Here is a 55,675-nt window from a genome sequence, read left to right on the forward strand (position 1 = left end):
GCTGCGGTACGGGTTCGGCTACGCCCTCCACCCGGTCACCTACTGGAAATTCACTTCGTTCCTTTTCAGTCGTCCGGATCAACTGGAAAAAGAACAAAATGATCTTACAAGTACGATTATACGAGGATTGTATTAGAGAAAAAAATACCTTATGAACCAGAAATGCCCGGAAAATTACACATAAATATTGATAGGGAACCTAACAATCCTAGTACAGCATTTCATAAGTTCGTTCCCTACAAAAACAACTACAAAATAAAAGGAAACTTGTAAGGCATCTCACGAAAACGGGGTAATGAAACGAACCCCCCTTTTTCATCGAGGTGAGCCAAATGAGCGGGATTCGCTTAACGACCAAAGAACGGAAACGAATCAAAAAAATGATGCTGGGACAGAAGATTGCGTTTCGTCTGAAACAACGAGCCACCCTCATCTGGAAGTTGGTTGTCGAGCGAATGCCCGTACTCCAGGTTGCCCGTGAAGTCAGTGTGACAGCCAAAACCGTACGCAAATGGCGGGATCGTTTCGCCACCAGACGGATTCCCGGCTTGGAGGATGCGCCGCGTTCAGGCGCGCCAGCTACCTTTGATGCGGTACAACGATGCGAGCTCATTGCCATTGCCTGTGACCAACCGGAGCACTACGGATTAGCGGGTCAGGTGATATGGACTTACGATACGTTGACGGAGGTCGTCCAGTCGAAAAGCACCGGACCCGCCATGAGCCGCTCCAGTGTGTGGCGCACCCTCGAACAAAATGCCCTCAAACCGCATCGACACACGTTGTGGCTGCATAGCAAGGACCCGCAATTTAAAGAAAAAGTCAACGAGATCGTTGGGCTGTACCATGCCGACCTTCCCGACGATGTGGCCCTTTGCTGCGTTGATGAAAAGACCGGGATGCAGGCCAACGAAAAGAAATACGAAACACAGTTGCCGCGGGTCGGCCGAACAGGCCGAATCGAATACGAATATATCCGTCACGGTACGCAGGCGCTACTGGCTAGCTTCGACGTCAAGACGGGCGAAGTGGTAGCCTCTTGCGGTGCTCATCGCAAAGCCGACGACCTGCTTGCGTTCATGGACAAGGTCGCTGAACGTTACCGGCATTGTCGGAAAATCATCATCGTATGGGACAACTTAAACATTCATGACAACGGCCCTGACGAGCGATGGACGGCCTTTAATGAGAAGCAAGGCAACAAATTTGAGTTTCACTATACGCCGTTGCACGCTTCGTGGGTGAACCAGATTGAGATTTTCTTCTCGATCCTGTACAAACGCTGCCTGCGTCACAACAGTTTCACCTCCAAAACCGATCTTCGGCAAAAGGTGATGGCTTTTATCCGGCGCTGGAACGACAAAGACGGGCATCCGTTTCATTGGACCTTCCGGGGATACCCGATCCAAGACGAGGAGGCGATGTAAGTGGACAAGATGATCCTCGAAGCCGTTGGCGATGAAGTCGAAGAGTTGTTGGAGGCGAATGGTTTTTCTCATATTCAGCTGCGTCCCCGTGGTCAGCATTTGGTGCTGTTTTCAACCGAGGGCGGTGAGCGTGTGAATCGAGCCCGATTGAGCGTGATCGATGCACAAAGTTTCGGATTGAGCATGGCAGACCACCAAGGAAAATGGGAGTCGACTCCGTTTACCGACACGCCTCAAGCTTTGACTCGCCTGCTGATAGACCAGTTTTCTTTTGTCCTCGCCAACCTCTAGGGCCTCTTTTTTTGCTAGGTACAGATTTCTGAAATGCTGTACTAGTTGCGTCAGCTATAGTTTGAACAATGCCATGTTAAGTGCTACTAAAGAGAAGATTGATGGAGTTTCATATTATGGGATTATAGCCAAGGTGGATCGATGAGGTGGGTGTGGAGCCTACTTGGGAGATGAAACAATATATTTCGCTAAACGATTAATGGATGAAAATATGGACCCAAAATTATCCAATAGATCCAGGGAGTGAGTACAATAAACTTAGAAAATATGGAGACAGAGCATTTTAGTGAAAAGGCGATGGACGCAGGTCACGGAATGTAGTCGGAATTGCTTGCTTATTCGCTCGACCTGGACAGCAGGTCAAGAGCTTCCGGTCCCCAACGGTATGCGGTTTTAACTTGCTGGGTTAGATTCATTCGTTCGGCTTATATAGATTTGTTTGAGCCAAGTGGGCATTCATTTAACGAGCGGCCCGATAAATCACCTGGAATACCCCGCATTTCAACTGGACTGAGCGCCGAACACCGCCCCCGATTTTCCCAAGTGGATTGACGTGGAAAATAGACAGAGTATATATTTATGGCACAACGGGAAGAGCGGGGGACGGAATGGATGAGTCTACTTCAGCTATTCAAGTCAAGAAAATATTTGCAGCGAATTGTCGTCAGCTTCATGCTGGTTGTGGTCATTTTGATTGTGACTTCTGTATTTTTATATTTTAACGCACAGAACAAAGTGTTCAGCATGCAGCATGAGACGGACCGCAAGCTGCTGACGCAGATGAACTACAATATTGAGAACATGAACGATATTGTCAAAGATCTGGCCGTATCCTTGTTTAACGACGACGATCTGGTTGCACTGAAGTCGGGCTCGGACTTCGAGGAGAGCATCCTGAAGCTGGACAAGCTGAACCGGCTGGTCGCGAATTCGCCGTATTTGCATTCCATCGTCTTTTATAACGGCACGCAGCAGCGCTACTTCTCCTCGCTTAATCATAATATGAACACCAATCAGTTGCAGAGCTCGTTGGATCAATATATGCAGACGCATCCTGCCGTGCCCAAGCTGCAGCTTATTCCGATGAAGCTGGACCCCGGCCAGGACGACGTTTTCGACACGTTTTCCTTTTTTATTTATGACGGTTCGGAGCTAAACTCGGCCAAGGGCAGCGTGCTCGTTCTGAACATTAAGCCGGGATGGCTGCTGGATAATGTGGAAGCGCTTAACGCGGTTACGGAGCGGGAGGATGACGTAATCTTCGTAACCGACAGCGAAGGCAACGTTCTGATATCGAACAATCGCATGTTGCCCGAACAGGAGGGCATGAAGGACGAATTGCTTCGTCGCATAGCCGCTTCGGACAGCGTGCTCGATTATTTCACTTACACGTACCAGAGCAAGAAGTATATGGTGAGTTACTTGACGCGGGGATTGAACAATTGGCAAATTATCCGGCTGCAGGACTACGATATCGTTCTGGAAAATGTCAGCCGAATGCGGTGGACGGCCATTACCGTTACGTTGTCCGTCGTGGCGATGACCGTGCTTCTGTCGATTTTTATTTCTATCCGGCTGTACAAGCCCGTGGGAAATTTATTCTCGCTGGTGCGTCGTCATACGTCCGTTCCGCAGCAGTCGCACGATGAGCTGTCCGCTATTGCGCAAAGCTATAATCAGTTGAACGATCAATTGACGAGGCTGAAGCACGATCAGGCCTCACAGTTGAATGTGGTCAAAGTCTATCACATAAGAAGTTTGATTGCGGACAGCGCGGGAATGTCGGAAGAGGGATACAGGCAAAATATCGAGCGGTACGGAATGGATATCGCTGCCGCAGGCAACTTCATCCTGGCGCTGATCAAGATTGATACGGCGTACGGTCCGCTGTCCCAGTCTCGCGAATCGGCGCTTTCCCTCATCGATTTTGCAATCTCCAATATCGGTCAGGAGATGCTTCGGAAGCGGTATCGCTGCGAATCCGTCGAATTGAAGCACGATCATCTCGTATTCCTGATCAGCCGGGACGGCGATATGGAGCTTGGCGAACTGCACCGGATTATCAGGGACATGCAGGATACGATTCTGATGTACTATCATATCGGCTTTACCGCCACGCTAAGTCCCGTATTCGGCTCTTATCGGGAGATCACGTCCCATTATTCGCAGACGCTCCGACTGTCCAATTACCGCCTCGTTCTGGGGAAGGGAGCCATTATCGATTCGGAGAAGGTGCAAGCGAACGAGGAGTGCGAGCAATTGCATATTCCGCAGGAGTTGGAACGGCGCCTCGCGGAGAGCTTGAAGAGCGGCGACCGGGAACGGATCGATGACGGCATTGACAAGTGGATGGAGCTTGTGTCGAAGTTCAGCTACGAGAATATTCTCTCGGCCCTGCTGCATATGGTGACTCTCTTGAACAACACGCTTGGCGAGATGAACAATCACAACGTGAATCCGATCAGCGTCAATCTGCGGGAGATGAACCGGCGAATTCTGGAGAAGGATACGCTGGAGGAGATCAGGGAAGTGCTGACGGACTTCGTCCGCGACGTGTTCGACCAGCGCCAGAGCGGGCGGGAAGACAAGACCAGGCTCATCGTCGACACCATCAAGGAGATTATCGACAATCATTTTGCCGATCCGGATCTGAACGTGCAGAAGATAGCGGATATGCTAAGGATGAGCCATGTTTATTTGGGACAAGTGTTCAAAGAGCAGGAATCGGCAACGGTTATCGATTATATCAACCAGAGGCGACTGACGCAGGCCAAGCTCTACCTCGAGCAGCTCGATCTTACGGTGGCGGAAATTACGGAGAAGTCGGGGTTCGGGAGCGAAAGCTATTTTTACAGACTGTTCAAACGCAAGTATGGGGCTACCCCGAAGGAATACCGATTAAAGCATGCGATGGAGCATAATCGTTGAACGCACAGAACAGAGCCGAGCGCTCTGTTTTTTTGTGCGGTTGGACGAGGGGAATCGCTTCGGAAGCGCCGCTGTGCAGCGTTCTTGGCATTGTTCAGGCCATTGTGCAGAGATGCAAAAAATGTTCAGTAACGCCCAACTCGATTTTGTTCTACGGTATAAGCAGCCGAAGGGCAAAGGGGTGAACCCGCTCGGCCAAACAAAAAGGAGATGGACCGATTGACAGAACCGATTATCGAGCCGCGCAGGGAGCTGCTCCCTTCCGGCAATTACGACATGATCGTCTGCGGAGCGGGACCGGCCGGCGTATGCGCCGCTCTTGCGGCGGCCCGAAGCGGCATCCGCACGTTGCTGGTCGAAGGCGGAGGCTGCCTGGGCGGCGTCTGGACTTCCGGCATCCTGTGCATGATTCACGACGTGGCGAGCAAGGCGGGGCTGATGTCCGAGCTGCGGGCGCGTCTGGAACGAATGGAAGCGATCCGCTATCGCTTCGGCGGCCCGAACTTCACTTACGACGTCGAAGCGATGAAGGCCGTATTGGAGGAGATGTGCGGCGAGGCGGGGGTGGAGGTTCGGCTGCACACGAGGGTAGTGGATGCCGTCGCGAGCGGCGGGAGGCTCGGGGCGATTGTGACGGAGAGCCCGTCCGGCCGGGAGGCGTTCGTCGCCGACTATTTTGTCGATGCCACGGGGAACGGAGACCTGGCGGCGCGGGCCGGCTGCCGCTTCGAGATGGGCCATCCAGATTCCGGCAAGGTGCAGCCCGCCACGCTGATGGCCGTCTTCAGCGGCTTGCCCGAATCGGCGCTGACTGCGGAGCGGCATTACAACCGCTATGGCCGGGTGGAGCCGGGGGTTGCAAGCGGCGAGAAGCAAGGGCTGCTGGAGACGTTCCGGTCCGCCGGTTACTTCGCCAGCAACGATGCGCCGACCGTCTTCCCGCTGCCGCATCCCGGCCTGTACGGGTGCATGTTCAACCATGAGTTCGACGTGAGATGCGATTCCGCCGAAGCGATTACGGCGGCGACAATCCGCGCCAGGAAGGAATTGCTGCGGGCCGTGCAAGCGGTATGGAAGCTTCCGGAATGGAAGGAGCTTCGGCTGATCGTCACGGCCGACCACATCGGCTTGCGGGAGGGGCGCCGGATCAACGGCTTGTACCGGCTGCGGGCGGAGGACATCGTGGCCGGCAGGCGCTTCGACGACGGCGTCTGCCTCGTGAACTTCAGCGTCGACGTCCACTCGCTGGAGCCCGGCGTGTATCAGGCCCGCAGCTTCACGGACGGAATCAAGGCCAGGCCGTATCATGTTCCGTACCGCGCGCTCGTCTCAAGTGATTACGCGAACCTGGCGATGGCCGGCCGGTGCATCAGCGGCGACTTCTATGCCCACGCCTCTTACCGGGTCACGGGCAATGCGGTGGCGATGGGCGAAGCGGTCGGGGCGGCGGCGGGGCTGGCGCGCAGGAGCGGACGAACGTTCGCCGAATTGGACGGTCGCCTGGTGTCGGACGAGATGCGCCGCAGGGGTTATGAGCTGTAGCTATAAGCTGCAGCAACTTGGGAGGGAGACATACGATGCAGGAAGAAGTGCATTCCATCGCCGGAGCCGATGCGGCGGATTCGGTTGGGCCGAAGAGCAAGCAAGGCCCGCTTAGAAGAGAGCTGCAACTGTTCGCAAGAAACCGGGAACTGTTTCTTTTGTCCGTCCCCGGGCTTCTGTATAAATTGATTTTTGCCTACTTGCCGATGGTCGGCCTGATTGTCGCTTTCAAAAATTACCGTTACGACAAAGGAATATTCGGAAGCGGCTGGGTCGGCTTCGATAATTTCAAGTATTTGTTCACAAGCGATGTCGCCTGGCGCATTACCCGCAACACAGTGCTGTACAATGCGGGCTACATGCTGCTCACGACCTGCTGTGCGCTGCTGCTGGCCGTTCTGTTGAACGAGGCCAGAACCAAGTGGACCAAATTTTATCAGACCGCCTTGTTTTTGCCCCATTTTCTGTCCTGGGTGCTGGTGGGATATATCGTATACGCGTTCCTCAACCACGGGGACGGCTTCCTTAATCGGATGCTAATCTCCTTGGGCATGAAGCCGATAAGCTGGTACCAGGACTCGGGGCCCTGGCCGTTTATCTTGCCTATCGTGCATTTATGGAAGGCGGTCGGGTTCTCGACGCTCATTTATTTTGCCGGCATTATGGGCATCAATTCGGATTATTACGAGGCCGCACGCATCGACGGCGCCACCAAGCTGCAGATGGCTCTGCGGATTACCGTGCCGCTGCTCAGCCCGCTGATCGTTATCCTGTTGATTCTGTCGATCGGCGGCATGTTCCGCGGCGACTTCGGCTTGCATTACTTCATTCCGAACAATTCCGGCTTTATCTTCCCGACTACGGATGTGATCGACACTTATGTATATCGGGCTTTGCGCGAGGTGGGCAATGTGAGCATGTCGGCAGCCGCCGGTCTGTACCAGTCCGTCGTCGGCTTGGTGCTGGTCCTGTTGTCCAACGGAATCGTTAGGAAAATCAATCCCGAGCATTCGTTGTGGTAACGAGGGGGGAGGGGCTTAACAATGAAAAAAGGGATTGAGCTTCACCAATTGGTCATTAATCTCATGTTCGTTCTGCTGTCCGTACTGATGGTGATGCCCTTTGCTCTTGTGGTGGCGGTGTCGCTGACGAAGGAAAGCGCGATTATTGCGAACGGGTTCCAGTTTATTCCCGCAAGGATCAGCATGGATGCGTACCGCTATATATTGGAGTCGCCGGATATTATCGTGCGGGCTTACGGCGTGACGACGCTTGTGACGGCAATTGGAACGGCTGTCGGACTGTTTGTGACGGCGTTGACGGCCTATGTTATCTCCAGAAGGGACTACCGCTACAACCGGATCACGACCTTCTACGTGTTTTTTACCATGCTGTTCAGTGGAGGACTCGTTCCCGCTTACATTCTGATCACCCAATATTTGCATATGAAGGATACGCTGTTCGCACTCATCCTGCCCATTCTGCTGTCGCCGTTCAACATTATGGTGATGAAGGGCTTTATGTCCAAGCTGCCGTTTGAGATTGTCGAATCGGCGAAGATGGACGGCGCGCGGGAATTCAAGGTGTTCTTCGCCATCATCCTTCCTCTGTCCAAGCCGGCATTGGCGACATTGGGCTTGCTCATTGCCTTCGTATACTGGAACGACTGGTTCAACGCGATGCTCTATATTGACAATCCGAAGCTTGTGCCGCTGCAATTGCTGCTCGTGCGGATTCTGAACAGCATTGAATTTCTGACGACCAATTCGGAATTTACGCAGAGTTTGGCAATCGACTTGAGCCAATTCCCGAACAATTCCGCCCGGATGGCAATTGCCGTGCTGGCCGGCGGTCCGATGATGATCGTCTTCCCGTTTTTCCAACGATTTTTTGTCAAGGGGTTAACGGTTGGCTCCCTCAAGGGTTAACATAGCATCGCGAATATCAAATACAGGAGGTCAAACAGAATGAAGAAAACAATGGCCGCAATTTGTACGGTTCCGCTTGTTCTGTCCTTGCTCGCCGGTTGCGCAAACTCGAATGGAGAATTGAATGGCGGGAATGCCGCCGCGAGCACGGAGCCTTCCGGTTCGCCGGAAACGAGCGAGACCGCGCAGAGCCTCGATCCGGTTCAACTGACCTGGTATTATCCGCTGACGCAGCAGCAGGCCGATCAGCAGATGGTAGAGGACGAGGTCAACAAGTACATCAAGGACAAAATCAATGCGACCGTCAAGCTGATGCCCGTGTCCGTAGGCGATTACGTGCAGAAGATGAATACCGTTCTCGCTGCGGGAGAGGAGTTCGATATTTTGTGGACGGGCTATCTGTTGCATACGGAGGTGCTGGCGAGCAAAGGGGCGCTGCAGCCGCTTGACGAGCTGCTGACGAACGATGCGCCCGAGCTTAAGGCGGCTGTGCCCCAGGTGATATGGGACGGGTTGAAGATTGACGGTCAACTCTACGGCATCCCGAACCAGCAGATCAGCGCCTTCCGCAACGGGGTGCTCGTGCAGAAGCGGTTCGCCGACAAATATAATCTCGATGTGTCCAGCATCAAGAAGATGGAGGACCTTGAGCCGTTCCTGGAGCAAATCAAACAGAACGAACCCGATATTATCCCGTACGGCAACTTCGGCAGTCAATATTATCCGCACTCTCCCAACTGGTCGGTACCGGTAGGCTCGGATTATCACTTCTTCGTGAAGAAGGGCGATACCAGCTATCAGTTGCTTAATTATCCGGAAGAAGACCTGGATGCCTACCGGCTGGCCAGCAAGTGGTACAAGGCCGGTTACATCTACAAGGATGCCGGCACGTCCAAGATGACGGACTTCGAACCCCAAGGATTGATTGCCGTGCTGGGCTCGACAACGCTTAAGCCGGGCATCGAGCAGGATGAGCAAGCGAAGAACGGCGGCAACGAGGTGATCGCGATTCCGCTGGAGGACTGGTACACGAACGGATACTCCGATTCGACCAATCAGGCGATCAGCCGCACATCCAGGAATCCCGAGAGCGCCATGATGTTCCTTAATTTGGTCAATACGGACAAGACGCTGTACAATCTGTTGATCAACGGCATCGAGGGCGTTCATTACGACAAAATCTCCGACGACGTCATCAAAGCGAAGGATGGCAGCCGTTATGCGCCTAACATGGATTGGGTATTCGGCAGCGTGTTCAACTCCTACTTGAAGGAAGGGCAAAGCGCCACGATATGGGAGGAGACGAAGAAAATCAACGAAACCGCAGAGGTCAATCCGATAGGCGGCTTCAAGTTCAATTCCGAGCCGGTCAGCACGGAATTGGCCAATCTGAACGCGGTATGGGGCGAGTATAAGCAAGGATTGGCGACGGGGACGCTCGACTTCGACACGACATGGCCCAAGCTGCAGGAGCGGCTGAAGAAAGCCGGTCAGGAGAAGTACGCAGCCGAGGTGGCCAAGCAGTTCAATGAGTATTTGGAGCAGAGAGGCTTGAAGTAACGAGGAGGGGGGAAAAGATATGGTTAAGAAACAGGCAGCGATGTATGGGCTGCTGCTGGCATTGGTTTGTACGTTGGTATTTAATTCAGGCGACCATTCTGCAAGCGCTTCCGGGGACGTTTATTATGTCTCCGCAGATGAGGGGAGCGACACGACGGGCGATGGCTCGTTGGCTCATCCGTGGCAAACGATTCAGAAGGCGGCCGACACGATGGTTGCGGGAGATACTTGCTATATTCGCGAAGGCGTGTACCGGGAGGCGGTCGTTCCGGCCAATTCGGGAACGGAGAGCAATCCGATTACGTATCGTAGCTATGCTGGCGAGACGGCAACCATCGTCGGCACAGAGGCGGTGACCGGCTGGGTGCAGGATAGCGGCGATATTTACAAGGCACCGGCCATCCTCGGGCTGGGATCGGGCAACCAGGTGTTCGCGGACGGCGAGATGCTGCTCGAAGCGAGATGGCCTAATAATACGGGGTCGCTGATGAAGCAGATCTATGCGACGATGAACACCGGCACGGCTACGACAGTTACGTACAGCGCGCTTCCCGTCGGACTCGATCCGGTCGGCGCCCATATCTGGTTCAGGGGCGGCTCGGGGTGGGCCGGTCTGGACAGCGAGATTACGGCATACGACGCCGTCACCGGGAAGATGACCATGAAATCTGTCAGCTCCTCGGGGACCTACTACGATGCGCGAGCAGGCAATGCCTTCTACCTATGGGGGAAGAAGGAGTTGCTCGATACAGCCGGCGAGTGGTGGTATGACTCGGCAGAGGAGATGCTGTATGTCTGGGCTCCCGGCGGCGGCACGCCGGACAACGTGGAGGCGAAGGCTCGTCAAGTGACGATGGACTTTAGCGGGCGTGCCTATATCCATGTGATCGGGGTGCATACGAAGGCGGGATCGATTGTCACGGACGACGCTTCCAACCACATTCTGCTGCAGAATATGAAGATGGAATACGTGTCGCAGCAATCCGAGAATCATAGCGGCCGACCGGATGCCATTGATAAGGGCATCCAACTGAACGGCTCCGACAATGAGATCAATTCCAGCGAGATTGCGTACAGCTCGTCGGGTCTCGTTCTTATAACCGGGTCCAATCAGTCGGTCGTCAACTCTTACTTGCATGACGGCGATTACGCCGGGACCTGGGGCGGTCTTGTCACCGTCCAGGGGCAGGGGCATTATATCGGCTACAATACGATGGAGCGAGCCGGCCGGGACGTCATTAACTTAAACACCGTCCAAACGATCATCGAGCACAATGATCTGTCTGCCGGGGCGATGGTGTGCTACGATACGGCGATGATCTATACGCCGAATACGGACGGCATGTGGACGGAGATCCGCTACAATAAAATCCATGATATCGACGCCTCCGCCAATCTCGGAATGGGCATCTATCTGGACAATTCCAGCAGCGAATTTCTCATTCATCACAACGTGATCTGGAACATTCCGAATTCGGACCCCATCCGCCTGAACACGCCGTCCAATTACAATCTGGTGTACAATAACACGCTCGGCCCGAACACGAAGGCGTTGTCGACGGGAGGCTCGCGCTTCGCGGGCGATCTGTTCGGCAACCGTCTGTTCAATAATATTATTAACGATACGATTCGTTATCCGAACTCTTACGGTTATGCGGCAGGCAACAATCTGTTCGTGCTCGGCGGGCAAGACCCGCAGTTTATCGATCCGGACAACGGAGACTTCCGTATCGGCAGCGGCTCGCCGGCGATCGATATGGGCATGGTTGTGCCGGGCATTACGGACAGCTATACGGGGAGCTCGCCGGATGTCGGCGCTTACGAGGCGGGAGCGGCGGACTTCCGGACCGGCCATGACTTCAACGACGAGCCGACGCCATCCAGAACGTTCAGCGCCGTGCCGTTCCGCAATCTCGTCGTCAATTACGGATTCGAGACGCTGATGCTTGCGCCTTGGACGAAGGTAGCCGATACGGTGCAAGTGCTGAACGCGGGGAGTGCGGCGTGGACCTCGGAGACGGCCGATTCCCGCTTCCAGAAGGGGGCGCTTACGCTGCAGGGAGCCAATGCCGAGGCGGAGCAGACAGTGGAAGGGTTATCGCCCGATACGACGTACACATTCTCCATCTGGAGCAAGACGTCCGACGACTCGGCTGCTGCCGAGTTCGGGGTACGCGATTACGGGGGGCCAAGCGTCACCCGGAGCGTCTATGGAACGGGCTGGCAGCAGACGACGTTCGACTTCACGACCGGCCCGTCGGCCACTTCGGCTGCCCTATTCGTGCGCAAGGTCGACCGGGCGATGTCGGTGACGCCGAATTTATGGCCGCTTGACGCCCAGACGATCGGCATCTCGGCTGCGACGGCGGAATATGACGTCACCTCCTTCGTGGAGGCGCAGTATAGCGGCGATGGCGTCGCTTCGCTGATCGTCAAGGTCGATCCGGCGACGGCGGCGAAGCGGATTACATTCAGCTCGTCCGAGTCGGGTGCGAGCGTCAACAGGCCGGTGCTGATCGTCAGGCATGCCGATTCGACGACGGAGACGCTGACGGCCTCCGAAGATACAGAAGCGAAGAGCTCCAGCGCGTCGCAGACGACCAATTACGGCAGCCAGTCATCGCTTAACGCATCCTACTTCAACGCGAACTATATCGAGAATATGTATCTTAAATTCGACCTGAGCGGCATCTCGACCGGCAGTCCGGTCGAATCGATCACGCTGCAGTTGCATCCGGCATCCCGGTCGAGCAGCGATTCCGTATCCACTATCGTATACGGGTTCGAGGATGACAGTTGGCAGGAGGGAACGCTCAACTGGACGAACCGTCCGGAAGAGATTGCTCCGCCCGACGGAATCGTATTTATCGACGACGTCGGCTTGCTTCTGCCGCTTGCGGCCAGCGAGCCGGAGGACGCCGTCCGCGACCGGATACTGGCTGCCGAAGGGTTGGTCGCTCAATATGCCGACAGCGATGCCGTAAGCGCCGCGATTATCGACGATCTCGAGGATTGCATTGCGGATACGATCGAATTGATCGAAGGCGCCCACAGCGAGGCGGAGCTGAACGACGCGCTGGCGGCCATCTCGGCCAAGATCGACGCCTTCCAAGCCCGCATCGAGCTCGTCTCCCTGATCGGGCAGGCGCAGGATCTGTACGATCAATCGGCCGAAGGGTCGCTATCCGGACAATATATTCCGGGAGCGAAGGCCGATCTGTTATCCGCTATCGGTCAAGCCAGAATCGTTGCCGATTCGGCGTCCGCGGAACAAGCGGATATAACGGCAGAGCAGGGCGAGCTTGCCGCCGCGCTGGAGACGTTTAAGATGAAGGTCATTCTGGAAGCGGTGCCGTTGCTGGACAAAGCCGATTTGGGCGCGATGCTGTTGGATACGAGCAATTGGTCGTCGCCGTATAGCAGCGATGGCGGGTATTCGTTGTTCGACGGGACGATCTCCAAATACAATGAGATCATCGGCGATAACGTGTTTACCATGGACCTGCTCTACCATTATGTCGACGGGGCGGAATGGCCGGGAATCGTCCTGCGTTCGCAGAACGCCACGTTGCCCGTGCTCGGCAGCGGCGATACTTCGTACTTCATCGTGTTTAAGCAGAATACGTGGGAGCTGCAGAAGCGGATCAACGGCACACAGGCTTATCTGAACAGCTATCCCAACACATTGTTGCAGAGCGATATAAGCGCCAAGCTGGATGTCGGAGCCATCGACGTGATAGGCGGCGTTCGGGTGTTCTGTTACGTGGACGGCGTCAAGGTGTTCGACTTTATCGATACGGTCGATCCGATACCTCCCGGCTATATGGGCATCGTAGCGCAGGGCGGCAAGTCCGACGGGATTCGTGTCCGGGGAACGGCCCGGCCCGAAGCGAGTCTGCAGGGACCGAACACGGCGGGCGAAGACGAGGCGGTTGCGTTGAACGTGCGGCTGGACAACCTGGCGACAAGCAGCGTCTACGGCTTCCGGCTCGATCTAAACTATGACAGCGACAGCCTCGACTTCACGGATGCGACTTCGCTGGTTGCCGGGCTGGACGCTTCCGTAACCTATAACGAAGAGCCGGGCTCCATCACCATCATCGTTGCTGCGGCTTCCCCTGTGGCGATCTCCGGCGGGCAGGAGATTCTGCGCCTCGACTTCGAGACGAAGGAGACGGCCGGATCGACAAGCTTGGCCGCGTCGGCCTTTGTTATTACGGACAGCGGGAACAATGAGATCGACGCAACCGCCTACGCGAAGAGGATATGGATCGAGTAGCTTACCTGATGATTCATGAAGGAGACTTGGGCGAGATGAGATATGAACAAGTTGAATTGCACAACGTGGTTGCGGTGGAAAATAACCAATTGTGCCCCGGCCTGTTGCTGCAGCGATTCCCCGAGACAGTGAGGGCGTCGATGAGCGAACGAGGGCGCTTCATCTCCCAGCAGGCAAGCGGCTGCGAGATTCGCTTCGTGACCGAGGCCAATCAATTCCGCCTCTCTCTGTCCTCTGTCGAAGGCAGCGGCGACGTTATGATATTCCAGGGAGATTACTTCCACTCGCATCACTCCTTGAGCGGAAGCGACGGCGCCATCAAGACGATTCACCTGGAGAACAAGCTCAATCCGGCAGGCATTGATCCGGCGGCGATGACCGGCCAACGGTTCTCGCATCGCGTATGGCGAATATTCCTGTGCAGGTACACGGCTCGCTTCCATGGCGTGGAGGCCTTCGGCTGTCCCATTCGCCCGCCTCAGCCGGAGGAAGTGCCCGCGAAGAGGTGGCTGGCTTACGGCTCGTCGATTACGCATGGCGGGGCTGCGCTGAATAATTATAATTCCTACGTCCAGCAGGCGGCCCGTCGACTTGGCGTGGACGTGTTGAACAAAGGACTGGGCGGCGCATGTCTGTGCGAGCCTGAAGTAGCCGATTATTTGTCGTCGCTTAACGATTGGGATTTCGCCACATTGGAGCTTGGAGTGAACATGCGCGGCGCTTTCGCGCCGGAGGAGTTCCGGGCTCGGGTCCAATATGTCGTGGATACGATCTGTAGTCGGCATCCCGGCAAGCCGGTGGTCTTGGTGACCGTGTTCCCGAACGCCGCAACCCATGAGCGGGAGCCGAGCTTAGCGGGGGAGAATCAGAAGGCGTATGGCCATATTCTGCGGGAAATCGCAGACCAAGGCAGATATCCGCAGCTCCATCTGCTGGAAGGCTCGCAAATATTGACGGACTTCGCCGGGTTGACCTGCGACTTGCTGCATCCGTCCGAATACGGCCATACGATCATGGGCGAGAATCTGAGTCGATTGCTGCAGCCGATCATTATGGACGTGGGAACGCCTGTGATTTAACGAGCGACGCTGTAAAAAAGACGGGAGGCACAACGATGAAAATGGGGATGGTTACGCCGATCTTCCGGATGTTCGATGTGGAGAAGGCAAAAGAGTTCTATCTGGGGTACCTCGGATTTCGGCTGGACTGGGAGGCTCGCTTCGAACCTGATTTTCCCCTGTATATGCAGGTGTCTCTTGGCTCGCTCGTTGTGCATCTGTCCGAACATTACGGAGACGGTTCGCCGGGAGCCGCGATCCGGGTGGAGACGAACGGCTTGGACGAGTTCCATCGCGCGCTGACGGCCAAGAACTATCGCTACCTGCGCCCCGGGATCGAAGAGACGGAGTGGAACACGCGCGAGCTTCGGCTGCTCGATCCGTTCGGGAACCGAATTGTGTTCTTCGAGGCAAGCGGGACGGAGGAGGCGTAAGCGAGAGGCTCGGATGGGAGCGGCGGCAAGAGGCGGGGATAAGGTGGAAAAAGGCGGCAAGTGGCGGTAAAAGGCGGAGAGAGGAGGTGGGCGCCCCGATGTGCCGATGTGCGGAAAAGTCGCATAACACGGCGAAGGTAGCCTCGTCCGGGGCGCTGTTGTGCGGAAGAACTGCGCCTAGCTCCGACACCCGCTCGGTGCGCCTCCGAAGCCCCTCCATGCGCCGAATGTATGCGGTTTTTCACACTTATGGGGCTCCAAAGCCCCTCCATATGCCGAATGTATGCGGTTTTTCACACTTATAGTGCTCCGAAGCCCCTCCATATGCCGAATGTATGCGGTTTTTCACACTTATAGTGCTCCGAAGCCCCTCCATGCGCCGAATGTATGTGGTTTTTCACACTATAGTGCTCAGAAGCCCCTCCATGCGCCGAATGTATGTGGTTTTTCACACTATAGTGCTCAGAAGCCTCTGCGGCGCAGATTGTGTGCGGTTTGGCGCATAAAAGGGTCATCGGAGGCGGGCGGGCGGCGATAGGCCGGGGGCGGTAGCACTTGGTTTCTGGTCGTCGCGCCCCTTCTAGTCCTTTCAAAAAAAAGAGCTGCCCCCGAACCTCCGGGGACAGCTCTTCCTATATTATTGCGATACCGCCGATTCCTTCTGCACGTCCAGGACAGCGCTGTGGATTCGGTCGAACAGGTCTTCGAGCTGGTCTTCCTCCATGCAGGAGAACGCCACGCGAAGGTCGGTCTTGCCAAGGGCGATGGTGCCGACGCCGTACTGGTCGAGCAGGCGGACGCGGACGGCTTCCGCTTCGACCGACTCGAGCTTCAGGCACATGAAGTAGCCGGAATTGAACGGATAATAGCTCCAGACGTCGCCGTACTTGCCGCTGTCGAGCAGTTCCTTCACGCGGTTGGCGCGGCCCTTCATGATGCGGAACTTCTCTTCCTTCTGCGCTTCGAATTCGGGCGACTTCAACGCCTCGAGCACGAACGTCTGCGACGGATGGGCGGCGCTCGAGATCGTGGCGCGGATGATGCCGAGCGTCTTCTGCTCAAGCGACGCCAGCGTGCCCGCGGATTGGCCGCCGTAGGTGATGAAGCCGACGCGGAAGCCCCAGACGTACTCTTCCTTCGTCGCACCGTCGACCTTGACCGGGAGGATGCGCTCGTGCAGGCCGCACAGGTGGCCGAACAGCGATTCCTTCAGCGAGTCCTCGAAGAACAAGCCGAAGTACGCATCGTCCGTTACGGCGACGACGTTCACGCCCGCTTCGGCCGCTTCCTGGATCGCGGCGACGATCGCCTTGCCGTCCTCGGCGTCCGGCGTGTAGCCCGTCGGGTTGTTCGGGAAGTTCAGCAGGGCGATCGCCTTGCCCTTGTCCTTCTGCGCCAGCAACGCGTCGCGCAGGCCGGCGGCGTTGAAGCGGTTATCCTCATTATAGAGAGGATATTCAATCATCTCGGCGCCGCGGCGGATGCCGAACGTCAGCTCATAGTTCTCCCAGTTCTTCTCCGGGAGCACAACGGCGTCGCCGGCGTCGGCGAACAGGTCGGCGACGACGCTGAGTCCGTGCGTCAGCGCGTTCGTGACAATCGGAAGGCTGATCGACTTGCCGGCGACGGACGGGTTCTCCTTCAGCATCTTGTCGCGCCAGACGCTGCGCAGCTCCGGCTTGCCCGCCGGAGGCGCGTATTCGTATAGGTCCTTCGGGTCGAAGGCGGATAGGTTGTCTTGGATGACTTTAAGGTGCATCGGCGTGCCGTTCTCGGTGGCGATCCCGACCGTCGCGTTGTATACGTTAGCTTTCTGTTTGGCTTCGGCGCCTTGGCTCAGAATGCCATCCTTCGGAAAATAAATCTGACGTCCGATACCGGACAGCATCTCGTAAATGCGCGGGTTCTCCCGCTGAATGGTGTCGTTCAGTTGCTGAGCGAGGGAATTCATTACTGTCGCTTCCTTCCACCAGATCATGTTATGGCGCTTTAAAGGGACGCCGATCGTTCGCAGTTATTATACACTATTGGAAGGAGAGCGTCATCGGATTGTGGGCTTTTTCACAAAAAAATTCACATGTCATGGGAGGTTGGTCGACGGGCGGCAATCTCTTCCATCGTCCGGGCGTCTCCGGGAAGCCCTCGCTCCGCGAGTCCCTGCAGCACCTTGTCCCTTCTTGCCTCCGGGAGGTTCTGCCCGAATTTGAACTTGCCGACGGTGTCCTCGGCATCGAGACGCATCACGGCGACTCCGCGCAAGGAGGAAGCGTACTTCGGATCGGCGGCGTCAATCTTGGCGTATCCGCCTTCCGGCTGCATGGATTGCAGCAGGGCGCCTAGCGCCTCGGCCTTCTCCGCCGCATCCTCCACCTGCTCGACCCGGCCCCGAATCCGCACGGAGCGGAAGAAGACGGTTGCCGGGCAAGCGAGGTACGGGTCGCTGAAGTACGACGGAATGAAGGCATGTGCCTCGTAAACGACGAACTCCGCCCGTGAATCGGCCGCGAGACCGCTCATTTTCTCGCCCTTCTTGCTTCCGTGGAAGTAGGTTGCGCCGCCGAAGCGCGCATAATTCAGCGGAACGGCCTTGGGCCAGCCGTCCGCGCCGACAAACGTCAGCACCCCGTCGTGCTTCTCTTGAAGGAATTGCTCGATCTGCTCGCTCTCCGCGATTTGGAATTCTTGCCTGCGCATGGGTGAAGCCCCCTTGGACTGGATGATTGGATTCGGATTCGGCTTCCGGTGCGGCCTCCGATTCAGCCTCCGATTGGATTCATTCTAGAGCTTCGATTGACAAACAAAAAGATCCAATTATGATTAAAATCAATAGGCCATTCGCAAGGGGGACTGCAGCCTTGTTCCAAATTCCGTACGAGACGCGGCTGAGCGAGTGCGGCAGCAAGCATCTGGCGCTGTACCAGGCGCTTCGGGACGGCATTGTCTCCGGCTTGCTCGAGCCGGGAACGCGCTTGCCCTCGACGCGGCAGCTTGCAGGCCTGTATCGCTTGTCGCGCGGCAGCGTCAGCCTCGCTTACGAGATGCTGGCCGCGGAAGGTTATGTGCGCACCGGAATCGGGCAGGGGACGTTCGTGGCCGGCCGACCGGGCTCGCTGCCCCCGGCGGCCCCGGCGCTCCAAGGGGCTTCCCGCGTCCCCGGCGAAGCGCAGACCGAGGCGGGCGCCGAGGCCGCCTCCCGCCCGCCGAAGCTGGAGCTGTCGGCCTGGGGAGAGCGGGTGAACCGGGCGGCAGGGAAGCTGATCGGTCGGTATGCCGATCCTCCCGGCTTCGCAGGCGTCTCGTTCGTGCCGCGCGGCATGGGCGAGAAGGGCTTCCCCTGGATGGAGTGGAAGGCCGCCGTCTCCGCGCAGTGGCGCAAGCTCGGGCCGGGCGCGGACAATCGGTGGACAACCGAGGGCAGCGAGCGGCTGCGCCGGGTCATCGCCGAGCGGCTCGGCCGCGAGCGGGGCATTCGCTGCTCCGCCGACGATGTCGTCATCACCGGCGGCTCGATGCAGGCGATCGCGATCGTCTCGCAGTTGCTGCTCGAAGCAGGCCGGACGGCGGTCGTGGAGGACCCGGGCTACCCCGGCATCGGCTTCGCCGTGCACGGAACCGGAGCGGCGCTTGAGCCGGCAGGCGTCGACGAAGAGGGCATCGTGCCGCAGGACTGGCGCGCCGACCTGCTGTTCGTCACGCCGACGCGGCAATTCCCGACGGGGGCGGTGCTCCGTCTGGAGCGGCGGCTGGCGCTGCTCGACTGGGCCTCCCGGCGGGAGAGCTGGATCGTCGAGGACGATTACGACAGCGACTTCCGCTGGGGCGGGCGGCCGATCGAGCCGCTCAAGTCGCTCGACCGGGAGGGCCGGGTTGTCTATGTCGGCAGCTTCTCGCGAACGATGCGGTCCGAGATTCGCATCGGCTATGTCGTGCTGCCGCCCGCGCTGCGGGAGCCGTTCGTCCGGGCGAAGCGGCTGTACGATCCGTATCCCGAAGGAATCGCGGAGCAGAACGCGCTCGCGGAATGGATCGAGAGCGGCGGCTTCGACCGCCACCTGAGACGGATGCGGCGGATCTGCCACAAGCTGCAGATGAGGCTGCGGCTGGGACTCGAAGGACCGCTCGCGGCGCTGTTCGAGACGGTTCCTTCGGATGCGGGACTGGCGCTCTTCGCCTATTGGCGAGGCGACGAAGCCGATTACCGGCGTCTGCGGGAGCGCAGCCGCGAGCGGGGCGCGTTCTGGCAGGACGGATCGCGTTATCGCATGGCCGACGGGCCCGCCCGTCCGTCCGCGCTGTTCGGCTTCGCGCATCTTGAAGAGGAGGAGATCGCCGCCGGCATCGAGCGGATTCGGCAGGCGGCCGTCGAGCTTAAGCTTATTCCACATGGAGACCATGGAGATCAAGGAGGCAGCAACCATGCTTAGTGCATCGCCGGAATCGTTCTACCTTCTCCCTTACTTCGCGAAGACGGTGTGCGAGCCGGGCTGGAAGTGGCAGAAGCGCGAGAAGCCGCTGCAGAACTTCGATCTGTTCTACGTCTGGAGCGGCGAAGGGGAGGTTATCCTGAACGACGAGCCCTTCGCGGTAGGCAAGGGCAGTTGCTTCCTGTTCCGGCCGGGCGATCACACGAGCGCGACGCACAACCCGCAGAAGCCGCTCGTCCTTACGTACATCCACTTCGACGTGACGGAGCCGGTCGGCCATATCCCGGCGCCGTACCGGCAGATGGAAGATCCGATCGAATTCGAATATTTGCTGTCCCGCTACATCCGGTTGTTCCTCGTTGAGACGTTCGCCGCCAAGGAGGAGGCGCAACTGCTGCTTAAGCAGATGATGATCCACCTGCTGCGCGACGATCTCAGCGAACCCGTCGAACGCAAGGCAAGCAATCAGCTCACCGAGACGATCCACGAGATAGCGAACTACATTCGCCAGCATCCGGGCGTCCAGCACCGGGTCGACGACCTGGCCGCCAGGGCGGGACTGTCCTCCCGCTACTTCTCGATCAAGTTCAAGGAACTGATCGGCGCGTCGGTGCAGACGTACATGATCCGGACCCGGATCGAGCGGGCGCAGCACCTTCTGCTGCACGCGGGGATGAACGTCACCGAAGTGGCCGACGCGCTCGGGTACCGGGACATCTTCTTCTTCAGTCGGCAATTCAAGCAATATACGGGGAAAAGCCCTTCCGAGCTCCGATAACAAATTAAAGAACCCATTATCCCGTCGCTTCAGAGGAGCCGCACGAACGCGTTAACGCGTCGACGCAGCATCCTCTGACCGGAGGGGATAATGGGTTTTGTCGCATTCATTTGAACAACACTACCGTACCTTCTCTTCCGCTTCCTTCAGCTTCCCGAGTTTTTGGCCCATTTTCACCCGATCGCCTGCCTTCCGACACTCGCACTCGCCGCACGTTCCGTTCTCCGCCAGAAGCACGACCGTCGAGCCGAATTCGAAGTAGGCAAGCTCCTGACCGGCCTCGAGCCGATTCGGGAGCGGTTCCGCGTAGCGGATGCTGCTCACGTTCAGCGCGCCGACCTTGACGACGGCAATCTCGCCTTCCTCGTGCCGGATGTAGGTGATGAGCCGCTCGTTGCGGGACAGCACACGCCTCATGCAGGTCAGCCCGAAGTCGTTGACCGGGTACACCTTGCCGGGAACATGCTCGCTCTCGACAATCGTGCCGGAGCAAGGGGAATGAATGCGATGATAATCGGTGGGGCTCAGATATAGCACCCAATAATAACCGTGCTCGTATTGGCCCGTCCGGGGAGAGCCGTTCAGCAATTCCTCGATCGTGTAGTCCTGCCCCTTCACCTGAAGGAGCTGGCCGTCCTTGATTGTGCCGCAAGACGTGATCAAGGCATCGACGGGACTGAGAAGCGCACCTTCCTCCGAGTCGAGCGGGCGCGCGCCGGGCTTCAGACGCCGTGTGAAAAAGTCGTTTAAGCAAGCGTATTCGCGCAAGCTCTTCTCCGCCTCCTCCACCGGAATTCGGTACAGCGCCGCGAACCGGGGAATGAAGCGTCGGCTTAGCGAGGACTTGGCCAGTCTTCCCGTGAGGCGGGAGACGGATTTGCGCGAGGACAGCTCGGTCATGGAGCGCATCAGCCAACGATTCATGCGCCTAAGCCACTCCTTCTCTCGGATTCGTCGCCTGCGCCAGGCAAGCGATACGATCGTCCCTAAGTGTGACACATCGGCGGCAAAAGTTCAATACGGGCGCAGGGTAGCTGCCGTGCTCGTTCGCACCCGAAGCGTGTATTCTAGCTTAACAGCCCGTATGGAGGAGGAGCCGGAATGCATAAAGTCGCCTTCGTCACGCCGGGAGCCTATCCGGTTCCTTCGCCGAACGGAGGATCGGTGGAGCGGGTCGTCGAGAAGCTTGTTCCGCTGCTGCAGCCGGCGATCGAAGCGAGAATCTTCGGACGCGGAGGCGCCCGTCTTCGTCCGCTCGGCCGTCTGAACGGCGTCGTCTGCGAACGCCTGCCGATGGCGAGCCGGGGAGCGTACATGAACCGGGTCGTGCGGCGTCTGCGCGCCTGGCGGCCCGATCTGATCGAGGTCGAGAACCGGCCGAAGACGATCCTTCGTCTGCGAAGGGAATTCCCGCGCGCGAACCTGTGGCTGCACCTTCATTCCAACACGTTCCTGCTTCGCCCCTACCTTAATGATAAGCGGACGCTGCTGGCCAGCGTGCGGGCGGCGGACCGGATCATCGTCAACAGCCGGTTCCTAAGGGAATTCGTCGTGCGACAGGCGCCGGAAGCGGCGGGCAAGATCGGCATCGTCCATCCGGGAGTCGAGCCGGAGCGATTCCTGCTGCCGCATCGGGAGGTTGGGCGGGCGCAGCGCGGGTGGTGCGATCGCCGAATCGTTCTCTATATGGGACGGCTCATCCCGCTCAAGGGCGTCCATCATCTGCTGAAGGCGCTGCCGGAGCTGGTCCGGAGGGTGCCGAACGTGCTCGTCGTCATCGTCGGCAGCCCGTTCTACGGGTCCGGCCGGATGACGGAGTACAGCCGCAAGCTGCGCCGGATGGCGAAGCCGTATGCCGCGCATGTGCACTTCCAATCGTACGTCCCTTACGATGAAGTGCCGGAGTGGTACGCTCTCGCGGACGTCGCGGTCGTGCCTTCGGTGCGGCGCGAGGCGTTCGGGCTCGTGAACGTGGAGGCGATGGCTGCGGGGCTTCCCGTCGTGGCGACCCGGATCGGCGGGATGCCGGAGATCGTCCAGGACGGCAACACGGGATTCCTGATCGACGCGGCGAACGCCCCGGCCGAGCTGGCCGACCGGCTGTCGCTGTTGTTGGCGAACGAGGCGCTGCGGGCGGAGATGGGGAGAAGAGGACAGGCGCGCGTATGCGAGCAGTTCATGTGGCAGCACTCCGCGGCCGGGTGGCTTCGGGAGTGGAACGGTTTTTGGGGCGGAGGGCGGTAGGGGAGAAGCGATAAATACGTTATTCGGCGAAAATAAGAAAAAGCCGTTCTCCGGGTCGACGAGACCGTTGGAGAGCGGCTTTTCCCCTTGTGCGGGGTTGCTTACAGATCGACGAACGTCGAGACAAGCAGGTAGGCGTTCAGGATGACGATCGCGACGGTGATAACGGCGGCGGTGAGCTTAAGCCACAGCCGGTTCGCGAACGCCCCCATCTTCTCCTTGCTCGACGTGAACTTCACGAGCGGAATGACGGCGAAGCTGAGCTGCATCGACAGGATGACCTGGCTGAGGATAAGCAGGTCGGTCGCGCCTCTGTCGCCGTACAGGGCGATGACGATGACGGCCGGCACGATTGCGATGAGCCGGGTGATCAGCCGTCTGAGCCAGGCGGGCAGCCGGATGTTGAGGAAGCCCTCCATGACGATCTGGCCCGCGAGCGTCCCGGTCAGCGTCGAGTTCTGCCCCGATGCGAGCAGGGCGACGCCGAAGAAGATCGATGCCATCGTCGTTCCGAGCAGCGGAGTCAGCAGGTCGTACGCTTCGCCGATCTCCGCGACATCCGTATGGCCGGTCGTATGGAACGCGGCGGCCGAGATGATCAGGATCGCGGCATTAATGAAGAGAGCGAAGAACAGGGCGATGGTCGAGTCGAGCGTCGCGAACCGGATCGCCTGCCGCTTGCCGAGCTCGGTCTGTTCGTACTGTCTCGTCTGGACGATGGAAGAGTGCAGGTACAGGTTATGCGGCATGACGGTCGCCCCGAGAATGCCGATCGCGATGTAGAGCATCTCCGGATTCGAGACGATCTCCGCCTTCGGAATGAAGCCCTTCATCACTTCTCCCACGGCGGGCTGGGAAAGGAAGAGCTCGGCGGCGAAGCAGAAGCCGATGATGGCGATCAGAGCGATGACGAACGCCTCCAGATAGCGGAAGCCCTTGTTCTGCAGGAACAGAATCAGGAGGACGTCTACAGCCGTTAGTATAACCCCGTAGATGAGCGGGATTCCGAACAGCAGATTCAGCGCGATCGCGGCTCCGATCACTTCGGCCAGGTCGCAGGCGGCGATGGCCAGCTCCGCCAATATCCAGAGACCGAAGGAGACCGGCTTGTTGTAGTGGTCGCGGCAGGCTTGCGCCAGATCCCTGCCGGTCACGATGCCGAGCTTGCCGGCGAGCGCCTGGAGCACGACGGCCATCAGGTTGGACAGAAGGATGACGGACAGCAGCGTGTAGCCGAACTTGGAACCGCCCGCGATATCCGTCGCCCAGTTGCCCGGGTCCATGTAACCGACCGCGACCATATAGCCGGGACCGACGAACGCAAGGAATTTACGGAAGGTGGAGCCGCTCTTCGGAATCCGCAAGGAACGATGGGATTCGGGGAGCGAAGGCTGGCCGGCCTGCTGCCGCCAACCCTTGGACCTTGTCTGGGTCTGGATGGTTACTTCTTCTTGCATGATGATCACCTCGTGGACAAACGGTGTTGTTCTTATCAATCTTTTTGGCCTGTGGGCCATAATGTTTCCCTAATGCAAAACTCGAAGATGATATTACTATACGCCGGACCGTTCGAATTGTAAACCACATTTTTGTTGGGTGCATGGCGAGAGCGGTGCAGGTACGGGCCTGCGTTCTGTTGCATGGGACATCGGATTGCGCCGACAGTCGCGCCCATGGGTGAATGTGCATATGATACGTTAGATTGTCATGTTGGGAAGGAGAGGACCATGAGAAAGGGCAAATCGAAAAAGCCTTCGAACAGCCGGCGGCCGCTGTACTACGTCGATAATCCGAATCGCTCCGAGCTGCAATGGCTGGACGATATAGCGAAGCAGAACGGCAAGCCGGTCAGCGTACATGGGGCGGGCGTAGCCGAAGCGCCGTCAGGCAAGTCGGTCAAGGCGGGCAAGCGGCCCGAGCCTGCGGCAAGCCCGCAATCCGCGGCAGCGGCGAGCCGCCTCGCGTCCTTCCAGGGGCGCGGAGCGGAAGTCGGCAGGCCGGCCGCAAGCGAGGAGAAGAAGCTGGCGGAGTCGCTGGCCGCTGCGGATGAGATTGTCGCCGTGGTCGATGCGGCAGACAAGCAAACGATTGAGTCGGTCGACGTGCTGGCTCAGATGATCAAGCCTATCGGCCGTCCTGCCGCATCAATGCCGCTTCAGCCGGAAGGAGCGGCGACGCCAGAGAGTCGGGAGCAGTCAGCCAAGCCGGCTGTCCAGCCGACGGTCGGACCGGTCGGGAATCGGCCGCTTGAACCGAAGGCGGCAGCGAACGGCGAAGCGCCGGAAGGCGGCGAGCGGGTAGAGTCTGGCACTAGTGAAGAAAATCGGATCGAAGAGCGAGAAGACACTTGGATCGAAGAACGAGAGGAGAGACAGTGGCGGCATCGGAGGCTGGCGGAGAAGCGGGCTCCGTCCCGGCCGGCGCCGGTTGTCTACACCGACGATCTCGCCGACGAGTCCGTCACGATTGACAAGCTCGCTCCGTTCGCCGTCGGGCCGAATAACCTCGCCGCCGAATCGGTGACGACGGAGGCGTTGGCGGACTTCTCGGTAACATCCATCAAGCTGGCGGACGGATCGGTCACTTCGTCGAAGTATGCACCCGAATCGATTACCGGCGAGCATCTGACGAAGAATGCGATCTCCGGCCAGAAGATTCGGGACCGTTCCATTACGAGCGACAAGCTCAAGGACGGAAGCGTCACCTCCGAGAAGCTGGCGGACCGAACGATCAGCGCCGACAAGATCGCGGAAGGCTCGATTCAAGCCAAGCATCTGAGCCTGTCGATCATAACGGCGGATCTGCTGAAGGATCAGTCGGTTACGTCGGATAAGATCCGCAGCGGGACGATTCGCAGCGAGAATCTGGCCAACGAAGTTATCGATACCTCCAAGCTGGCCGACGAATCGGTCACCGCCTCCAAGCTGCGCGACGGCGCCGTCGGGTCCAGCAAGCTTGCCCCGTCTGCCGTCGATTCTTCGCACCTGAAGCAAGGGATCATCCTGGCCGAGCACGTGGCACTCGGTGCCTTGGAGGGAAAGCATTTAGCTCCGCGGGCGGTCATCTCCGCAAATATCGCCGAGGGCGCGATCGGCTCCGGCGAGCTGGCGGATCGCTCGGTAGACGGCGGCAAGCTCGCGGAGCAATCGGTGGACGCCGAGCATCTGCGTCCGGCAGCCGTGCGAGGAGAGCATCTCGCCGACGAGTCCGTTGAGAGCCGGCATCTCGCATCCGGCTCGGTATCGGCGAGCAAGCTGGCGGAGCAGTCGGTTGCGACGATCAACCTCGTCGAACACGCAATTACCTCTTCGAAGATCGCAGACCAGAGCGTCGTCTCGGGCAAGATCGGGGACGAGGCGATTCAGTCCCGCCATCTCGCGAAGGGGAGCGTTCTTAACGATAAGCTGGCCGATCATTCGATTGAACGGCGCCATCTGACCGAAGGGCTGCTCGAAGGCCGCCACTTGACGAACCGGTCCATCGCGCGCGACCATCTGCAGGACGGCATTATCGGCACGGGACAACTGGCGCCCGACTCGGTTACCCGCAAGCAGATTGCCGATGGCGCGGTCGGTTCCGCCCAATTGGCTCAAGGCGCGGTCAAGTCGGCTCAACTTGCCGACGGCGCGGTGCTTACCCGGCATCTGGCAAGCGGCTCCGTGCTGACTCCCCATCTGGCAGGAGACAGCGTCACGCACGACAAGCTGGCTCCCGGAAGCCTGCGTCCGCCTCACTTCGCGGAGGATTCGGTCAAGGGAGAAGCGATTGCGAGGCAGGCGGTCGAAGGCCGTCACATTCGCCCAGGGTCGATCGCTCCGGCCCACCTGGCCGACGACTCCGTCGGAACCTCCGCTCTGCAGGCGGAATCGGTCACTTCGGCGATCATCGCTCCGGGCGCGATCGGGGAGCGCCAGTTGGGCGTTCGTTCGGTTTTCTCCCATCATCTGACCGACCATCTCGTCACGTCGCTTAAGCTGTCCCCGGAGAGCGTCTCCACGGATAAGCTGGCCGACCAGTCCGTCACGACGGGAAAGCTGGCGGACCATAGCGTTACGGCGGCGAAGCTGGGCGCAGGCTCCGTCGGGTTCGGCGCGCTCGCTGCGAATTCCGTTACGGAATCCGCACTTATCGACGAAGCGGTCGGCGCGAAGAAGCTCAAGCCTTTGGCCGTTCAGTCGGAGCACTTGGCGGCGAACAGCGTGCAAGAGGAAGCGATCGCGAAGAATGCCGTCGCGTCAGGCGCGATTCAAGAAGGCGCGGTGATGAATAAGCATCTTGCCGCCGAGTCGGTGGAGAGCCGTCACTTGACCGAGCAAGCGGTACGCGGGTTCCACTTGGCGGAGGACAGTATCCGGGAATCCCACCTGACGAACGCGTCGATCAGCCACCTCAAGCTGGCGGATCTCAGCGTCGGCGAACGCAACCTGCAGCCGCGTTCTGTCACCGAGAAGCAGTTGACCCCGGGCTCGGTATCGTCTGCACAGCTCCAGGCGGCAAGCATCGGACCGGAGCATGTCAAGGAGAAGGCGATCGGTTCGCCGCATCTCTCCGAGCAGAGCGTAATCGGACGGGCGATTGCGGAAGGTGCGGTGAGTGAACGGCATCTGGCGGACGGGAGCGTCACGCTGCAGAAGCTGGCGGCAGACAGCGTCGGCAGCGAGCATCTGCTGCTCGAGACGGTGAGCGGCAAGCACATCAAGCCGGATTCCATCCAAGGCTATCACCTGCGCAAGGGCTCGGTGACGATTGCGCATCTTGCGCCGGATATGTTCACTCTCGCCAAGCTGGCCGAACGAAGAATCGATTCCGAGCGAATCGAGCCCGCGGCGGTGTCGACCATCCATCTTCGGGACGAATCGATCACGGAGGATAAGCTTGCCTCCGGCAGCATCGGCGACGATAAGCTGAAGAGCGGGGCCGTCGTGACCGACAAGCTGGCGGACTGGAGCGTCACGGAAGGCAAGCTGCGCGACGGTGCGGTCGCGGCCGACAAGCTGGCCGACGGAAGCGTGACGGCAAGCAAGCTCGACGCGGGAGCCGTCGGTGAGCAGGGGCTTGCGGACGGAGCCGTGACGTCGGCGAAGCTGGCCGGCGGAAGCGTGTCCGCAGATAAGCTGGCGGACGGCGGCGTGACGGAGTGGAAGCTGGCGGATGGCGCGGTGACGGCATTGAAGCTGGGGAACGAGAGCGTGACCGAAGCGGCTCTCGCGGATGGCGCCGTTACGGCCGGCAAGCTGGCGGACGGCCAGGTGGTCGAAGCGAAGCTCGGATACGGGGCGGTCACGGAGACGAAGCTGGCGGACGGCAGCGTGACGGAGTGGAAGCTGGCGGACGGAGCGGTAACGGCGCTGAAGCTGGCGAACGGCAGCGTAACGGAATGCGCGCTGGCTTACGGGGCGGTAGGCAGCGCTCAGATCGCCGAGCTGTCGGTCGTCGAGGGGAAGTTGGCCGACAAGGGCGTGACCGAACGCAAGCTGGCTTCGGGAAGCGTAACGGAGAGCAAGCTGCTGGACGGCTCGGTGACCGAGAGCAAGCTGGCCGATGGCGCGGCAACGGAGAACAAGATTGCCGACGGCGCGATAACGACCTCGAAGCTGGCTCCGGGCGCCGTGGGAGAGCAGCAGTTGGCGGACGGCCAGGTAGTCGAAGCGAAGCTCGGGTACGGAGCGGTGACGGAGTCGAGACTGGCGGAAGGCAGCGTGACCGAGTGGAAGCTGGCGGACGGAGCGGTGACGGCGAGCAAGCTGCTGGACGGTTCGGTGACGGCGAGTAAACTGCTGGACGGTTCGATAACGGTAGGCAAAATCGTCGACGGCGCGGTAACGGCGGAGAAGCTGGCGAACGGCAGCGTGACGGAGAGCAAGCTGCTGGACGGAGCGGTAACGACCTCGAAGCTGGCCCCGGGCGTCGTAGGCGCGCAACAGTTGGCGGACGGTCAGGTGGGCGAAGCGAAGCTCGGATACGGAGCGGTCACGGAAACGAAACTGGCGGACGGCAGCGTGACGGAATGGAAGCTCGCGGACGGCGCGGTGACGGAGAGCAAGCTGCTGGATGGTTCGGTAACTGAGAGTAAATTGCTGGACGGTTCGATAACAGGAAGCAAGCTGGCTGAGGGCGCGGTAGCAGAGAGCAAATTGCTGGACGGAGCGGTGACGGGGAGCAAGCTGGCTGAGGGCGCAGTAACAGAGAGTAAATTGTTGGACGGTTCGGTAACGGGAAGCAAGCTGGCTGAGGGCGCAGTAACAGGGAGCAAATTGCTGGACGGTGTGGTGACGGGGAGCAAGATCGCCGACGGAGTGGTAACGGCGGAGAAGTTGGCGAACGGCAGCGTGACGGAGAGCAAGCTTCTGGACGGATCGATAACGACCTCGAAGCTGGCCCCGGGCGCCGTAGGTGAGCAGCAGTTGGCGGACGGTCAAGTAGTCGAAGCGAAGCTCGGATACGGAGCGGTGACGGAGACGAGACTGGCGGATGGCAGCGTGACGGAATGGAAGCTTGCGGATGGCTCGGTGACGGGAAGTAAGCTGCTGGACGGTTCGGTAACGGGAAGCAAGCTGGCTGAAGGCGCAGTAACAGAGAGCAAATTGCTGGACGGAGCGGTAACGGAGAGCAAGCTTTTGGACGGCGCGATAACGACCTCGAAGCTGGCCTCGGGCGCCGTAGGTGAACAGCAGTTGGCAGACGGTCAGGTAGTCGAAGCGAAGCTCGGATACGGAGCGGTGACGGAGACGAGACTGGCGGACGGCAGCGTGACGGAGAGCAAGCTCGCCGACAGCTCGGTGACCACCTCGAAGCTGGCTCCCGAGCTGCTTGAACGGCTCGCCGCTTCGACGACAACCGCTCCATTGACGAGCGGGAGTGTCACGGCGGACGCGCTCGCAGACTATAGCGTCTCGTCGAAGGCACTCCAAGTGTTCAGCGTTGGGCCGGAGCACCTGACGGCAGAAGCCGTCACAGCCGACAAAATCGCGCTGAACAGCGTAGGAGCTTCCCACGTCATTTCCGGCTCTATCGAATCCAGGCACCTGGCCGCCGGCAGCATCGACAGCATCAAGCTGCAAGCGGGCAGCGTCGGCGCCGATCAGCTCGCGGACGGCAGTATTACCGTCCAGAAGCTCGATTCCGAAGTCATCGACCTGCTCGCGAAGCCGACTCCTGCGACCCAAGCATCATTGCCCGACGGCAGCATAACGGGAGAGAAGCTGGCACCGGCAAGCGTCGAGACGGATCACTTGAAGGCGGCCGCCGTGACAATCGATAAAATCGCGCCGGCAAGCATAGGTTCATCGCACGTTATCGCACGCTCGATTCTCTCGCATCACGTCAGCGAGAACAGCCTTACCTCCGCTCATCTGGCGAAAGGCAGCGTCGGCGGCGAGCAGCTTGCGGACGGCAGCGTTACGGGCGACAAACTGTCCGATCACTTGCTCGATTTCTTGCTCGATCTGCAGCAGAACGTTGCGCAGCAGAAGAATGAGATCAGCCAGTTGTCGCCTTCCGAAGGAAGCGTCACGGGCAGCCATCTGGCCCTCGGTTCGGTGACCAGCGCCCATCTGGCATTTATGCCGGTAATGGCCTCGCAGCCGAATGTGGCGATTCTGTTCGGCAACGAACACTACTCGTTCCACGGGGCGACGGAGAGCATGGAGATGACAGTAACCTTCGAGCAACCGTTCCCTAATCTCTCCTACGTGATCATTGCGATGGCCGATCATCCTTCGTGCGCTTGCGTGCTGAGGAAGAAGGAAGAGGACCGGGCCGTCCTGGAGATCATTCGCACGAGGTTTGCTCCCGAGCCGCAAGGCTGGATTCAATGGATTGCGGTCGGTCATCGGTAGAGGGGAGCACGGTGCTAATTTTTAAATAAGAAATGGCCGATTGGCGGCGTTAGGGAGGCGATCCCTGCGTCGCCAATTGCCGTTTACGGCACCTCCAAAGCCCCTTCGCCTGGCAGTTTTATGCGGTTTTTCACATTTAACTTGGCGATCAGCGGCGATATTTTTGATTTTATACGGTTTTTCACATATATCGTTCAGGCAGCGACCCTAATGTGCCCTATGTATGTGAAATTTCGCATAAAACTCTCGTTATCCTCGGAGCTGAGGCATTTGAATGTGAAAAACCGCATATATCCGGGGTTTGTGGGCGTTTGTGCGGTATTCCCGGTCATGCGCGGGTGCCGGATCGCACTCCGAGCGGCCTGTGCTTGTGTCGAGGCGTACAGATGCCGTTGCGCATGGACACGTTGCACATACAATGTCATGTAAACCGTTGCCCGACCGAAGGGGGTGGATTGGTTTGGCTGGCGCAAGCGCAACGAGAAGCGCAACAAGAAGGAATAAGAGATGGTCCCGCCCGTCATCCGTCAGGGCGCTTCAGAGGCAAGGCTCGCGCAGATCGTCTTCCGCCAAGGCTTCCTCTGCTACTGCCCCTATCTCAAACTTTCGCTCGACCTTGCCTTCGCCCTTGAACTCGCCTTCGCCCTTGAACTCGCCTTCGCCCTTGAACTCGCCTTCGCCCTTGAACTCGCTTTCTCTCTCGCCCTCGTCTTCGCCCTCGAACTCGCCCTCGAACGTACTCTCGAACGCACTCTCGAACACGAGCTCTTACCGGCCCTCGCCCTCGACCGTTGCATCGATCTCAATGGCCGCAGCGAGCGGAAGCCGGTCCGGGGGAGGAGCTTCCCCGTGGTCGTCGCCGCTTGTCTCGGTCATTATTCCGGTCATGAACGAGAGGCGGACGCTGGCCAGGGTCATCCGCGAAGCGAAGAAGGTTCATCCCGGCACGGAGGTGATCGTCGTCGCCAACGGGTCGACCGACGGTTCGCTGAAGATTGCCCGCAGCAGCGGAGCCCGGACGCTGGTGTTCGACCGTCCCCTCGGCCATGACGTGGGAAGGTCGATCGGCGCGAGGGCGGCTCAAGGACAAATACTGCTATTCATTGACGCGGATATGGTCATTCCGGCTGCGAAGCTGAGGAGCTTCGTCGAAGCCGTGAAGAACGGGACCGATGTCGCTCTTAACGATTACTCGGGACCGACGAGGCAGGAGAACGTCCACGGCGTCGTGCTCGCGAAGCACGCCCTGAACTCCTTGCTGGACCGGCCCGATCTGCTGGGAACCTCGATGACCGCGGTTCCCCACGCCATCAGCCGCAGAGCCCTGGACACAATCGGGCCGGCCGCTCTCTCCGTGCCGCCGCTTGCTCACACGATGGCGGTGCATTCGAAGCTCGCGGTGAGACGCGTGAAGCATGTTGATGTGGGCTCGCTCAACCCGCTGCGAATTCGCAGAGAGCGGAACAATTCCTTGGAGCCGCTTATTGTGGGCGACCACCTGGAAGCGATCCAATGGCTGGTGAACCAGACCGATGAGCGAGGCGGATACGAGGACGGAAGTCGACAACGATGGAGGGTGAGATGAGGCGATGCGACGCGTCAACAGACCGGCTTCAAGGCGGAGAGCTTCTTCGCGACGAACACGAGCGGGCGCTCGCAAGCCGTCCTCTGCGCTTCGCAGGAAGCCTTCTGTCCGGCAAGCGGGCCGCCGCCGCGCTTCCGTCCGCAGACGGGGGCCGGGAAGGAGAGCCCGCGCGGCCGGCGGGCTTCGAACCGCATGGCTGCAGTCGCTGCGCGAGGAAGGGGAGGCGTTCGGAAGCTCGTGGAGAGCCTCGTACCCGAAGGGCTCGGCTGAGGCGCTTCGCGGCGCCATTCAGCAGAGATGGCAGGAGCTTCTCCCGAGCAGGCTGAGCGGGTCGCGCGCTCAGGACTGGCAAGCTTGCTGGGGCGGAGCCGAGGCGTTCGGCGAAGGAGCCTCGCGGAGAGCGGGGGTGACCCCGGCTTACGTTCCTCTTGTCCTGCGAGGCACGGCGGCGGCCGTTGTCCATGTCGGGGCCGGTTCGCGCCAGACCCGTTCCGTCCTCCAGACGCTGGACTGCCTGCCGTTGCACGAGATTATTCTTGTGTGCGGCAGCATTCCGGAGAGCCTGCTCGGACAGTGGAGGCAGCACTCGAGGGCAACGATCGCGCACTTCCCGGAAGGGGTCGACTCCGGCATCGGCCGGGCGCTCGGGGCGAAGCTGGCGGGGACGGACATCGTTCTGTTCCTCGACGGCGATCAGCCGCTCGGGGCGGAAGAGCTCGCCCGGTTCCTGTGGGAGTGCGATGGGAGGCTGGACGTGGCGCTGAACGATCGTTCCCGCAACTGGGGATCGTTCCATCTTCGGGATAAGGTCGACTGGCTGCATGAATTCCTGAACGTGACGCTGGGAAGGGCCGACTTGAAGGCGAACACGATGGCGGAGCTTCCTTGCGCGTTGTCCCGAACGGCGTTGGACGAGATCGGCACAGAGCGGCTGGTCGTTCCGGTCAAGGCGCATGCGGCCGCCGTTCTCAAGGGGCTGAAGATCGGCAGCGCGGCGAGTGTCGGCACGCGGCCGTCCGCCCCGGCCGGGCACGACTCGGCGAACCAGACGAGACTATCGGCGGGAGACCATCTGGAGGCGTGGCGCTCCGCCATGGAGGCGCGGGGCAAGCGTCTCTACTTCGGAGATAAGCTGCGCAATCGCAAAGCGGTAGGGGGAGTGGTATGGGATGCGGACATCCATCATCATACCTAGCTGCAACGGCCTTGATCTGCTCGCAAGCTGCATCCAGTCGATACGCAAGTATACGCCCTCGGAGCACGAGATCATCGTCGTCGACAACGGATCGAAGGATGGAACGACGGTATGGTGCCTGAACGAGCGGATTCCCTTCGTCTCGCTGGCTCGCAACGAAGGATTCCCTGCCGCCTGCAACAAGGGGATGCGGCTCGCTTCGGGCGATACCATCGTCCTGCTGAATAACGATACGGTCGTCTCGAAGAACTGGCTGGATAACCTGAATGCCGCGCTCTACAGCTCCCCGGATATCGGGCTGACAGGTCCCATGGCGGGCAATGTGAGCGGCAAGCAGCAATCCCGCTATTCGTACGGAGATCTTGACGAATTCCAACGCCTGGCGGCAACCGTCAATCGCTCCGATCCGAACAAGTGGAAGCGGACGGAGAGGCTGGTCGGCTTCTGCCTCGCGTTCCGCAGGGAGCTGATGGAACGGATCGGGCTGCTCGACGAGCGGTTCAGCCCCGGTCATTACGAGGACGACGACTATTGCCTAAGGGCTCGCCTGCACGGCTACGGCCTGCTGATCTGCGAGGACGTCGTGATTCATCACGAGGGCAGCGCCAGCTTCCGGCGGGAGGGAGAAGCGGCCCAGCGGGAGCTGGTCGAGCGGAATTACCGGTTGTTCATGGACAAGTGGAATGTAGACCCTCGCAGCTTTATCTGAATGTCAGAACAGGCGAAGGCCAGACAGCACGACACGAGGAGGGTATTCGTTGAAGGCAGTCATCTTGGCGGGAGGAATGGGAACCAGACTCAAGCCTTTAACTTATTGGACCAACAAGCATCTGCTCCCGGTGGCGTCCTATCCCATGATCTGTTATGGAGTAGCCAAGCTGAGGGAGGCGGGAATTCGCGACATCGTTATCGTCACGGCAAGGCAGTCTGTCGGTCGCTTCGTGGAAGTGCTCGGGAGCGGCCGGGACTGGGGGGTGTCCATCCTGTACCGGGTGCAGGAAGAAGCGGGGGGCATCGCGCAGGCGCTGGAGCTGGCGCGGCCGGTCATCGGCCCCGGCGACAAGCTGGCGGTTCTGCTGGGGGACAATCTGTTCGAGCCCTCGCTTGCCCCGCTGGCGGCCGAATTCGAGAAGCGGAAGGACGGAGCGATGGTCGTGCTGAAGGAGGTGGGCGATCCGCGCCGTTACGGAGTGCCCAAGCTCGATCCGGCGACGGGGACGATCGAGTTCATCGAAGAGAAGCCGGACCATCCGCTGTCGAACTTCTGCGTGACCGGTCTCTACTTCTATCATGCCGACGTCTTCCGGATTATCGATCAGGTGAAGCCTTCCCAGCGCGGAGAGCTTGAGATTACCGATGTCAACAATGCCTATGCAGCCGCGAAAAAACTCCATTATCACATTCTGGACGGTTGGTGGACGGATGCGGGAACGTTCGAATCGTTGGAGGAGGCGAGCCGCAGGCTGAAGGGGGCATTGCCATGAATGTGAACGGCCGCGCGGCCGCTGCCGCGGCGCCGCCGCGCAGAAGATCGCCGCCCGCGGCGCAAGGCTCGCCCGCCTCCGGGCCGCGCCCCGCTTCTCCCCGGGCGAAGCCTCGCGTCGCCCCGAAGGGAACGGGACGGGGCGGCGCGGGCAAAACCCGGGGCAAGAGGAAGCGGCCGCTCCGCAGAGCCGCCCGCGAACGAGGCGAACGGGGCCCCGAGCCCGAAGGCAGGGCGGCGAAGGCGGGAGACGCGGCGGGGGAGGACCGTTACTCGGAAGGGTATCGCGACGGTGCGTTCGCCGGCGGCGAAAGCTTGCTGGAGGCGCACTTGCCTCCGGAGCTGGTGTTCCCGAACGTCTCGCTCGAGGAGTTCCTGGCGGCCGGGATCTCGGTGCTGAGGCCAAGGGGGCTTCCGCTGCTCGGGACCGCCGCCGTCTACGAAGAGCTCGAACGCGCGCTCAGCGAGAGAAGAGCGTATTCGCTCGTTCGGCTGGGGGACGGAGAGCTGCTCACGCTGGCGCAGGATACGGTCATGTCGATGGATGAGGTTCGCAGAGAAGGTTTTTTTCTTCCCTATGCCGGAATCGAGGTTCCCGACCACCAAGGAAGGGATGAGCTTGCCTCGGCGATGCGGACGGCGACCGTCGTCGGGATTCCCCTGTCGCGGCGCCCGCTGTTCCAGCCGCTCCTGTTCGCGATCTGGAAGGCGTACGGCATCCAGCCGGAATCGCTTCGGCTGACGTCCTCGACGGTGAACTACTCCTTGAAGGATGACGGGTATCTTCATCGCTTGATCGCGGGAAGAAGACTTGCCCTCATCGGCGATCTTGCGGAGCCGTTGGCGTCGTCGCTGCTCTCGTGGGGGGCCCAGATTGCGGCAACGGTCAGCCCCGTGAAGGGAATTGCCGACTATCGCAGGGTCGTCGACGAAGCCGCCGCCCGCGACTTCGATCTGGCGCTCGTCTCGGCGGGAATCGCGGCGGTGCCGATCTGCGTTCATCTCGCGAATCGAACGGGCAAGGTGTGTATCGACTTCGGCCACTTGGCCAACGCCATTACCGGCCTCGCCGCGCATCCGGGGCGCAAGCGTCCGCTTGCCGCGGCGGCCGATGGATGACAGGGGGTGAGCATCATGAAGGCAGCTTCCAGAACGAGAAGAAGCGCACGCGGCGGAAGGCTCCGCAGAAGCTCCCGCGCGCGCGCGGCGGGCTCCCGCCGCAGAGTCGGCTCGCGCCGGAGCGGACCGGCGAAGCCGGCGGCCGGCGCGTATGACCAAGGGTTCGCGGACGGGTACCGCGAAGGGGTGCAATCCGGACTCGGGAGCTTCTCCGCCCGGTTCGAAGGAACGAGCATCGTCATTCCGACCTACAACCAGGTCGATCTGCTCCGGCAATGCATCGAGAGCATCATGGAGAATACCGACCTTCCTTATGAGATCATCGTGATCGACAACGCATCGAGCGACGGCACGGAAGCCTATCTGAGGCAGCTCGGAGGTCAGGTCCGCTATCGGGTGCTCGACAGCAACAAGGGGTTCTCCGGCGCAATCAACCTCGGCATGATGATGGCGAAGGGCGAGACGATCCTTCTGCTCAACAACGATACGGTCGTGACCGAACGCTGGCTCGACAACATGCTTGCTTGCCTCGGCAGCGACGACCGGATCGGGATGGTCGGACCGGTCACGAACTATATCAGCGGCGAGCAGCAGATCAAGGTTCCGTACGGCGACATCCGCGAGATGCACGCGTTCGCCAAGGAATTCAACAAGCCGGACCCGGCGAAGTGGCGCCGAACCGATCGGCTTGTCGGCTTCTGCCTGCTCTTCCGACGGTCGCTGTTCCAGCAGGTCGGCTACTTCGACGAGGGCTTCGAGATCGGCAACTTCGAGGACGACGACTTCAATATCCGGGTCCGCCTGACGGGCAGAAGCCTTGTCGTCGCCGCGGACACCTTCATTCATCACTATGGAAGCGTCAGCATGAAGGCGCTGGGGAATCGCTTCCGGCAGGTGAACGACAAGAATGAGCACTATTATATGGACAAATGGCCGAATCCCTACGAGAGCATTCACCAGGTGCTGCAGACGCTGAAGGAGCGCGAGCGGCTTGCCCTGGACATGACGGAGCTGTTCCCGGACGGCGTTCTGGTCAAAGGGGTGGGGCCTGCCCTCTATTGGATCGAGGAAGGGGGCAGAAGGCCGGTGGACGGGGCGGCGGCTCTGCCCGTGAGCCAGGTGTCGCAGGTCGACCTGCTGCGGTGGCCGATTCGCGAGCCGATATCCGCCGCGGAGATGGAGCTGCGCTATTACGGCCAGTCTGCGTCGCCGACGGGCTTCGCCAGGCTTCATGACGATACTTACTACCGATTGGAAGGCGAGGTTGCGCGCAAGGTGTCCAGCCGGGGAGCAATCCGGTCGTGGAATCTCGATCACCGCCCGGTGCGGCTGATCGAACCGGAGGTGCTGGCCGTCTGCGAGGAAGGGCTGCCGATCATCGCTCCTCCGGTGCTTAAACAAGTTCTGTAATTCATTGTGCGGCGGCGCGGAGGGAAGCTCCGGCGCCGCCGCTTGCCGCTTGCGCCGAAGTGGCAAGCGCCGCCAAGCGGCATATGCTGTAAGGGATCAGGCAGGCGCCGCTTGGCGCCGATGCCGCCAGGATCGGAAGGAGGACGCCGCGGTGCAAGAATTGATGACGGAGATCATCGTGCATATGTCGCACTCTCACCAGCAGATGGCCCGCTTGCTGGATGCCAAGCGGCAGATCGCCGTCCGTATGGCGCAGATGGTTCATACCTTGCCGGACGAACATCCTCAGTTGAACGGCCTGGACGGCTTGCTGGAGGGATCTTCGCAGGTGACGAAGAGCGTCATCGCCTACGTGAACAGCCTGGCGGATCTTCAGGAAGCGATGGCGGACAGCATCGCGCAGCTTGTCAAGGCGCTCGGGGATTCGGACGAAGAATAGAAGCGCGAATAATCGGAACGAGCCGTTGCGCCACCCCGTTCGAAGGGAGCCGGAGCGAGAGGAGGGGTGGGAATGAACAGGGAGCAAGCTTATCAATTGACATTGGACGCAATCGCCAAGCTTCAGTGGAATACCGCTCTGATTCTGGAGGCGAAGGCGGTCGAGGCGGAGAAGGTTCGCAATTGGCTTCTGACCCATATCACGAACGATACTTCCGTCACGCAGTCCGAGCGGCTCGGCACGTCGCTGCAGTTCCACGATCATAACGTGGATCTGATCGACAGCTTGACGAAGCTGTGCAACGGGCTGAACCGGAGCATGAAGGCGATCATCGAGCCGGACGACGGCGAAGCGGAAGGAATGGGCTCGATGTTCGGAAGCATGGGAGAAGGCGATATGGACGGATGAGCCGGCTTGACAAGGAATGGGAAGTGAAGCTTGAGCTGCTCCGCTCTATCGCCCGAAGCCAGGAGGCGTTGGCGCGAATTCTGGAGAGCGTCGCGGACGTCACCGCCGGCAGCGAACCGGCGGCATCGGCCATGCGCGAGCACGTTCGGAAGCTGGCCGATCTCCAGGCGGCGCTGGTCGGAGCCGTGACGGGCCAGCGGTGGAGCGCTCCGCGCAAGGGGGTGCCGTCGCCGCCGTGGGGGAGCCGCGGGCGGAAGGGGAGAACCGGAGAAGTCAAGAAGCGCCAAGGAGGGCTGTCGAAGTGAGCAAGACGCGAACGGCGAAGAAGAGCAGGCCCGCTCGGAAGGCGAAGAGCGCGGCCGGCTTCAGAACCAAACGAACCGCTCCCGGGAAGGGAAGAACGGCCGCGAATCGGCGGCAGAGAGCGGCGAGAGCGGCGGGACCGGCGAGACCGGCAAGGCGAGGCCCCGGCCACGACCAAGGATTCCGGGTCTCCTACAACGAAGGGTACAATGCAGGCTTCGCGAAGGGCTTCGAGGACGGGCATCAGCTCGCTTACGAGCAGCAGGTGTAACCGAGGCGGATGGAGTGGAGGGGAACGTACATGCGCAGCAAGCGGCGGACACGCCGCTCCGGCCGAAGGAGCGGCGCGCCCAAGCGATCGGCGAAGGGAAGCGGCAGGAGAGCGAGGCGCGGGAAGGCTGCCGGCAGGCTTCGCAGGACGTCCCGCAGAGGCAGGAGGACGGCCGTCCGGAGACGTCTTCGCCGAGCGCCGGCGCCAAGGGCGGAGACGGCAGATCAGGCTGCGCCGGCGTACAGCGCGATGTTCGATCAAGCGTACGATCAAGGCTTCAACGAAGGATTCGCGAAGGGTGTCCAGGACGGCCACGCCTACTTCGCGTAGCCGTGCATTCCGTGTTACCGAGACGAGCGCCCGCGGGAGAGACCGCGGGCGCTCGTCGTTCGTCCGGAGAGAGGGCGCCGACCGCCGCCGGAAGGCTTCGCTCGGGGAGTTTATCCGCATTATACGCACCTGCGTAAGGGTAAGTATCCATGTCCATCAGACCAGGGGCGCATATATTGAATCTGGGTGATGACGATGGGGTACAGCAGCAGGGAGAAGCTGCGTCAGGAAGCGCGCAGAGACGGCTACGGCATGGGCTGGTCCGAAGGCTGGCGACTCGGGGCGTGCCAGGGCATCGCCGAGCGCACTCCGGAGCCGTCCGCGATTCCGAGCCGCTTGCGGATCATGTATGTGCCTCAAGGCTTCGAGGCGATCGACGAAGGAATGGTATCGGCGCTGACGCAATGCGCGAGCGGCTTGACCGTGGCGCAGGCCGACCGGATGCGGGAGCTTGCGGCCGAGACGAGGCCCGATTGGGTGCTCGTCATGAACGGGCTGCACGTATTCCCGGGCAATCACTTGGAGCAGATCGACGCCATTCGCGCAATGGGCATCCGCACGGCGATCTGGTTCGTGGACGATCCATACGTAACCGACGAGACTCCGGAGATTGCGAAGCACTACGACATGGTGATCACGCACGAGAGGTCCTGCGTTCCTCTCTATATCGCCGCAGGATGCGCACAGGTCCGCCATCTTCCTTTGGCGGTTAACCCGCGTATTTTCCAACCGAAGTATGTCCCCCCGGAGTATCGCTCCGACATCTGCTTCATCGGCGTCGCCTTCGAGAATCGAGTGAATCTGTTCGACGAGATGGCCGACTTCCTGCAAGACAAGAAGGTGTTCCTCTCCGGCAAGCTGTGGGAGCGGATGAAGCGCTACTCCGATCTGTCCCGCTTCGTCCACGACGGCTGGATTCCGGTGGCGGAGACCGTCAATTATTACAACGGCGCGAGGCTCGTTATCAATCTTCACCGCACGACCGAGGCCGGCAAGGACAACCGCAACGCGATGAACTGGGGGGCGGAATCGATCAATCCCCGAACGTACGAGATCGCGTCCTGCGGCGTGCTGCAACTGACCGACGAGCGCAAGGAGCTGTCGGAGCAATACGAGCTCGGCCGGGAGATCGTCGCGTTCCGCAGTGCCGACGAGCTGATGGCCCAGATCGATTATTACCTGAATCACGAGGAAGAACGGCGGCAGATCGCCGCCCGAGGCTTCAAGCGGACTCGTCTTCAGCATACGTTCGTTCATCGGATACAGACGCTGCTGGGCTGGCTTGAGTAGAAGAGGCGGCAGCGCCGAACGGGTGAGGAGGCAGGGTAAACGAATGGCGATGACGAGAAGAAGAAGAGCTCCCGGCAGCCTGAACGCCGGGCGCGGGAGGCAGAAGCGGCCGACAAGCGTCGGCAGGGCGTCGAGAGCGGCGCCCGGCTCCGGCAAGGCAAATACGCAAGGCAACAGGAACGGCTTCTCTCTCGGCTACCAGCATGGACATTGGCAAGGCCTCTGCGAGGCGACGATCGCGCGGGCCAGCCAGGTGCACGAGAAGCGGCCGTTCAAGGTTCTCTATGTTACCTCCGGCAAGGGCTACCCCTACAGCCCTCTGGACGAAGGCATTCACCATTCGCTGCTGGAGGTGGCCGATTCGGTCATCCTGGCTTCCCCGAAGGATGACGCGGCTTCCGTCGCGGAGGCGCAGCGGCCCGATCTCGTTCTGGTGCTGGACGGCATGGACTTCCCGGCCGCGCAGGTGGACCGGATTCGGGGGCTGGGCATCCGCACCGCGATCTGGTTTACGGACGATCCGTACTACACCGACATTACGTCGGCCCTCGCCCCCCATTACGACCGGGTGTTCACGCTGGAACGCAACTGCGTCCCCTACTATCAAAGTCTCGGGTGCGCGAGGGTGCACAATCTGCCGCTCGCGGTCTACCCCGGCTACTATCGTACGCGCAACCCCCGCATGGCGCTTCGCGGGGACGTCGCCTTCATCGGCACGGCGTATTGGAACCGGGTGAAGCTGTTCCATGAGCTGCTTCCCCGCCTGGAATCGAAGAGATTCCGCCTGTCGGGACTATGGTGGGATCGGCTGCCGGATTACGATCGCTGGCGGAGCCGGATCGACCTCGGCAAGTGGATGACCCCGATCGATACCGCGGAGTGCTACAACGCCAACCGAATTGTCATCAACGTGCATCGCGCCCACGACGACGAGACGTTCAACCGCAATTCCGCGGGCATCCCCGCCGTATCCCCGAATCCGCGGACGTTCGAGATCGCGGCTTGCGGAACGCTGCAGATTGTGGACGGGAGGGACGATCTGGCGCAGTATTACGAGCCGGGCCGGGAGATCGTCACCTACGACTCGCCGGGCCAGTTGGCCGACCTGATCGATTATTACTTGACGCACGAAGAGGAGCGGCAGCAGATAGCCCTGCGCGCCCTGTACCGGACGATGCGGGACCACTCCTTCGCTTCGCGGCTGACGCAGCTTATCGATCTGGCGATGGAGCCCTAAGAGACCGAATCAGGAGATCGAACCGATGATCGGGGGAAGGAGGCGAGCGGCGCCGTGAGCAGGACCGGCAACGCAAGGGCATGAATGTCGTCAACAGGCCGAAAATGTTGGTGTTCTCGCATATCTGCAGCCCGGAGTTCATTACCGGAGCGGAGAAGCTTCTATTATCCTTCCTCAGGGAGCTTCATCGTTTGTTCCATTGCGTGCTTGTCGTGCCGCGGGAAGGAGCCATCGCCGAAGCCGCCAGGCGGCATGGCGTCGAGATCGCGGTGCTCGATATTCCGTTAAGCATAGCCATGTACATCGCGGCTCCGCACCTGTCCGCCGAGCTCGACAACCTCCGCCGCCATACGGCGTGGGAACAGCTTGTCGCGCTGCTTCAGCGGGAGGAACCTTCTTATGTATGGGTGAACACGTGCGTCCACCCGTTGCCCGCCATGGCCGCCAAGGCGCTAGGGGTCCCGACGATCTGGTCGCTGATGGAGACGATCAACGACGGCTCGCACCGCGATGAGGCGGCCAGAATCGTTGCGACCTACAGCGACCGCATCGTAGGGATCTCCAAGACGGTGCTTGCCCCGATCCCTTCCGGGGCGCACGCCAAGGCCGCGGTGCTGCCCCCGTTCTTGAATCGGGAGGAGCTGCTTCCCGACAGTTGGCCGATGGCTCGCCTTCGCCAGAGGCGCAGCCAAGGGTGGAGCGAGCACCACCTCGTCGCGGGCTACATCGCTTCGGCGCTGTATCCGAACAAGGGGCTGAAGGACTTCGTGCAGGCGATGCTGCCGCTCGCCGCCCTCGACTCGCGGGTGCGTCTGCTTGTGATCGGCAATCCGGACGAGGACGCGGATTACGTCCGTTCTTGCCGGGAGCTGATCCAGAAGGCCGGCCTCGCGGACCGGGTGTCGTGGATTCGCTTCGCGGACCGGATCGAGTACGTGTACCCGATGATGGACGTCGTCGTCGTGCCCAGCCTGATCGCCGAAGGGTTCGGCATGACGGCCCTGGAAGGGATGGTGTTCGGCAAGCCTGTCGTCGCGTACGCGTCCGGCGGCCTGGAAGAGATTCTTCAGGCGACCGGCAACGCCGCCTATCTCGTGAAGCCCGGCGACATCTCGGGCCTCACGACCGCGATTGCGACGCTGCTGCAGAACGAGAAGCTGAGATCGGAAGTCGGCGCGGCCGGCGCCAGGGCCGCCGAAGAGACGTTCGGCCGCGACGCCTTCCGCGAACAACTGACGGCGCTCGTGTCCGGCCTCCCGGCCCGCCAGCCGCCCGCCCTGCAGGGGCTGGTGCGGGGCAGAGGGCCGACCGTCTATTATATCGAGCACGGCCGCCGGAGGTCTTTCCCTTCCGAGGCTGTTTTCCACGGGTTGGGCTTCCGCTTCGAGGATGTCCAGGACGTTCCGGACCATCGCTTGTCGCTGATCCCGCACGGACCTCCGATGGAGCTGCCGGCCGCGGAGAACCGGGGCGGCGCGGGGGAAGGCGCCGGCGCAAGCCGCCGCAGCAGCAGCAGCAGGCGAAGCTCTGGCGGACGCGGACGGCGCGCGCGGCGGGGGCCAAGAAGCTCGCGTCGCAGCCGCAGAACATCCGGCGGCGGAAGGCGGTCCGCCGGGCGGGCAAGAGGCCGCCGCAGGCGTCACGCACGCAATGGGAGGTAAGCTCATGCGAATCGTCACGATTCTCGGGACAAGACCGGAGGTCATTCGTCTAAGCCTGCTGACCAGGCTGCTGGACGACTTGGCCTCGCGACATACGACCGTGCACACCGGTCAAAATTTCGATTGGCGCCTAAACGGCATTTTCTACGAGGAGATGGGGCTTCGGCTTCCCGACGTTCCGCTCGATATCCGCGAGACGACGGTCGGACGGCAGCTTGCCGGCACGTTCGGCGCCATCGAGGACGTGCTTCGCCGCGAGAAGCCGGATCGCGTGCTTGTGCTCGGCGACACGAACAGCGCCCTGTGCGCGCTCGTCGCCGAACGGATGGGCATCCCCGTCGCGCATATGGAGGCGGGCAACCGCTGCTTCGACCTCTCCGTTCCGGAGGAGAAAAATCGCCGGGTCATCGACGCGGTCTCGACAATCAATCTTCCTTATACCGAGAACAGCAAGAATAACCTGCTTCGCGAAGGGTTCCCCGTGCAGAGGATCGTCCTCTCCGGGAATCCGATCCGCGAGGTGCTTGAGCATTATCGGCCGCAGATCGACGCCAGTCCGATTCTGGATAAGCTCGGTCTCGAGTCCGGGCGCTATCTTCTCGCCACGATCCATCGGGCGGAGAACGTCGACAACCCGGCTCACCTGGCCGCCATCGTGGAGGGGCTTCGCCTCACGGCCGAGCGGCAGGGTCTGCGCATCGTCTGCAGCACGCATCCCCGCACCCGCTCGAAGCTGCAGAGCTTGGGGCCGGCGCTCGCTCACCCGCTCGTCGAATTCCACGAGCCGTTCGGCTTCTTCGACTTCGTGCTGCTGGAGAAGCACGCCCGGTGCGTGCTGACCGACAGCGGGACGGTGCAGGAGGAGTGCTGCCTCTTCCAGGTGCCGACCGTCACGGTGCGCAAGACGACGGAACGGCCGGAGACCGTCGACTGCGGAAGCAACGTCGTATCCGGCCTTCGCGCGGAGCGAATCGCGGGCTCCGTTCATGCCATGATCTCCGCGCAGGGCAGTTGGACGCCGCCACCCGGCTACATGGAGCTCGGCGTCGCGCGGAAGGTCGCCAAATATGTTCTTGGAGGGACTATGGATGTTTGAAGGACGACGAATACTGATTACCGGAGGCACGGGTTCCTGGGGCTACGAGCTGGTTCGCCAACTGCTGCCGCAGAATCCGGAGAGAATTATCGTCTACTCCCGCAACGAATCCAGTCAGGTGGCGATGCAGCGGGCGTTCGAGGATAAGCGCATCAGCTTCTGCATCGGCGACATCCGGGATCGGGAGGCTCTCGTCCGCGCTTGCTCGGGGGTGGACCTGATTTTCCACTTGGCGGCCTTGAAGCATGTGCCCGTCTGCGAGGATCAGCCCTACGAGGCGCTCAAGACGAACGTCATCGGCACGCAGAATGTGATCGAGGCGGCGATCGAGAACAAGGTCGAACGGGTGATCAACATCTCCACCGACAAGGCGGCGAACCCGTCGAACTTCTACGGCATGACGAAGGCGATCGGGGAGAAGCTCATCGTCTACGCGAACCTGCTCGGCAGCGACACGAAGTTCGTCTGCGTGCGCGGCGGCAACGTGCTCGGAACGAACGGCAGCGTCATCCATCTGTTCATGAACCAGATCGCCCACAAGAACGAGATCAGCCTCACCCACCGCAACATGACCCGGTTCTTCCTGACGCTCGAGGATGCGATCCGCCTGCTCTTCAAGGCGACGATGGAGAGTGTTGGGGGAGAGATCTTCGTCATGACGATGCCGACGTGCCGAATCGTGGATCTGGCCGACGTGCTCATGGAAGCGATGGGCAAGCATGTCGACATGGTGGAGACGGGCGTGCGGCCGGGCGAGAAGATTCACGAGATTCTGCTCACCGAATACGAGAGCCTGAGCACCGTCGTGTACGACGATCAGTACCTCGTTATTCTGCCGACCATCGACATTCCGGGACTGTCCGCGCACTATTCGTCTTATCCGAAGGTTCACTTCGACAGCTTCAGCTCCAGCCAATCGCTCATGACGAAGGAAGAGATTCGCCAGATGCTCGTCCGGGGAGGCTTCCTGACATGAGAATCCTTGTGCTCGGCGCCGGCGGCATGGCCGGTCATGTGCTCGCTGCCTACTTGAGCCGTCAAGCCGGGTTCGAGGTCGAAGCGACGATAAGGCCGGGTTCAAGGGAGTTAAGATCGGCAGCCGCCGGGCAAATCGCGCAAGGGACGGAGACGTCCCTTCCCGCTCGTCTCGGAGTGCGAGTCCATGAGCTGGACGGTGCGGATCTGGAGGCGGTATCGCGACTGGTTGGCGAGGTTCATCCGGATGCGATCGTGAACGCGATCGGCATCCTGAATCGGGATGCGGAGGAGCGGCCGCTTCATGCCTATACGGTAAACGGGCTGCTCCCTCACTGGCTGGCCCATGCTGCCGGAGAGAGCGGGGCTCGGCTGATCCATGTTAGCTCGGATTGTGTTTTCTCGGGCGAACGGGGTTCTTACGGGGAAGAGGAGCTGCCGGACGGCACGACGGTCTATGCGCGGAGCAAGGCGCTCGGCGAGGTTCGCGAGAAGCGGCATCTGACGCTTCGGACGTCGATCATCGGGCCGGAGATCCGCGAAGGCGGCATCGGGCTGATGAAGTGGTTCCTCACGCAGCAGGGGAACGTTCCCGGATACGTGAACGTGCCTTGGAACGGCGTGACGACGCTCGAACTGGCGAAGGCTGCGGAGTGGGCGATCCGGCATCCGCACGTTGGCGGGCTTGTGCATCTGACCGCTCCCGAGCCGATCAGCAAGCATCGGCTGCTGGAGAAGATTGCGCGCGCATACGGGAAGGAGGACGCCGTCGTTGTTCCGGTCGCGGAGCCGGTGCTGGATCGCACGTTGCTGCCGACGAAGAGCGGCTTCGGCTACCCGGTGTCCGGCTATGACGTCATGCTCGGCGAGCTGGTCGAATGGGAACGAGCTTCGATGGAATGGCAACGAACCTTATGGCAATGAGCCGGATTCTGATCACGGGAGCGACGGGCTTCACGGGGCGACATGCTTGTCGTCTCTTCGCCGCGTCCGGGTGGGACGTCGTCGGGGTGACGTCGGGGCTGCGGGAGCCGGCGTTGGCGACGGTGACGACGGCGACGACGGTGACATGCGACTTGACGCGCGGGGATGCCGTCGCTTCGCTGTGCGCCGACGTCCGGCCGGACGCCGTGCTTCATCTGGCCGGGCAGAACGCGGTCGACCGCTCCTGGCGGGAGCCGGGAGCGACGCTGGCCGCCAACGCGATGGCCACCGTCCATCTGTTGGAGGGGATGCGCAGCGCCGGTCTTGGCGGACGAATGCTGATCGTCGGCTCTGCGCTGACGGGAGGGCCGCTCGAGCAGTCGGCCCATCCCTATGCCTTCAGCAAAGCGGTGCAAGTGCTCGCCGCGCTGGCCTGGCATCGCTGGTACGGCGCGCAGACGCTCGCCGTCGAGCCCTCGAACCTGATCGGCCCCGGCGGCGGCGGGGGGCTGTGCGGCAAGCTCGCCCGCTGGGCCGCCGCGGCGGAGGGGCGAGCGGAGGCTCGGGAGGCGGCGGGAGGAAGCTGGTCCCCGGTGCGGAAGGGAACGGAGGCAAGCCCGGAGGAGGTTCCTGCCGGGGCGGCTGCGTTCACGCTGTCTTCCCTTGACGAAGAGCGCGATTACCTGGACGTGCGCGATGCGGTCGAGGCGTATCGGCTGCTGCTGCTGCGCGGAGAGGCGGGCCGCGTCTATTCCTTGGGCTCGGGGCGGATGAGGACGCTGGGCGAGGTGAAGGCCGCATTCGATGCGGCGGCGCGGACCCGACTGCAGTGGCGGGTCGACAATCGCCCCTCGCCGTCTCCCGCCGCCAGGGATCTGTCGGCCATGGCGGCTCTGGGCTGGAAGCCCGCGATCCCGTTCGAGCGATCGATCGCGGATGCGCTGGAGGAAGAGCGGCGGCGGTGCCAGCGTGAAGCGGGCGGGAGCGGGAGTTGAACGAATCTGCAGAAGAGGGGGAACGGGAGATGAATCGGCCTCGTGTGACGGTTGTCATCCCATTTTATAATGATCCGTATGTGGCGGAAGCGATCGAGAGCGTACTGGCGCAGACGCACGAGGGCATCGAGCTCATCGTCGTCAACGACGGCTCGACGCGAGAGGCGGAGCGGCTCGCCCCGTACGTAAACCGTGTCCATATACTGGGCAAGGCGAACGGCGGCACGGCAAGCGCTTTGAATCACGGCATCCGCATGGCATCGGGAGAGTACGTAGCCTGGCTCAGCTCCGACGACCGCTTCCTCCCCGCGAAGATCGAGAGCCAGTTGCGCCACATGGAGCAGACCGGCTCCGCGATCAGCCACACCGCGTTCCGCGTGATCGACGACAGCGGCGGCCGGAAGGAGAAGCCCGTCCGCCTTCACTTCGAATCGATGTACCTGTTCTACGAGTCGTTCCTGAAGGGCAACGCGGTGAACGGCTGTACGGTCATGATGCGGAAGTCGCTGTTCGACAAGCTCGGCGGCTTCAACGAGAAGCTGCCGTTCACCCACGACTACGACTTCTGGCTGCGCGCCATCCTGGCGGGTTATCCGCTGGCGTACCTGGACGAAGTGTTGACCGAATATCGGCATCACGAAGGAATGGGAACGGTGAAGCATCGCGGGGCGATCGAGAGCGAGTTCCAGGCCGTGGCGGAGGGCTACCGGAATCGCGTCGAGCATCTGCTGAAGGCGCTGGCCCCGCCTCCCTGGAAGGCCGACTCGAACCGGCGGCTCGGCGGCGGCTGAGCGGATGACGGCTGAGTGGAGCGCGGGGAAGCGGCTGACGGGCGGGGAGGAGGTTGACTGAAGGGGGAGCCGGGTGTTGTCAGCGGGGCAAGGCCTATGTGATTCTCCCTTCTGCCGCCTCGCCATGTATATACCATATTGTGGTATGCCTGTGAGCGCCAACCTCCTTCAAGAAGCTTATACCTCTTCTCCCTTTGGCTCAGGAACCTCATCTGCCGAATCTCGGCCTTCTCATGCCAACCTATTTTTACAGGCTATCTTGCATCTAGTCCTGCGAAGAGAGAGTCTGCTGCTTGGCGGACTGGTCGGCTGATGAGCGGGCATCTTGGCGGACTGGTCGGCTGATGAGCGGGCATCTTGGCGGCACGGATCGGCTGAGTGGGGACCTTGGCGATCCGATCGGTTGAGTGGACGTCCGGAAGCCAACTTAGCCCAACTTCGGCCCGGCTCTGCCTTGCTCAACCATCGCGGGATGTTCATGGCGCATTCCCTATCCTGAGCGAATGCCAGAAGAGGCATAATGCTAGAGGAGACGAATGTCGGCAGAGGGGATAGGGCGCGGGGCGAGTGGATGTCGTGCTGGGTGGATGACAAGTTAGGCTCTATGAGTGGGGCTCTTCTCTAGTTCACAGAGCCATTGCATCCTTACATCGGAGCTTAACCTGACAGCATTGGGGGGAGCTTCCTGAACCAAGGGAAGAAGAGGCATAAGAGTCCAGAAGGAGGACAATGTTTTGCCAATTAACTATAATGTGGTAAATTCCTTGCAGAGGAGCAAACGGGGAAAAGACTGCGTTCGGCGCATGATGCGCAGAAGCGTGCGAGCGGTGGTTGCACGAATCGCGTGGAAGGGCGAGCGGTAGCCGGACTGTCAGTGTTGCACAAGAAGAGGTCGTGCCCATGAGCCGACCTCTTCTTGCTGTTGCGAACGAACGGAGCAGCAACGTTAGGGCCATGTCGCGGCCGCGGTTGGGGTTGCAGATGAGCCGTGGCGACCCAACCAGTTCCGCTCAACGACGCCGCAATCCCCGACAGCGCGCCGATGAGTGGAACAGGGTACCGTACATTCGCCGCAATCCCCGACAGCGCGCCGATGAGTGGAACAGGGTACCGTACATTCGCCGCAATCCTCGACAGCGCGCCGATGAGTGGAACAGGGTACCGTACATTCGCCGCAATCCTCGACAGCACGCCGATGAGTGGAACAGGGTACCGTACATTCGCTGCAATCAGGCCGGACAACCCGGTGCGGCAGTTCGGGCGTCGTCTTGAGGCCGCTCCGATGCCGCTCCGATGCCGCTCCGATGCCGCTCCGATGCCGCCCCAGTGCCGCCCCAGTACCGTCTCAATCCCGCCCCAGTGCCGCTTCAATCAACCTCGTAGCTGACAGGCGTGCGGTAGAACACGTGCGGAGGGAGGGCCACGGCGCGTTCGCGGCTCCAGCCGTAGCGGCGGAGCGTCTCGTCGCTGCGGATCGGGCGCAGGCGCTGGCCCTCGCCGTAGAAGAGCCGCCCGTCCGGTCCGGCATATACGCGATGGTCGAGCAGCTCGTGCTCCTCCCACGGGTCCATCCGGATCGGCCAGCCCTCCGGCAAGGCATGGAGCTGCTCGTAGCGGATGCCTGCCGCTTCCTCCGGCCGCAAGCCGAGCGAGCGGCACGAACTCTCGTCGTGGATCGGATACCGGATGCCGTATGCGATCATGTGGGCGCCGCCGCCCGGGTCCCGGGCGAGGAAGCTGTCGGGGTAGTCCCACATCAAGCCGGTGAGCGGGCGAATCGGGGTTCCGACAGCGAGTCCGGCCAGAATCGCGTCTGCGCCGAGCGCGACCCGGTCCATCGACATCCCGAGGTGAAGGAGCGACTCGTACGACGCGACAGGCCGCTTCACGCCTCTCTCCACCCGATAGACGCAGCCGCTTCCGTCCACTCCGTACCAGCCGCCGGGGACGGCAGCGGAGGTCGGTTCGTGATGCGGGTGCGCCAGCATTCGAATTCCCGGCAGAAAGCCGGGATCGAGCTGCAGAATAAGCCGCTCAGGGTTGAAGCCCCACTTGCGGAGGAACAGCCGGCGATTCACTCTGGCGATCGCGTACATATCCATCCGGTTGCGGTCGAAGCTCTTGTTCCCCTCGTGATAGACGAATGTATCCCCGGCGATCCGCAGGGAGAGCCCGCATCGGAGCGCCCGGTAGCCGTAGTCGATGTCCTCGTAGCCGCCGACCGCGAATTGTTCGTCCAGGGCGCCGAGGGCATCCCATGTGCTGCGGCGAAGCAGCATGCAGAAGCCGCTTAAGGAGGTGGCATTCTGCCACCGCCCCGGGTCTTGGAAGTTGAATCCGTCGGCGAAGCGGAAGAAGGAGTCGTCTCCGGCATAGTGGAAGGGCCGCTTCTGCAGCGGAAGAACGAAGTTGGAGACGGGACCGACGATGCCGACGGCGTCCTGGGACAGCAGGGCGGCCTGAAGCTGGGGCAGCCAGCGCGGGGAGACGAGCGTGTCGTTGTTGAGCAGAAGGAGCAGCTCCCCGCGCGCCAAGGCGACGCCTTGATTGCAGGAAGCGGCGAAGCCGGCGTTGCTGCCGTTGCAGACGAAGCGGATGTCGGGCTGCTCGTACAGCCAGCCGATCGTGCCGTCCGTCGAGCCGTTGTCGATGACGATGAGCTCATACGGCACGTGAGTCAGCATCCGGATGCTGTTTACGCAGCGCACGGTCTGATCCATGTTGTTAAGCGTCAGCAGAATAATGCTCGTTAACACTCCTTCACCCCCAGCTCCTTGAGCATCCTCACGAAGCGGTCCGCGTACGATTGCAGGGTGAAGTGGTCTCGGATGTGCCGCTCCCCCTGCTTGATCAGCGATTCCCGCAGCTTGCCGCTTGTCATCAGCCGAACGACTTGATCCCGCGCCCCTTCCAGGTCGCCGTGATCGTAATAGAGGGCGGTCTTGCCGTCGATGAGTGCGGAACGGACCCCGTCGGAGTCGCTCGTGACGACCGGACAGCGGCAGCTCAGCGCCTCCAGCGCGGTATAGGGAGCTCCCTCCGCCTTCGACGTCATGCAGAGCACCCCTCCCGAATCTCCGATAACGGAGTAGAAATCCGGCATTCGCACATGCGCAATGTGGTGTACCTGGAACACCCGCCGGGAGATGCCGAGCGTCTCGAGCCGAACGTCCAGCTTCTCCTGTTCGCCCGGTTCGGCCAGCCACGGGTCGCTGAACATCCACACCTCCAGCTCCGGAACCCGCTGCGCCGTCATCGCCGCGATCGTGACGAAGTCGCGCCAGTTCTTGTTCTCATCGAGGCGCCCGATCCACGCGAGCACCGGACGAGGATAGGTCGTGATCCGCTTGTAATGGAACTGCTCGGCGTCGAACGGGTTGTTGAACGCGTAGATCGGCTTGGTCGGATAGCGTTCGCGCAGAATGGCGCCGATATGCGGGGTACAGGGGTAGAGGAAGGCATCCGCATGAGGCTCCAGATAGGAGGCGGCCCCCGTCAGCGCTTCCCGGGCGGTCTTCTGCGGTCCGAAGCCTTGAATCTCGAAGAGGAGCAGCCCCTTGTAGCCCAAATCACGGAACAGCGCCAACTCCAGGAAAAAAGAAACAACGACGATCGCCGCATAGTTTTCCCGATGGATGAGGGTTCGCAGCTCGGCGGGATCGCTCGTATAATGGACCGTTATGCCTTCATTGTTCGCAGAGCCGCTTCCGGATCGGAAGTAAAGCAGGTGAGCTTCGATTCCCCGCGCCCCCAGCGCGCGAACCCTCATTCGATTTAACGTATCGACGCCGCCGCTCGGAAGCACGAACACGAATAGAAGCTTCATCGGTTATCTCCCTCCTCGTTCCGGCTTCGAACCTCTTCAGGCTCCCGACTATATGCGCTCGAGCATTTTGTTCAGATAAGGTGCGTATTGATCTCGAACGAAGTTGAATTCCGCGTCGACCGTATCTTTGCGCTGCCTCGAGCCCATCGCTTCGTGCCAGCGATAGGCGGTTAGCGTCTCGTTGAAGAAGTGGAAGTCGATGCCGGCGATAAACACCCGAAGCCAGTATTCGTAATCCTGCGTGCAGGTCAATCCTTCGTTAAAAGGGCCGAGCCGCAGCGGAAGGGACCTGTGCATCATGATGGTGCAGCCGTTGATGGGGCAGAAGGTGAACATGGCGCGAACGAATTCCTTGACGGAAGGGAATTTGACGGCGAGGGAGGATTTAAGCAGCTCGTTGTGCGCGCCGATAAGATCGAAGTCCGTGCAACTGATGAGCGCCTGATGCTGCTTCATGTAGGCGACCTGCCTGGCGATTTTGTGGGGATAGAAGCGGTCGTCGGAGCTGAGCCATGCGATGTACTCCCCGGAAGCCATACGGATTCCGTGGTTCAAGGCGCTTGCCGTGCCGCCGTTGGCCTTGCCCAAGTAATGAATGCGCCGCATGTAGGGGGCCAGCCGTTCCTGATGCTTCGTAGATCCGTCGTCGACGACGATGACCTCGATGGGGGAATACGTCTGGCTCAGCGCACTTGCGACCGCCTGGTCGACGAATTCGCAATTGTAGAAAGGAATGACGATGCTGACGAGAGGAGTCTCAGCTTGGGATGTCATGGCAAGCCTCCTGTACCTGAATGGTATCAGTGTATGAGGACAGGATGCTTGCCGCCACGACAGTTGAACCTGTTCATCGGCCTGTTTTGTCGGTCAGATGGTCCATTCCAGCAGGAGACCCGCCTGGGATAAGCCGGAGCCGAAGCCGTACAGCGCGAGGAGGTCGCCGGGCTTGAGCCGATCTTCCTTGACGGCGCCATCGAGCGCAAGCGGAATGGAAGCGGAGGAGGTGTTGCCGAACGACTCCATGCTGATTAGCGCCTTCTCGGAAGGGAGACCGAGACGCTCGCACATCGATTCCGTCATCCGACGATTGGCGCTGTGCGGAACGAACCAGTCGAGCCGTTCCAGGGGCAGACCGGCTCGCGCAAGCAGCCGTTCGACGCCGAGAGGAACCTCGCTGACCGCCCACTTGTATACCTCCCGTCCGTTCTGGACGATTTTCCCATCGCCTGCAAGCTGTTCTCCTCGCCACAAGTCCGACAGCCCGGCCGCATACACATGCGCCCCGCCCGCGCCGTTCGTATCGGCGTCCGAAGCGAGGAACGCTCCCTTCTCCGCCCGGTCGACGAGCACGACGCCGGCTCCGTCCCCGAACAGGATACACGTCGAGCGGTCCGAATAGTCCGTCAAGCGGCTCAGCGTCTCGACCCCGATGACTGCGATCCTGCGGTAAGCTCCCGTGAGCAGGAGGCCGTTGGCCACCTGCAGGGCGGACACGAAGCCTGCGCAGGCGGCGTTCATGTCGAACGCGAGAGCGCCCTTCATGCCGAAGGCCGCCTGGACCCGGGAAGCGACCGACGGGAACGGCGAGTCCGGCGTCGTTGTCGCCACGATGATCCCGTCGATCGTCATGGCGTCGACAGCATACCGTTCGAGCAGGTTGCGCAGAGCCAGAATGGCCAGATCGCTCGAATATTCGCCTTCGGCGGCGATCCGGCGTTCCTTGATGCCGGTCCGGCGCACGATCCATTCGTCGTTCGTGTCCACCATCCGGGAGAGGTCCTCGTTGGTCAGCCGCCGCTCGGGAGCATAGCTTCCGATTGCCGTAATCGAAGCTCCGAATTCCGCTCTAAGTTCCGTCATGTCGCTTCCGCTCCTTTTTTAACATCTGATATTAGCATCAGGTACTAAAACCATTCTATCGGCAAGTCGTGCGGGTGTCAAGGAGGCGGCAAGGAGCAAAGATTCAAACCGGTCCGGCGATCGCGGGGCTTATTCAAGGATTCGATCCCCTAGCATAGCGCGCTATGGGGCGGGCACTCTAATTCATGGCGCCGCAACGCCCACATCGCACGAAGGGGGAATCGACTCTTGAAAAAAAGTTTGGTCTTCTCGACGCTTGTTCTCTCCACTGCTCTGGCTGTAACGGGGTGCGCAACGAAGCAGGGGGAGATGAGCACCAAGAACGTAAAGTCGAACGCGTACCGGATGAAGTTCGCCCATGACGGAGCGAGGGAGTCGAACCGTTACCACGGCATGCAGAAGACGGGAGACAACATCGTCGGCCTCGACGGGCAATCCCATGTGGAGATGAGCCAAGAGATCGCCGACCGACTGGCCGCATTGCCGGAGATTAAGTCCGCCCACGTCGGCTTGACGAACAACAACGCCTATGTGGCAGTGGTCCAGGAACGGAACCGCTCTGGCAAGGTAACCGCGCATTCGACACGAACTCATACTGTAACTCCGTACAGCACGCGAAGCCTTAGCGGCGTCGATCGCGGCGTAGGGCCGAACAATCCGAATTCCACTACCGATACGTATTCGCCGAAGTATTCCCGCTCTTACGGAACGGGAACTGCGGGCACAAATTACGGTACGGGAACGACTGGAACGCACTACGGAACAAGAACGCCGGGGATGATGGGAACGACCGGAACGATCGGAACGACGGGAACGACGGGAACGACGTACGGAACCGGAACGGCCGGCACCGTGCCGAGCGAAGAATTGTCCGATGCGCTGAAGAATCAGGTCGCCGATATCGTCAAGGGAATGAACCCGAATATCGACAACGTTTATGTCTCCTCGAACGCCGATCTGTACGGCCGAATGGAGAGCTACGCGAACGATGTCCGCGCCGGACATCCGGTCAAGGGCTTCATGGAGGAATTCAGCGCTCTGGTCAGCCGAATTTTCCCGCAGGAAGCGGGCTCGGGAACAAAACCGCTCTCGGTTGTTCCGCACACGCCGAATACGAACACGTACTCGTCGAACTCGAGCTATTATGCGCCGACCAAGGTCGCTCCGTCCTATCATGCCCCAACCGGCAGATAACTTGAATTTGCCATTCTCTTCGAATTTGAATCACCGCATTGCATCATGCGATTCCGCAACAGCCGCAGGCGACGCTCCGTTCGTCTGCGGCTTTCCACCGCCGTACACTACCGTTCGCTCTCGCTGCCAATCCCATCGCCAGCTTCACCGCCGATCTTACCGCCAACTATCATCACCCAGTCCCACTGCCAACCTCATCGCCAACTTACCGTCAAACTCACTTCCACTCTCATCCCGCCGCCAACTCCCGCCGCCAGCTCCCCTCGCCGGAATTTATGCGAAATTTCACATTCGTGCAGCGCGATAATGGGCAAGTTGGACGATTATATGTGAAAAATAGCATACATAGAGAAATTTCCGATTCAGTATGCCGCATATATGTTAAAAATCGCATAAAACGCCTCGATTCCTCCGAAATCCAGACAATGAATGTGAAAAACCAGAGCGACCGAGCATAGGTTGAGTAACTTAGCAGGTGGAAACCCTGCTTGGAAAAGGCGAAGCCACGCCACCAATAGCGAGTCTTGGAGCGAAGCTGGCAACAGAGTCGTT

General features: G+C 60.6%; 44 protein-coding genes. 34 read left to right on the top strand and 10 right to left on the bottom strand.

Translation table 11 applies throughout. The features are described from left to right. The first annotated feature begins 332 nt into the window (after positions 1-332). The 10 genes from E6C55_RS29450 (at position 333) to E6C55_RS29495 (ending at position 15,447) form a co-directional block, all read left to right on the top strand. Positions 333-1,427 (top strand): IS630 family transposase, encoded by a 1,095-nt coding sequence (locus E6C55_RS29450; protein WP_136373420.1) that lies wholly within the window; start codon positions 333-335, stop codon positions 1,425-1,427. Then, complete coding sequence (locus E6C55_RS29455) at positions 1,428-1,718, top strand: hypothetical protein (protein WP_136373421.1); 291 nt, start codon at positions 1,428-1,430, stop codon at positions 1,716-1,718. Between the two features lie 612 nt (positions 1,719-2,330). After that, a complete protein-coding gene (locus E6C55_RS29460; RefSeq protein WP_136373422.1) occupies positions 2,331-4,646 on the top strand; it encodes a helix-turn-helix domain-containing protein in 2,316 nt (771 codons plus the stop codon). 219 nt (positions 4,647-4,865) lie between these two features. Continuing rightward, positions 4,866-6,188, top strand: coding sequence for an FAD-dependent oxidoreductase (locus E6C55_RS29465; protein WP_168735941.1), 1,323 nt, complete (start codon positions 4,866-4,868; stop codon positions 6,186-6,188). A gap of 35 nt (positions 6,189-6,223) precedes the next feature. Then, positions 6,224-7,210 carry an ABC transporter permease subunit gene (locus tag E6C55_RS29470; RefSeq protein ID WP_136373424.1) on the top strand — a complete coding sequence of 329 codons (987 nt, stop codon included), beginning with the start codon at positions 6,224-6,226 and terminating at the stop codon, positions 7,208-7,210. A gap of 21 nt (positions 7,211-7,231) precedes the next feature. After that, on the top strand, positions 7,232-8,116 hold the full coding sequence (locus E6C55_RS29475) for a carbohydrate ABC transporter permease (protein WP_136373425.1): 885 nt from the start codon (positions 7,232-7,234) through the stop codon (positions 8,114-8,116). Between the two features lie 39 nt (positions 8,117-8,155). Beyond that, positions 8,156-9,676 carry an ABC transporter substrate-binding protein gene (locus E6C55_RS29480; RefSeq protein ID WP_136373426.1) on the top strand — a complete coding sequence of 507 codons (1,521 nt, stop codon included), beginning with the start codon at positions 8,156-8,158 and terminating at the stop codon, positions 9,674-9,676. A gap of 19 nt (positions 9,677-9,695) precedes the next feature. After that, positions 9,696-13,955 (top strand): CBM96 family carbohydrate-binding protein, encoded by a 4,260-nt coding sequence (locus E6C55_RS29485; protein WP_136373427.1) that lies wholly within the window; start codon positions 9,696-9,698, stop codon positions 13,953-13,955. A gap of 35 nt (positions 13,956-13,990) precedes the next feature. Beyond that, complete coding sequence (locus tag E6C55_RS29490; protein ID WP_168735942.1) at positions 13,991-15,034, top strand: GDSL-type esterase/lipase family protein; 1,044 nt, start codon at positions 13,991-13,993, stop codon at positions 15,032-15,034. 41 nt (positions 15,035-15,075) lie between these two features. Next, positions 15,076-15,447, top strand: coding sequence for a glyoxalase superfamily protein (locus tag E6C55_RS29495; RefSeq protein ID WP_136373459.1), 372 nt, complete (start codon positions 15,076-15,078; stop codon positions 15,445-15,447). 637 nt (positions 15,448-16,084) lie between these two features. Here the strand turns inward: E6C55_RS29495 and E6C55_RS29500 are convergent. Both E6C55_RS29500 and E6C55_RS29505 read right to left on the bottom strand, forming a co-directional pair. After that, complete coding sequence (locus E6C55_RS29500; RefSeq protein WP_136373429.1) at positions 16,085-17,398, bottom strand: aminotransferase class I/II-fold pyridoxal phosphate-dependent enzyme; 1,314 nt, start codon at positions 17,396-17,398, stop codon at positions 16,085-16,087. A 122-nt stretch (positions 17,399-17,520) separates the two neighbouring features. Beyond that, positions 17,521-18,141, bottom strand: a complete 621-nt coding sequence (locus E6C55_RS29505; protein WP_136373430.1) for a pyridoxamine 5'-phosphate oxidase family protein — start codon at positions 18,139-18,141, stop codon at positions 17,521-17,523. Positions 18,142-18,302: 161 nt separating this feature from the next. Between E6C55_RS29505 and pdxR the strand changes: the two genes are divergently transcribed. Next, positions 18,303-19,871: a MocR-like pyridoxine biosynthesis transcription factor PdxR gene (gene pdxR, locus E6C55_RS29510; RefSeq protein WP_168735943.1), complete on the top strand. Its 1,569-nt coding sequence runs from the start codon at positions 18,303-18,305 to the stop codon at positions 19,869-19,871. Next, positions 19,864-20,649, top strand: a complete 786-nt coding sequence (locus E6C55_RS29515) for a helix-turn-helix domain-containing protein (RefSeq protein WP_136373432.1) — start codon at positions 19,864-19,866, stop codon at positions 20,647-20,649. The genes pdxR and E6C55_RS29515 overlap by 8 nt, the downstream gene beginning before the upstream one ends. A 120-nt stretch (positions 20,650-20,769) precedes the next feature. Here E6C55_RS29515 and asd read toward each other — a convergent pair whose 3' ends face one another. Next, positions 20,770-21,573 (bottom strand): archaetidylserine decarboxylase, encoded by an 804-nt coding sequence (gene asd, locus E6C55_RS29520; protein ID WP_136373433.1) that lies wholly within the window; start codon positions 21,571-21,573, stop codon positions 20,770-20,772. A 177-nt stretch (positions 21,574-21,750) separates the two neighbouring features. Here asd and E6C55_RS29525 point away from each other — a divergent pair, with 177 nt between their 5' ends. Beyond that, a complete protein-coding gene (locus E6C55_RS29525; RefSeq protein WP_136373434.1) occupies positions 21,751-22,893 on the top strand; it encodes a glycosyltransferase family 4 protein in 1,143 nt (380 codons plus the stop codon). Positions 22,894-22,994: 101 nt separating this feature from the next. Here the strand turns inward: E6C55_RS29525 and E6C55_RS29530 are convergent, their stop codons facing one another. Beyond that, entirely contained in the window at positions 22,995-24,350 is a 1,356-nt protein-coding gene (locus E6C55_RS29530; RefSeq protein ID WP_136373435.1) for an Nramp family divalent metal transporter, read from the bottom strand. A 270-nt stretch (positions 24,351-24,620) separates the two neighbouring features. Here E6C55_RS29530 and E6C55_RS29535 point away from each other — a divergent pair, with 270 nt between their 5' ends. Then, on the top strand, positions 24,621-30,731 hold the full coding sequence (locus E6C55_RS29535) for a WIAG-tail domain (protein WP_168735944.1): 6,111 nt from the start codon (positions 24,621-24,623) through the stop codon (positions 30,729-30,731). A 537-nt stretch (positions 30,732-31,268) separates the two neighbouring features. Here E6C55_RS29535 and E6C55_RS29540 read toward each other — a convergent pair. After that, positions 31,269-31,493 carry a hypothetical protein gene (locus E6C55_RS29540; protein ID WP_136373437.1) on the bottom strand — a complete coding sequence of 75 codons (225 nt, stop codon included), beginning with the start codon at positions 31,491-31,493 and terminating at the stop codon, positions 31,269-31,271. A gap of 43 nt (positions 31,494-31,536) precedes the next feature. Between E6C55_RS29540 and E6C55_RS29545 the strand changes: the two genes are divergently transcribed. The 19 genes from E6C55_RS29545 to E6C55_RS29635 all read left to right on the top strand — a co-directional run bounded on the left by E6C55_RS29545 (position 31,537) and on the right by E6C55_RS29635 (position 48,243). After that, positions 31,537-32,316: a glycosyltransferase family 2 protein gene (locus tag E6C55_RS29545; protein WP_136373438.1), complete on the top strand. Its 780-nt coding sequence runs from the start codon at positions 31,537-31,539 to the stop codon at positions 32,314-32,316. Between the two features lie 4 nt (positions 32,317-32,320). Beyond that, a complete protein-coding gene (locus tag E6C55_RS29550; protein ID WP_136373439.1) occupies positions 32,321-33,511 on the top strand; it encodes a glycosyltransferase family A protein in 1,191 nt (396 codons plus the stop codon). Further along, on the top strand, positions 33,486-34,220 hold the full coding sequence (locus E6C55_RS29555) for a glycosyltransferase family 2 protein (RefSeq protein ID WP_136373440.1): 735 nt from the start codon (positions 33,486-33,488) through the stop codon (positions 34,218-34,220). The genes E6C55_RS29550 and E6C55_RS29555 overlap by 26 nt, the downstream gene beginning before the upstream one ends. A 49-nt stretch (positions 34,221-34,269) precedes the next feature. Further along, positions 34,270-34,995 carry a sugar phosphate nucleotidyltransferase gene (locus E6C55_RS29560; RefSeq protein WP_136373441.1) on the top strand — a complete coding sequence of 242 codons (726 nt, stop codon included), beginning with the start codon at positions 34,270-34,272 and terminating at the stop codon, positions 34,993-34,995. Further along, on the top strand, positions 34,992-36,113 hold the full coding sequence (locus E6C55_RS29565; protein ID WP_211093675.1) for a GT-D fold domain-containing protein: 1,122 nt from the start codon (positions 34,992-34,994) through the stop codon (positions 36,111-36,113). The genes E6C55_RS29560 and E6C55_RS29565 overlap by 4 nt, the downstream gene beginning before the upstream one ends. 15 nt (positions 36,114-36,128) lie before the next feature. After that, positions 36,129-37,523: a glycosyltransferase family 2 protein gene (locus E6C55_RS29570; protein WP_136373442.1), complete on the top strand. Its 1,395-nt coding sequence runs from the start codon at positions 36,129-36,131 to the stop codon at positions 37,521-37,523. A gap of 151 nt (positions 37,524-37,674) precedes the next feature. After that, entirely contained in the window at positions 37,675-37,962 is a 288-nt protein-coding gene (locus E6C55_RS29575) for a nucleoside-diphosphate sugar epimerase (RefSeq protein WP_136373443.1), read from the top strand. A gap of 72 nt (positions 37,963-38,034) precedes the next feature. Further along, complete coding sequence (locus E6C55_RS29580) at positions 38,035-38,370, top strand: restriction endonuclease subunit S (RefSeq protein WP_136373444.1); 336 nt, start codon at positions 38,035-38,037, stop codon at positions 38,368-38,370. After that, on the top strand, positions 38,367-38,675 hold the full coding sequence (locus E6C55_RS29585) for a hypothetical protein (RefSeq protein ID WP_136373445.1): 309 nt from the start codon (positions 38,367-38,369) through the stop codon (positions 38,673-38,675). The genes E6C55_RS29580 and E6C55_RS29585 overlap by 4 nt, the downstream gene beginning before the upstream one ends. Next, positions 38,672-38,944 carry a hypothetical protein gene (locus E6C55_RS29590; protein WP_136373446.1) on the top strand — a complete coding sequence of 91 codons (273 nt, stop codon included), beginning with the start codon at positions 38,672-38,674 and terminating at the stop codon, positions 38,942-38,944. The genes E6C55_RS29585 and E6C55_RS29590 overlap by 4 nt, the downstream gene beginning before the upstream one ends. Before the next feature lie 30 nt (positions 38,945-38,974). Next, entirely contained in the window at positions 38,975-39,274 is a 300-nt protein-coding gene (locus E6C55_RS29595; RefSeq protein WP_230986915.1) for a hypothetical protein, read from the top strand. Positions 39,275-39,469: 195 nt separating this feature from the next. Next, the gene (locus tag E6C55_RS29600) at positions 39,470-40,564 is read left to right on the top strand and encodes a CgeB family protein (RefSeq protein ID WP_136373448.1); all 1,095 of its coding nucleotides are present in this window, start codon (positions 39,470-39,472) and stop codon (positions 40,562-40,564) included. A 43-nt stretch (positions 40,565-40,607) separates the two neighbouring features. After that, complete coding sequence (locus tag E6C55_RS29605) at positions 40,608-41,801, top strand: CgeB family protein (protein ID WP_230986916.1); 1,194 nt, start codon at positions 40,608-40,610, stop codon at positions 41,799-41,801. Positions 41,802-41,905: 104 nt separating this feature from the next. Continuing rightward, on the top strand, positions 41,906-43,462 hold the full coding sequence (locus E6C55_RS29610) for a glycosyltransferase family 4 protein (RefSeq protein ID WP_168735945.1): 1,557 nt from the start codon (positions 41,906-41,908) through the stop codon (positions 43,460-43,462). A gap of 4 nt (positions 43,463-43,466) precedes the next feature. After that, positions 43,467-44,558, top strand: coding sequence for a non-hydrolyzing UDP-N-acetylglucosamine 2-epimerase (wecB, locus tag E6C55_RS29615; protein ID WP_136373450.1), 1,092 nt, complete (start codon positions 43,467-43,469; stop codon positions 44,556-44,558). Continuing rightward, entirely contained in the window at positions 44,551-45,534 is a 984-nt protein-coding gene (locus tag E6C55_RS29620; RefSeq protein ID WP_136373451.1) for a polysaccharide biosynthesis protein, read from the top strand. The genes wecB and E6C55_RS29620 overlap by 8 nt, the downstream gene beginning before the upstream one ends. Further along, complete coding sequence (locus tag E6C55_RS29625) at positions 45,531-46,457, top strand: dTDP-4-dehydrorhamnose reductase family protein (protein ID WP_136373452.1); 927 nt, start codon at positions 45,531-45,533, stop codon at positions 46,455-46,457. Before E6C55_RS29620 ends, E6C55_RS29625 begins: the two co-directional genes overlap by 4 nt. Further along, a complete protein-coding gene (locus E6C55_RS29630) occupies positions 46,433-47,452 on the top strand; it encodes an NAD-dependent epimerase/dehydratase family protein (protein WP_230986917.1) in 1,020 nt (339 codons plus the stop codon). Before E6C55_RS29625 ends, E6C55_RS29630 begins: the two co-directional genes overlap by 25 nt. Positions 47,453-47,481: 29 nt before the next feature. After that, entirely contained in the window at positions 47,482-48,243 is a 762-nt protein-coding gene (locus tag E6C55_RS29635; RefSeq protein ID WP_136373453.1) for a glycosyltransferase family 2 protein, read from the top strand. A 1,367-nt stretch (positions 48,244-49,610) separates the two neighbouring features. Here the strand turns inward: E6C55_RS29635 and E6C55_RS29640 are convergent. From E6C55_RS29640 to E6C55_RS29655, 4 genes are all read right to left on the bottom strand, one after another. Next, complete coding sequence (locus E6C55_RS29640; RefSeq protein ID WP_136373454.1) at positions 49,611-50,999, bottom strand: glycosyltransferase family 2 protein; 1,389 nt, start codon at positions 50,997-50,999, stop codon at positions 49,611-49,613. Then, a complete protein-coding gene (locus E6C55_RS29645; protein ID WP_136373455.1) occupies positions 50,993-52,069 on the bottom strand; it encodes a glycosyltransferase family 4 protein in 1,077 nt (358 codons plus the stop codon). Before E6C55_RS29645 ends, E6C55_RS29640 begins: the two co-directional genes overlap by 7 nt. A gap of 48 nt (positions 52,070-52,117) precedes the next feature. After that, positions 52,118-52,843 (bottom strand): glycosyltransferase, encoded by a 726-nt coding sequence (locus E6C55_RS29650; protein WP_136373456.1) that lies wholly within the window; start codon positions 52,841-52,843, stop codon positions 52,118-52,120. A 93-nt stretch (positions 52,844-52,936) separates the two neighbouring features. Next, the gene (locus tag E6C55_RS29655; protein ID WP_136373457.1) at positions 52,937-53,929 is read right to left on the bottom strand and encodes a ketoacyl-ACP synthase III; all 993 of its coding nucleotides are present in this window, start codon (positions 53,927-53,929) and stop codon (positions 52,937-52,939) included. A gap of 228 nt (positions 53,930-54,157) precedes the next feature. Between E6C55_RS29655 and E6C55_RS29660 the strand changes: the two genes are divergently transcribed. Next, positions 54,158-55,123, top strand: a complete 966-nt coding sequence (locus tag E6C55_RS29660) for a YhcN/YlaJ family sporulation lipoprotein (protein WP_136373458.1) — start codon at positions 54,158-54,160, stop codon at positions 55,121-55,123. 362 nt (positions 55,124-55,485) lie between these two features. Here the strand turns inward: E6C55_RS29660 and E6C55_RS34325 are convergent. Further along, the coding region (locus tag E6C55_RS34325) for a hypothetical protein (protein ID WP_211093676.1) at positions 55,486-55,675 on the bottom strand (190 nt) is incomplete at its 5' end.

Origin of the sequence: Cohnella fermenti (assembly GCF_004801405.1) — a bacterium.
In the GTDB taxonomy this organism is placed as follows: Bacteria; Bacillota; Bacilli; order Paenibacillales; family Paenibacillaceae; genus Cohnella; species Cohnella fermenti.

Excerpts from the sequence above, each read along its gene's own strand:
- E6C55_RS29450 (WP_136373420.1), top strand. The coding sequence starts at position 333 with ATGAGCGGGATTCGCTTAACGACCAAAGAACGGAAACGAATCAAAAAA.
- E6C55_RS29460 (WP_136373422.1), top strand. The coding sequence starts at position 2,331 with ATGAGTCTACTTCAGCTATTCAAGTCAAGAAAATATTTGCAGCGAATT.
- E6C55_RS29470 (WP_136373424.1), top strand. The coding sequence starts at position 6,224 with ATGCAGGAAGAAGTGCATTCCATCGCCGGAGCCGATGCGGCGGATTCG.
- E6C55_RS29475 (WP_136373425.1), top strand. The coding sequence starts at position 7,232 with ATGAAAAAAGGGATTGAGCTTCACCAATTGGTCATTAATCTCATGTTC.
- E6C55_RS29480 (WP_136373426.1), top strand. The coding sequence starts at position 8,156 with ATGAAGAAAACAATGGCCGCAATTTGTACGGTTCCGCTTGTTCTGTCC.
- E6C55_RS29485 (WP_136373427.1), top strand. The coding sequence starts at position 9,696 with ATGGTTAAGAAACAGGCAGCGATGTATGGGCTGCTGCTGGCATTGGTT.
- E6C55_RS29490 (WP_168735942.1), top strand. The coding sequence starts at position 13,991 with ATGAGATATGAACAAGTTGAATTGCACAACGTGGTTGCGGTGGAAAAT.
- E6C55_RS29495 (WP_136373459.1), top strand. The coding sequence starts at position 15,076 with ATGGGGATGGTTACGCCGATCTTCCGGATGTTCGATGTGGAGAAGGCA.
- E6C55_RS29500 (WP_136373429.1), bottom strand. The coding sequence starts at position 17,398 with ATGAATTCCCTCGCTCAGCAACTGAACGACACCATTCAGCGGGAGAAC.
- E6C55_RS29505 (WP_136373430.1), bottom strand. The coding sequence starts at position 18,141 with ATGCGCAGGCAAGAATTCCAAATCGCGGAGAGCGAGCAGATCGAGCAA.
- E6C55_RS29515 (WP_136373432.1), top strand. The coding sequence starts at position 19,864 with ATGCTTAGTGCATCGCCGGAATCGTTCTACCTTCTCCCTTACTTCGCG.
- asd (WP_136373433.1), bottom strand. The coding sequence starts at position 21,573 with ATGAATCGTTGGCTGATGCGCTCCATGACCGAGCTGTCCTCGCGCAAA.
- E6C55_RS29525 (WP_136373434.1), top strand. The coding sequence starts at position 21,751 with ATGCATAAAGTCGCCTTCGTCACGCCGGGAGCCTATCCGGTTCCTTCG.
- E6C55_RS29530 (WP_136373435.1), bottom strand. The coding sequence starts at position 24,350 with ATGCAAGAAGAAGTAACCATCCAGACCCAGACAAGGTCCAAGGGTTGG.
- E6C55_RS29535 (WP_168735944.1), top strand. The coding sequence starts at position 24,621 with ATGAGAAAGGGCAAATCGAAAAAGCCTTCGAACAGCCGGCGGCCGCTG.
- E6C55_RS29545 (WP_136373438.1), top strand. The coding sequence starts at position 31,537 with ATGGCCGCAGCGAGCGGAAGCCGGTCCGGGGGAGGAGCTTCCCCGTGG.
- E6C55_RS29550 (WP_136373439.1), top strand. The coding sequence starts at position 32,321 with ATGCGACGCGTCAACAGACCGGCTTCAAGGCGGAGAGCTTCTTCGCGA.
- E6C55_RS29555 (WP_136373440.1), top strand. The coding sequence starts at position 33,486 with ATGCGGACATCCATCATCATACCTAGCTGCAACGGCCTTGATCTGCTC.
- E6C55_RS29565 (WP_211093675.1), top strand. The coding sequence starts at position 34,992 with ATGAATGTGAACGGCCGCGCGGCCGCTGCCGCGGCGCCGCCGCGCAGA.
- E6C55_RS29570 (WP_136373442.1), top strand. The coding sequence starts at position 36,129 with ATGAAGGCAGCTTCCAGAACGAGAAGAAGCGCACGCGGCGGAAGGCTC.
- E6C55_RS29580 (WP_136373444.1), top strand. The coding sequence starts at position 38,035 with ATGAACAGGGAGCAAGCTTATCAATTGACATTGGACGCAATCGCCAAG.
- E6C55_RS29585 (WP_136373445.1), top strand. The coding sequence starts at position 38,367 with ATGAGCCGGCTTGACAAGGAATGGGAAGTGAAGCTTGAGCTGCTCCGC.
- E6C55_RS29595 (WP_230986915.1), top strand. The coding sequence starts at position 38,975 with ATGCGCAGCAAGCGGCGGACACGCCGCTCCGGCCGAAGGAGCGGCGCG.
- E6C55_RS29600 (WP_136373448.1), top strand. The coding sequence starts at position 39,470 with ATGGGGTACAGCAGCAGGGAGAAGCTGCGTCAGGAAGCGCGCAGAGAC.
- E6C55_RS29605 (WP_230986916.1), top strand. The coding sequence starts at position 40,608 with ATGGCGATGACGAGAAGAAGAAGAGCTCCCGGCAGCCTGAACGCCGGG.
- E6C55_RS29610 (WP_168735945.1), top strand. The coding sequence starts at position 41,906 with ATGTTGGTGTTCTCGCATATCTGCAGCCCGGAGTTCATTACCGGAGCG.
- wecB (WP_136373450.1), top strand. The coding sequence starts at position 43,467 with ATGCGAATCGTCACGATTCTCGGGACAAGACCGGAGGTCATTCGTCTA.
- E6C55_RS29620 (WP_136373451.1), top strand. The coding sequence starts at position 44,551 with ATGTTTGAAGGACGACGAATACTGATTACCGGAGGCACGGGTTCCTGG.
- E6C55_RS29625 (WP_136373452.1), top strand. The coding sequence starts at position 45,531 with ATGAGAATCCTTGTGCTCGGCGCCGGCGGCATGGCCGGTCATGTGCTC.
- E6C55_RS29630 (WP_230986917.1), top strand. The coding sequence starts at position 46,433 with ATGGCAACGAACCTTATGGCAATGAGCCGGATTCTGATCACGGGAGCG.
- E6C55_RS29635 (WP_136373453.1), top strand. The coding sequence starts at position 47,482 with ATGAATCGGCCTCGTGTGACGGTTGTCATCCCATTTTATAATGATCCG.
- E6C55_RS29645 (WP_136373455.1), bottom strand. The coding sequence starts at position 52,069 with ATGAAGCTTCTATTCGTGTTCGTGCTTCCGAGCGGCGGCGTCGATACG.
- E6C55_RS29650 (WP_136373456.1), bottom strand. The coding sequence starts at position 52,843 with ATGACATCCCAAGCTGAGACTCCTCTCGTCAGCATCGTCATTCCTTTC.
- E6C55_RS29655 (WP_136373457.1), bottom strand. The coding sequence starts at position 53,929 with ATGACGGAACTTAGAGCGGAATTCGGAGCTTCGATTACGGCAATCGGA.